Here is a 55,811-nt window from a genome sequence, read left to right on the forward strand (position 1 = left end):
CGCGACGCCGGCGTCGCGCCTCCGGCCCGATCCAGGCCGGCTCAGGCGGCCCGGACGTTGCCGAGGAAGTGCGCGATCTCGCTCTGCAGGGTGCGCGACTGGCCCGCCAGGGCACCGGCCGCGGTGGTGACCGCCTGGGCGATCTGCCCCGCGGCATCGGCCGAACGGGCGACCTCCGAGATGTCCGTGGTGACCCTGTCGGTTCCGGCCGAGGCCTCCACCATGCTCCGCACGATCTCCTGCGTGGTGGCCCCCTGCTCCTCCACGGCACCGGCAATGCTCGTCGTCACGCCGCTCATCGCGTTGATCTGTTCGGTGATGCCCTCGATCGCCAGCGCGGCGCCGCCGGTGGCCGCCTGGATCGCGGCGATCTGCTGGCGGATCTCCTCCGTCGCCCGCGCGGTCTGGGAGGCGAGTTCCTTGACCTCGGTGGCCACCACGGCGAAGCCCCGGCCCGCCTCGCCCGCCCGCGCCGCCTCGATGGTCGCGTTGAGCGCCAGCAGGTTGGTCTGCCCCGCGATGGTCGAGACGAGCCCGACCACGTCGCCAACCCGGGACGCGGCGGCGGACAGGGCCGCCATGGTCTCGCCGGTGCGCGCGGCGGCCTCCACCGCCGCCGCGGAGAGGCCGGTGGCCTGGACGACCTGACGGCCGATCTCGCCCACCGTCGAGCCGAGTTGCTCGGCCGCGGCGGCCACCGCGGTGACGTTGCCGGAGGTCTGCCGCGCCGCCTGGGCCGCGCTGGTGGAGCGGGTCGCAGTCCCGGAGACGGCGTCCCGCATGGTGTCCGACGAGGCTTGCAGCCCGTTCACCGCTTCGGCCACGTGGGCGACGATGCCGCCCACCGACTGCTCGAACCGGTCGGCCAGGTCGCGCAGCATGGTGCGGCGCGCCTGCTCCTCGCGCAGGCGTCCGGCCTCCGTGGTGCGGAGCTGCTCGGCGGCCTCCTCCAGAGACATGTCGCGGATGGTCATCACCGCGCGGGCGATGTCGCCGATCTCGTCGCGGCGGCGCGTCGCAGCCAGGGCGACGGTGGTGTCGCCGTTGGCGAGGCGGGTGGTCTCGGCGGTCAGGCGCACCAGCGGCCGGGCCAGGGTGCCGGCCAGCCACCAGGCGATGCCGGACCCGACGAGCACGACGCCGACCACGAGGCCGAGCACCGCCTGGATCTGCCAGACCGTGGCGGCACGGGTCTTCTCGAGCTGGATGCGGGCATCCTGGGCCGCCAGGGTCACGGCCTCGTCGAAACGCTGGCTGAGGCGGCGGCTCTGCCGGGTCATCCGCTCCAGGGTCGGAACCTCGCGCGCCGGTCGGATGCCGAGGAGCACTTCGGCGTCGGCGCGCCATTGCCGGGCCTCGCCCTGGGCGGCGCGGGTCAGGGCGGTCATGCCCTCCGACTGGGCCAGGGCCTCCAGCCGTCCGAGCAGGGCCATCAGCTCATCGCTCGCCGCCGTGAATTCCCGGGTGACCGGGGCCATGTCGATCAGGTCGGTCATGGCGCTCACCCGGGCGATGAGGTCCTCGGCCCGCTTGAAGCGGTCGCGGGCGACGCGGCTCGCCGCGTTCGCCTCCGAGGTGCGCTCGACGAGCCCGGACAGGTCGCCGACCGCCCCGAGGCCGACCCAGCCGGTCACGCCGGACAGGAGGCCCGCCAGGAGCATGAGCCCGAGGAGCGGAAGCAGGATCGTGTAGCGGATCGACATCGCGAAGGCTCTCGTCGTCGGGTTCGTATCGGTACGGTCGGCGCGGTGAAACCAGGCCGGCCGGTCAGTTCGGCAGGTTGGGCAGGGCGGTGCGGGACTGCTCGGCGGTGAGCGCGTGCAGGAAGGCGATGAGGTCCGCGCGCTCCTCCGCTGCCAGCCGGACGGGGACCATCAGGGGCGACTTCGACGGGCGATCGATCCCGCCGGATTCGTAGAAGTCGAGGACAGATTCGAGCCTGGCGAACTGGCCATAATGGCCGAAGGGCGCGCGGTAGGTCAGGTTGCGCAGGCCCGGCGTCTTGAAGGCGTGGCGGGCCAGCGGGTTCTGCGGTTCGACGACGGCGCGGCCGATGTCCCGGGTCTCGGTGCCGAGATCGTGGAACTGGTTGTCGGTGAAGTTCCATCCGGTGTGGCAGCGCGCGCAGCCGGCCCCTCCGTTGAACAGCGCGAAGCCCCGCTGCGCCGCGGGCGAGATCGCGTTGGCGTCGCCCTCGATCCAGCGGTCGAACGGCGCCCAGTCCGACACCACCGTCCGCTCGTAGGTTGCGATGGCGGTGAGGATCGTGTCCTGCGTCACCCCCTGCCCCGGGAACAGCCGGGCGAACCAGGCCTGGTATTCCGGGGTGCGCTTCAGGCGGGCGACGATCTCCGGGAACTTGCCGTCCATCACCGCCTCGGCGGTGATCGGCACGATCGCCTGGGTCTCGAGGTCCGGCGTGCGGCCATCCCAGGACAGAGTGGGGATCCAGGCGGCGTTGAGCACGGTCGGAGCGTGGCGCCCGAGCGGCTTGTTGGTGGCGCCGATGGCACCGGCCACGGGGACCTCGAAGCCGAAGGAGGGATTGTGGCAGCTCGCGCAGCTGAGGTGCTGCTTGCCGCTCAGGCGCGGATCGAAGAACAGCATCTTGCCGAGCGTCGCCATCTGCGGCGAATAGGGCGCCGTCTCCGGGAACGGGATCGCGGTCGGTCGCCTGTAGAGGGTCTTGAGGTCGTCGAGTTCACCCGATATCGCGGCGCCACCGGCGAGAAACACTGCCCCGACGGCCCAAGCAACGACCTTGCGAAGGATCGACATCAACCAACCCCGACTAGACCCGAAAGAACCGTCCAGGAAATACGACGGCCTTGAACGAAGACTGGATACCGGACCTGGCTTAAATATTCGTTCGCCAAACTGGTTTTACAGATCGGAATGCACTCATAGCATCAGATCAGCAAGTCTAAGTGATTCCATCTCCTCGAACGCTTCGCTGAGATGGACTTCGCATCTCATTCACTCGCGCGCAAGTTGTCGACGCGGCGGGCGCAGGTATTCGCAACCATCCGGAAGTTGCAATCCCGGGCCGGGGCGCCCCGGGGTCTTCACCGGCGGCCCGGATACGCGGCGCCGGACCCGGATCGCGGGGCGGGAAAGCGGGGGATCAGCCGGCCTGTAAGCCGGGTTCTGTAGGGCCCGGGAGCCTCGCGGCCCCCTGACGTGGCGGCCATTCCTCTGGGACGATCGTTGCCGACCGCCTCGAGCAACCAACCCGGGCGACGGGCCTGGAGAGAGGGCCTGGCGGACCGCGAGGCCTGCCGTGTCGCCCCTATTCGGTTTTGCTCCCGGTGGGGTTTGCCGTGCCGTCCGCGTTGCCGCGTCCGCGGTGCGCTCTTACCGCACCCTTTCACCCTTACCGCGGATCGGCCGAGGCCGGTCCGTGGCGGTCTGCTCTCTGTGGCACTGTCCCTGGGGTCGCCCCCGCCGGACGTTATCCGGCACCGTCTCTCCATGGAGCCCGGACTTTCCTCCCCGGGCGTGACGCCCGGAGCGGCCGCCCGGCCGACTGATCCGGCGCGGATGTGCGCCGGGCCCGGGCCGGGGGTCAAGGGCCCTTGCGGCCGGCGGGCTGCCCGCCCGGGCGGCATGCCGGGATTTTGCCGAGATTTTGCCGAGATTTTGGCCTCCCGGCTTGCGGCGGTCGCGGCCTGCTCCAGGTCCTCCAGGGCCGTCCCGGAGATGGCGCGACGGCGACCGCCGGCCGACGGCATCCGGATCAGGAGGACGCGATGGCGACGAACGACACGGCCTGGACGCTCGAATCCGTCCAGCACCTCACCGAGATGGCCCGCGAGGGCATTCCGGTCTCGGTCATGAGCCTCAAGCTGCGCCGGCCGATCGAGGTCGTGGCGGCCAAGCTGAGCCAGCTCGGGATCACCCCGGCGCCCGAGACCGGCGGCTGAGGCCGGCGCGGGAGATCGACACCGGAGGTCGCGGCGAGCCGCCCGGCGTGGGGCGGCTCGCCGGGGACGGCCTACCAGCTCCCGGTGTTCTCCATGGTGGACCAGGGCTCCTGCGGGGGCTTGGCCGGGCCCTTCTGCAGCAGTTCGATCGAGATGCCGTCGGGGGACTTCACGAAGGCCATGTTGCCGTCGCGCGGCGGGCGGTTGATCGTGATGCCGGCCGCCTGGAGCTTCGCGCAGAACGCGTAGATGTCGTCGACCTCGTAGGCGAGGTGGCCGAAGTTGCGACCGCCCGAATAGGTCTCCGGGTCCCAGTTGTGGGTCAGCTCGATCACCGGGGCCTGGGTCTCGCGGGCGGTGCCGGCATCGTCGGGCGCGGCCAGGAACACGAGGGTGAAGCGACCCTTCTCGTTGTCGACGCGGCGCACCTCCTGCAGCCCGAAGGTGTTGACGTAGAAGTCGAGGGCGCGGTCGAGGTCCGCGACGCGGACCATGGTGTGCAGGAATCGCATGGGTGGGCTCTCCGAAGGGGCGGCGCCGCGGGACCGGCGCCGAAGGACCTGCGCCTATCTGGTCCGGCGCATGCACGCGTCAACGAGCCGGGGGCCGCCCGCGTTGCGCCGCCGCCGCACACCCCGCACAGTGGCGTTCTGACCGCGAGGAGCCCGCATGCGCACCGAAACCCCGATCACGATCCGCCTGGAGGATTACCGCCCCAGCGACTACCGGATCGGCACGGTGGATCTCGACGTCGCGCTCCATCCCACCGCGACCCGGGTCCGGGCGCGGCTGACCCTGTCGCCCGATCCGGCCGGGCGCCCGGGCGCGCCGCTGGTCCTCGACGGCGAGGACCTGGTGCTGGAGCGCCTGAGCCTCGACGGCATCGACCTCGCGCCCGAGGCCTACGCCCTGTCCCCGTCCGGCCTGACCCTGCACCGGCCGCCGGCGGGCCCCTTCACCCTGGAGATCGAGACCCGGATCGACCCGAGCGCCAACACCAAGCTGATGGGGCTGTACCGCTCCAACGGGGTCTACTGCACCCAGTGCGAGGCCGACGGCTTCCGGCGGATCACCTACTTCCTCGACCGGCCCGACGTCATGGCGGTCTACACCACGCGGATCGAGGCCGACCGGGCCGAGGCGCCGGTGCTGCTCGGCAACGGCAATCCCGTCGAATCCGGCGAGGCCGGCCCCGGGCGCCACTATGCGGTCTGGCACGATCCCCATCCGAAGCCGGCCTACCTCTTCGCCCTGGTGGGTGGGCGCCTCGACTCCGTCCGGCGCCCCTTCACCACCAGCGAGGGCCGCACGGTCGAGCTCGCCGTCTATGTCGAGCCCGGCAAGGCCGCGCGGGCGGACTACGCCCTCGACGCGGTGGCCCGCGCGATGGCCTGGGACGAGACCGCCTTCGGCCGCGCCTACGACCTCGAGGTCTTCAACGTCGTCGCGGTCTCGGACTTCAACATGGGCGCGATGGAGAACAAGGGCCTCAACATCTTCAACGACCGCTACGTGCTGGCCTCGCCCGAGACCGCCACCGACGCGGACTACGCCGCCATCGAGGCGATCATCGCGCACGAGTACTTCCACAACTGGACCGGCAACCGCATCACCTGCCGGGATTGGTTCCAGCTCTGCCTCAAGGAAGGCCTCACGGTCTTCCGCGACCAGGAATTCTCCTCCGACATGCGCTCGCGCGCGGTGCACCGCATCGGCGAGGTCCGCACCCTGCGGGCGCGGCAGTTCCCCGAGGATGCCGGGCCGCTCGCCCACCCGGTGCGGCCGCGGCACTACACCGAGATCAACAACTTCTACACGGCCACCGTCTACGAGAAGGGCGCCGAGATCGTGCGGATGCTGCGCACCCTCCTGGGCGCCGAAGCCTTCCGGGCCGGGATGGACCGCTACTTCGCCGACAACGACGGCAGGGCCGCCACGGTGGAGGACTTCCTGACCGCCTTCGCCGCCAGTTCGGGCCGCGACCTCGACACCTTCGCCCGCTGGTACGAGCGCCCCGGCACGCCCCGGGTGGCGGTGCAGGGCCGCTACGATCCGGAGGCACGGACCTACCGCCTCGCCTTCCGCCAGAGCCTGCCCGGCGCGCCCGACGCCCCGCCCCTGGTGATCCCCGTCCGCCTCGGCCTGATCGGTCCGGATGGCCCCCTCGATGCGGCGAGCGACCGGATTGCGGACGGCGTCTTCGTGCTCGACCAGGCCAGCGACAGCCTCACGGTCACCGATGTGCCCGTGCGACCGGTGCCCTCGCTGTTCCGCGGCTTCTCCGCCCCCGTCCGGGTCGAGATCGAGATGACCGATGCCGACGCGCTGACGCTGCTGCGCCACGACACCGACCCGTTCAACCGCTGGCAGGCCGCCCAGAGCGTCGCCATGCGCCTGCTGATCCAGGGCACCCGCTCCGGTGCCCTGGCGGAGACCGGGGCCGCGGGCTTCGGCGCGGCGCTCGCCGGCTTCCTGGAGGCCGAGGCCCTGGCCGACCCCGCCTTCGCCGCCCTGGTCCTCGCCCTGCCGAGCGAGGCCGACGTCGCCAACGAGATCGCCACGGAGATCGACCCGGATGCGATCCACCGGGCCCGCCACGCCCTGCGCCGGCAGCTCGGCACGCAGCTGAAGCCGCAGCTCCTCGGCCTGCGCGACGCGCTGGCGGACGCGGACGGCACGCCGTTCAGCCCCGATGCCGCGGCCGCCCGCCCGCGCGCCTTCCGCAACGCGGCCCTCGACCTCGTGGCGGCGGCCGATCCGGCGGCCGCGACCCTGCTCGCCGCGCACCAGATGGAGACGGCGACGACCATGACCGACCGGCTCGCCGCCCTCTCGGTCCTGGCCCAGAATCCCGGCCCGGAGCGCGAATCGGCGCTCGCGCGATTCGCCGAGGCCTACCGGGCCGAGCCGCTCGTCCTCGACAAGTGGCTGGCGATCCAGGCCGCGGTTCCGGAGGCCGGGACGGCGGAGCGCATCCGCGGGCTGCAGGATCACCCGGCCTTCTCGATGACCAATCCGAACCGGGTGCGGGCCCTGATCGGCAGCTTCAGCATGGGCAATCCGACCCAGTTCAACCGCCCGGACGGAACCGGCTATGCCCTTGTGGCGGACGCGGTTCTGGCCCTCGACAGGACCAACCCCCAGGTGGCCGCGCGCCTACTGACGGCCTTCGGATCGTGGCGGATTATGGAGCCGGAGCGGCGCGCGCAGGCCCGATCGGCATTGCTGAAAATTCGCGCTGTTGCCGGTCTGTCACGGGACGTCGGGGACATCCTCGACCGGACCCTCGCCGGCTAGCAAGTGCCTGAAGGGAATCGGGTTTTGCCCGGCCGGCACGCCCGATTCGGCACCTTGGATTCGCGTTCGGAGTCAAGCGTGGCCGGAAAAAACGCGTGGACAAGACCCCACCGGAGATGTTGAATCGTATACGATTCGAAAGGCGGAGCGGCCCGCCCTTCCGGTGCACAAATCCCAACGGCGGAGTTAGGCCATGCTGGAGGCGGATTCCGCTTCCCTCTCCGCGCGTGCGGATACGATTCTGGGCATCCACCGGCCTCAGCACGCCGCGCATGTCCGCTTCGTGCGCGCCGAGACCTGGCTGCGCTTCGCTCTGCCGGCACTCTTCGCCACGTTCCTGATCTGCCTCGGGGCGGTGGCGGCCATGCTGCTGCAGGCCCAGCGCGAGGAGGTGATCCGCGCGGCCACCACCGACGTGGAGGCCGTGACCCGCCTGGCCGCGGCCGCCTTCGCCGGGGTCGACATCGACGGCGAGGCCAAGGGCGAGGCCGCCCACCGCAACCTCGGCTCGCTGCTGCCGCCGGGCCTGCTCCATGCCGGGCGCCGGATCCTGCTGATCTCGCCCAACGACGTCATCGTGGCGGCCAACCCGCCCCTGCCCGGCCCGCCCCGCACCCTGACCCAGCATCTCGGGGAGATGCAGGCGCTCTCCACCCTCGGCGAGAGCGCGGGCGTGATGACCGTGACCCTGGCGGACGGCTCGGTGGTGATCGCGGCCCTGCGCAACCTGCCCGGCGGGCGCGGCCAGGTGGCGGTGCTCCAGCCGCTCGCCGACATCACCGCCGCCTGGACCACGCGGATGCGCAACCAGGCCATCCTCCTCGGCGCCGCCGCCCTGGTCATCATCGGCACCGGCATCGCCTACGCCCTGCAGACCCGCCGGGCCTACGCCGTCGACCGGGTCTGCGAGGAGATCAAGCAGCGCCTCGACACCGCCCTCGGGCGCGGCCGCTGCGGCCTCTGGGACTGGGACATCCCGCGCGGGCGGATCTACTGGTCCGATTCCATGTACGCGCTGCTCGGCTACCACCGAGAGCGCGAGTTCCTGTCCTTCGGCGACGTCAACGCCCTGGTGCATCCCGACGACGGCGACCTCTACAGCCTCGCCCGGCACCTCGCGGCCAGCCAGTCCACCGTCGACCACGAGTTCCGGGTGCGCGGCGCCACCGGCAACTGGGTCTGGATGCGGATGCGGGCCGAGATCGTGCCCGACACCATCGACGGCGGGCGCCACCTCGTCGGCATCGCCCTCGACGTCACCGAGCAGCGCACCCTCGCCGAACTCAACGCCACCGCCGACATGCGCCTGCGCGACGCGGTCGAGGCCATCTCCGAGGCCTTCGTCCTCTGGGACACCGGCAACCGCCTCGTGCTGTGCAACTCGAAGTTCCGCCACCTGCACGCGCTGAGCCCCGAGGACGCGATCCCGGGCCGGCGCTATGCCGAGATCATGGGCCGGGGCGTGCTGCCGCCGGTCCGGCGCGAGCTGCGCGACCTGGAGCCGAGCGGTGCCACCGCCCGGACCTTCGAGGCCGAGCTCACCGACGGCCGCTGGCTCCAGATCAGCGAACGCCGCACCAAGGACGGCGGCTACGTCTCGGTGGGCACGGACATCACCAACCTGAAGCGGCACCAGGAGCAGCTCGTCCAGTCCGAGCGCGAGCTGATCGAGACCGTGCGCGACCTCAAGCGCTCCCGCCGGACCCTGGAGCTCCAGACCCAGCAGCTCGCCGACCTCGCCGAGCGCTACCTCGACCAGAAGGCGCAGGCCGAGGGCGCCAACCAGGCCAAGTCCGAGTTCCTCGCCAACATGAGCCACGAGCTGCGCACGCCGCTCAACGCGATCATGGGCTTCGCGGAACTGATGGAGAGCGAGGTCTACGGCACCCTCGGCTCGCCCCGCTACACCGACTATTGCCGCGACATTCGCTCTAGCGGCGACTACCTGCTCTCGGTCATCGACGACATCCTCAACATGTCGCGCATCGAGGCGCAGACGGTGAAGCTCGCCCCGCGCGAGATCGCTGTGGCCGGGGCGATCGAGGGCACCCTGAAGCTCGTGGGCGAGGCGGCCCGGGCCAAATCCCTGACGATCAGCGTGGACGTGGTCGAGGCCCTGACGGTGCTGGCCGACGAGCGCGCCCTGCACCAGATCCTCACCAACCTCGTCCAGAACGCGGTGAAGTTCACCCCCGCCGGCGACGGCCGCATCATCATCAAGGCGCGCCCGGCCGGGGCCAACGTCCACATCTACGTCGAGGACACCGGCATCGGCATCCCGAAATCGGCCCTGCGCCGCCTCGGCGCCCCGTTCCAGCAGGTCGAGACCAACCTCACCCGCAGCCACAAGGGCTCCGGCCTCGGCCTCGCCATCGCCCGCTCCATGGCCGAACTCCACGGCGGCGCCCTGCGCATCCGCTCCCAGGAGGGCCTCGGCACCATCGTGATGGTGCGCCTGCCGGTTCCCACCCCGGAGAACCGCCGCAACCTCGTCCCCGACGCCGCCCAGGAAACCGTCGCCTCCCTCCGCGACGCCGCCGGCGCCACCCCGCGCACGCCCGAGGCGACGGCGGAGACGGTCTGAGGTTTTCGGGGCGAACGTCCCACACCCAGCACCCCGTCATTCCGGGGCCGCGCAGCGGAGCCCGGAATCCAGAGCCGCCGCCGGCGTCGAATCGGCACCACCTGCGCGTCTGGATTCCGGGCTCGCCTGCGGCGCCCCGGAATGACGGTGCGCTGCCGTCGGTGATCGCCCTGCCGGGACGAAGGGCATCGGCCCGCCCCCGCGTCCTCACCCCGCCATCAGGCGCTCGAACAGTGCGCGGATCTCCGTGCGTGCTTCGTCGAGCCCGGCGACCAGCCGGTTCGAATCCGGTGAACCCATGGCCACCGCGAGGCGGGAGAGCGCGACGGGCGAGGCCTCGGCCGGGTCGCCCTCCACCATCAGGCGCTGCCAGTGCAGCACGTCGTCGAACTGGCGATAGGCCTCGATCAGGCGCTCCGCCGCGGGCCGGGCGAGGTCGCCGTCGGCGGCGGCCTTCGCGAAGACCGCGCAGGCGCCGAGCCCGACCCTTTCGGGCCGGCGATGGGCCTCGCCGAGCACCAGTGCCTGGGCCAGGAAGTCGAGGTCGAGGAGGCCGCCGGGGGCGAGCTTGAGGTCGAGGGGGCCGCGATGGCCCTTCTCCCGCTCCACGAGGTGGCGCATCTCCCGCACCGCGCGCCGGACCTCGGCCGGGTCCCGGGGGCGGGCGACGATGGCGCGAATCTCGGCGTCGAGTTCGGCCCCGAGGCCGGCATCGCCGGCGATCACCCGGGCGCGGGTCAGGGCCATGTGCTCCCAGAGCTCCGCGTCGTCCGCGTGGTAGCTGCGGAAGCTGCGCCACTGCACCGCCACCGGGCCCTGGCCGCCGCCGGGGCGCAGGCGCAGGTCGACCTCGTAGAGGTGGCCGCGCCGGGTCGGCACCGTGAGGGCGGCGACGATGCGCTGGGCGAGGCGGTTGTAGGCCACCGCCGCGTCGAGGGGTTTCGGGCCGGCGCTGGTGCGGTCCTCCGGGTCGAAGTCGTAGACCAGCACGAGGTCGAGGTCGGAATCCGCCGTGAGCTGGCGCGCGCCGAGGCGGCCGAGGCCGAGCACCGCGAGGCGCCCCCTCGGGACCGCCCCGTGCTCGGAGAAGAAGCTCGCCGAGACCCGCTCCACGGTGACGGCGATCACCGCGTCGGCGATGCCCGCGAAGGCGCGGCCAGCCTCCTCGGGCGAGAGGATGCCGGAGAGGAGCCGGGCCCCCGTCAGGAAGCGCAGCTGGCGGGCGGCGTCGCGCATCCGGTCGAGGAAGTCCTCGTGGTCGCTCGCCTGTCCGAGCCGGGCCCGGACCTGCTGCGCCAGGGCCTCGGCGTCGGTGGAGGCGTCGGCGAAGTCCCGGTCGATCACCGCGTCGAGGACGTGCGGGCTGAAGGCGACGGTCTCGGCGAGGCGGGGCGCCGTGCCCAGGAGATCGGCGAAGAGCAGCCTCAGGCGCTCGTTCGAGCGCAGGATGGTCAGGAGTTCGAGGGCCGCCGGCATCCGGGCGAAGGCCCGGTCCAGGGTGTCGAGGGCGGCGTCCGGATGGGCGGTGCCGCCGAGCGCCTGCATCAGCACCGGCACCAGCTCGGTCAGCACCTCGCGGGCGCGCGGCGTGCGCACCGCCGGCCGGCGGCCGAAATGCCAGCCGCGCACGGTCTCCACCGCGCGCTCGGGCTCGCGGAAGCCGAGCGTCTCCAGGGTCGCCAGCGTCGCGGGGTCGTCGCCGGTGCCGCTGAACACGAGGTCGCCGACCTCCGAGGAGAGGTCGGGCTCGGCCTCGAACAGTAGGGCGTAATGGCCCTGTACCCGTCGGGCATGGTGGAACAGGGCCGCCTCGAAGGCGTCGCGGGTGGCGAAGCCGGAAAAGCGCGCGAAGCGTTCGAGCTCGTCGGCCTCGCCCGGCAGGCGCTGGGTCTGCTCGTCGCGCAGCATCTGCAGGCGGTGCTCGATCGTGCGCAGGAAACCATAGGCCGCCGTGAGGTCGTCGCGGGCGGCGGCGTCGATCCAGCCGTCACGGGTCAGGCCGTCGAGCATCGCCACGGTGCCGCGCCCGCGCAGCTCCGGCCGGCGCCCGCCGAAGACGAGCTGCTGGGTCTGGACGAAGAACTCGATCTCGCGGATGCCGCCGCGCCCCAGCTTGATGTCGTGGCCCGCCACCGCGATCGTGTCGTGGCCGCGCACCGCGTGGATCTGGCGCTTCATGGCGTGCACGTCGGCGATGGAGGCGAAGTCGAAATACTTGCGCCAGACGAAGGGGCGCAGGTTCGCCAGGAACGCGTCCCCGGCCGGGAGGTCGCCCGCGATCGCCCGCGCCTTGATGTAGGCTGCCCGCTCCCAGTTCTGGCCGAGGTTCTCGTAATAGACGTAGGCGGCGTTGAGCGAGAGCGCCGCCGGGGTCGAGCCCGGGTCCGGGCGCAGGCGGTAATCGACCCGGTGGACGTAGCCGTCGGCGGTGCGCTCCTGCAGCAGCTTCGCCATGCCCTGCGCGAGCTTGGTGAAGAACGGCGTCGCCGGCAGGTCCGACTTCAGCGGCGCGGTCTCGGGGTCGAAGAAGACCACGAGGTCGATGTCGCTCGAATAGTTCAGCTCGCCCGCCCCGTGCTTGCCGAGCGCCAGCACGATCAGCCCGGAGCCGGCCTGCGGCTCGGCCGGATCGCGGGGCAGGAAGCGCCCGGCGGCGGCCGCCTGGAGCAGCATGGCGTCGGCCGCCGCCCGCACCGAGGCGTCGGCGAAGTCGGACAGCGCCTCGGTCACGGTGGCGAGGGGCCAGAGCCCGCCGAGATCGGCCAGGGCCACCAGGAGCGCGTGCTCGGCCCGGTTCTGCCGGAGCAGTTTCGCGACGGCCTCGAGGTCCGGCCCGCGCCCCGCCGCGCGCTGCCGGGCGATCAGGGCCGCCAGGGCCGCCTCCGGCTCGGCCTCGGCGAGTTCGACGAGGCGCGCGGGCGCGCGGGCGACCAGCTGCCACAGGAAGGGGGAATGGTCGGCGAGGCCGAGGAGCAGCGCCCGCAGGGGCGCGTCGAGGAAGCCCGGCGGCAGCGCGGGCTCGATCTCGGCGAGGCGCGACGCGGCGGCATCGGGGTCGGACAGGACGGGGGCGGCGGACAGGCGCGCGCGCAGGCTGCGGCTCGGCGCGTCGGCGGCCTGGTTCATGCCCTACCCTCCCGTCGGATCTCCCGCCGGCAGGGTTATCACGACGGAGAGCCCGGGGGCATGGTCTTCCAGCGCCAGGGTGCCCTGGTGCAGGCGCACCACCGCGTTGACGAGGCTGAGGCCGAGCCCGAAGCCCGGGCGCGAGCGCGCCTCCTCCAGCCGGACGAAGCGGTCGAGCACCCGGCCGCGGGCCTCGCTGGGGATGCCGGGCCCGGAATCGGCGACGCCGAGGCGCAGGGTGTCGCCCACCCGCGCGGCGCTGAGGCGGATCTCGCCGCTGGGGCCGCCGTACTTCACCGCGTTGTCGACGAGGTTCGCCAGGGCCTGCCCGATGAGCTCGCGGCTGCCGCGCAGGGTCAGGGGCGCGCCCGAGGTCTCGACCCGGAGGCCGAGGCCCTGCTCGGAGGCCAGGGGCTCGTAGAGCTCAGCCACCGCCTCCACCACCCCGGCGACGTCGAAGGGCTGGAACTCCGCGCGGGCATTGGCGCCCTCCAGCCGGGCGATCATCAGGAGCGCGTTGAAGATCCGGATCAGGCCGTCGCTCTCCTCGATCACCCCCTCCATCGCGGCCCGCAGGGCGTCGGGCGTCTCGGCGGTGCGCAGGGCCTCCTCGGCGCGGTTGCGCAGGCGCGTCAGCGGCGTCTTGAGGTCGTGGGCGATGTTGTCGGAGACGTCGCGCAGGCCGCGCATCAATTCCCCGATCCGCTCCAGCATGGCGTTGAGGTTGCGCGCCAGCCGGTCGAGCTCGTCCCCGGTGCCCGCCACGGCGAGGCGCCCGTCGAGGTCGCCCGCCATGATCCGCCGGGTGGTCTCGGTCATGGCGTCGACGCGCTTCAGGACCCGGCTGGCGATGAACCAGGCGCCGACGACGCCGAGGAGCACCACCAGCCCCACCGACGAACCGAAGGTCCGGCCGATCACCGCGCGTAGGCGGTCGCGCTCGGCCACGTCGCGGCCGACGAGGAGCCGGAAGCCCCCGGGCAGCACGAAGATCTGCATGATCGCCCGGTGCTCGACGTTCGGGGTTCCGCCGATGCGGGCGTAGTTGGCCTCGGTCTGGCCGGGATCGACGATGAGCCCGGTGGGCAGGGCGTCGATGTTGCCGACGATGCGCTCGCCCGCCGGGTTGGTGACGAGGTAGAGCGAGGCCCCCGGCTCGCCGGCGCGCCGCTCCACCACCGAGATCAGCCGGCGCAGGCCGCCGGCCTTGTACTGCTCGGACAGGCCGTTGATCTCGGCCTCGATGGTGGAGACCATCTGGTCGTCCAGCGCCCGGCTGGCGTTCCAGGCGACGTAGCCGAGTCCCAGCAGCGCGAAGGTCGCGAACACCACCAGGTAGGCGAAGGACAGCTTGAAGGCCGTGGTGCGGAACAGGTTGCCGAGGCGTCCGGCCGGGGCGTCGTCGGAAGCCGTCACGGGGCCGTGCCGGGGCCGCGCGCCTCGTCGACCCGCAGCACGTAGCCGGTGCCGCGCACGGTGTGGATGATCGGCTGCTCGAAATCCTTGTCCACCTTGGCGCGCAGGCGCGAGACATGGACGTCGATGACGTTGGTCTGCGGGTCGAAATGATAGTCCCAGACATGCTCCAGCAGCATCGTCCGGGTCACCACCTGGCCGGCATGGCGCATCAGGTATTCGAGCAGGCGGAATTCCCGGGGCTGCAGCGCGATCTCGTGGCCGGCCCGGGTGACGCGGTGGGACAGGCGGTCGAGTTCGAGGTCGCCGACCCGGTAGGCCGTGGCCTCGGCCGCCGCCCCCGGCCCGGCCCGGCGGCGGGCCAGCACCTCGGCCCGGGCGAGCAGCTCGGAGAAGGCGTAGGGCTTGGGCAGGTAGTCGTCGCCGCCCGCCCGCAGGCCCTTCACCCGGTCGTCCACCTGGCCCAGCGCCGAGAGGATCAGCACCGGCGTTGTCACGCCCTGCTCGCGCAGGGAGCGGATCAGCGACAGCCCGTCGAGCTTCGGCAGCATGCGGTCGACGATGAGCACGTCGTAATCGCCCTCCTGCGCCAGGGCGTAGCCGTCGAGGCCGTCGGTGGCCTGGTCCGGGACGTGACCGGCCTCGCGAAAGGCCTTGACCAGATAGGCGACCGCCTCGCGGTCGTCCTCGATGATGAGCAGACGCATGGGACGGAGTGATAGGGTCTCGCCCGCCCGCGGGAAACCGCCTTGTCCGGCCACATTCATGCCGCGTCCCCCTCCGCGCTGGATCGATGCCCGGAAGCGTGGAGCGCCGCGCCTTGCACGAGGCTGGCGGAAACATGACGCTTTGGTCATGTGCCGGTCGAGCCGGCCGTAACGGCCCCGGGCCCCTAGTCCGGCCGCGCCGCGCCGGCGGAGAGCCGCCGGCGAGCCCAGTCGCGCAGCAGGGCCTCCTCGTAGCCGAAGCTCCCGCTGGCGGCGGCGGCGCGGGCGCCGAACAGGAAGTTGATGTCGGTCAGGCGCTCCTCGCCCGCGGCGAGGCGGCGGCCCCCTCGCCGCAGCTCGTAGCGCAGGCGGATCGCCGGCGGGGTGGCGTCGCTGACGATCCGCAGGCCCGAGGGGATGTTCAGGTCCGGGCGCACGAAGCCGGCCCGGTCGATGTCGAGGACGTCCACGGACAGGGTCTCGTCCGGACCCATCACGCGCCGGGCGGAGGCCTCGATGATCCGCCGGATCTCGGCCAGCGTGCCGCGCAGGCCGGGGCCCGCGCCGAAGCGGTCGTCGGCATCGGTGTAGCGCTCGGGCGCGACGAAGCGGACCCTCACGCGCGTGTCCGCCGGTGCCGCCGCGGCGGGTGCGGTTGAGGCCAGGGCAGCGAGGATCGCGCAGGCAACCGAGACGTGACGCGTCTTTCTGCGGACCTTGCTCGGGATCTTGCTCGGGATCTCGTTCTCACGCATTTCGGCTCGACGCGGCTCTCCTCCCCCTTGCGGGGAACGCGCGTGAAGCACCCCGTCATCCCGGGTCCGCGCAGGGGAGCCCGGAACCCAGACACGCGGGTGGCCCGGGACATTCCATCGTCGGCGGCTCTGGATTCCGGGCTCGCCTGCGGCGCCCCGGACTGACGGGGTGGTGCCATCTGCGATCGCTCGGCCCGAAACGCTGTCGGACCCGCGCTGGCCACCGCGGCGTGTCGTGACTCCCGCGCCCCCGAGCCCGAAACGCCCAGGCATCTCAATAGCCCTTCTTCACCTGCGCCAGGGCGCGGGTCAGTCCGTCGGCGATCGCCTCGCGCTCGGGGGGCGAGGCGTCGCGGGCCACCACCACGAATTCCCGGCGGGATTCGAGGGTCAGGGTCTGCATGCCGTACTCGTCGTCCTCGACCCGGGTGAGCTTGGTCCAGAGGGGGTTGAAGCGCCATTCCCGGCGCTCGCCGCGATGGGTGACCCGGGCGAGCATCACCTCGATCGGGGTGATCACCACCTCCTCGAAGGAGCGTCCGCGCCGGAAGCTCGCCTTCAGCGCCACGTAGAGGGCGATCATGTCGAGGCCGAAGAAGCCCGCCACCGGCCAGAACCCGGCCCGGACGCAGGCGACCGAGGTGACGAGGGAGACGACGCAGCACCCGATCATCACGTTGCGGAAGCCGTCGGGGCTCAGGGATTGGTGCGGCCGGATGGTGGCCTGGAAGACAGGCCGGTCCATGCTGTCGGGATCGAGGCCGTCCGGGTGCCGGCCGATCGGAGGGACGTGGTCATTGCCGCTCGCCATGCGGGGAATATAACGCAGGGATGCCCAGCCGACAGCCGACCCGACCCCGGAAATCGCCGATCTCCGCGCGCCTCGCCGCGCCGATCGTCGCAGACGCGCTCACGACGCCCGAACCCGTGGGCCCGGAGGTGGTGGCGGAGATCTTCGCCCGCCTCAGCGCCGCCAACCCGGAGCCCCGCGCCGAGCTCGAATTCCAGAACCCGTTCACGCTCCTGGTGGCCGTGGTGCTCTCGGCCCAGGCCACCGACCGCAGCGTCAACCTAGCCACGGCCCCGCTCTTCGCCGTCGCGGACACGCCGGCGGCGATGCTAGCCCTCGGCGAGGCGCGGGTGCGCGAGTTCATCCGCACCATCGGGCTGTTCAACACCAAGGCGAAGAACGTGATCGCCCTCTCGCGCATCCTGGTGGAGGAGCATGGCGGCGAGGTGCCCCGCGCCCGCGAGGCCCTGGAGGTGCTGCCCGGGGTCGGCACCAAGACCGCGAGCGTGGTCCGCAACGTCGCCTTCGGCGAGGAGACCATCGCGGTCGACACCCACATCTTCCGGGTCTCCAACCGGATTCCCCTCGTGGTCGCCCCCACCACCGACAAGGTCCAGGCCGGTCTGGAGGCGATCGTGCCGGCGCCCTACCGGCTCAACGCCCATCACTGGCTGATCCTGTTCGGCCGCTACATCTGCAAGGCGCGCAAGCCCGAATGCCACCGCTGCCCGATCGCGGACCTGTGCCGTTTTCCGGCCAAGACCCCGGCGCCCTGACGCGACCCCGGCCGCCGCGCCCTTGCGTCCCGGGCCGGCTCCCCGTTATCACCCGGGCTCTCCCACGGTCGGTCTGGCTCCCATCCGGCCGGCGCGTTGTGCTGCCAGCCGCCTTCGGGTAGTTTGCGCCACGGTCGCGGAGGCTTTCGACGTACGACGTGTCTCTCGGCCCGGCCCCACCCACAGGCCGCCACGCCGCGGATTCCGCATCGTTCGCTCGCAAGGAGTCACGGCCCATGGACTTCCTCAAACCACGGTACACGCCTATGAACCGCCGCCGTCGCATCTACGAGGGCAAGGCGAAGGTCCTCTACGAGGGTCCGGAGCCGGGAACGCTCATCCAGCACTTCAAGGATGATGCCACCGCCTTCAACGCGCAGAAGCATGATGTCATCGACGGCAAGGGCGTGCTGAACAACCGGATCTCCGAGTTCGTCTTCCAGCACCTCAACGACATCGGCGTGCCCACGCACTTCATCCGCCGCCTCAACATGCGCGAGCAGCTGATCCGCGAAGTCGAGATCATCCCCCTCGAAGTGGTGGTGCGCAACGTCGCAGCCGGCTCGCTCGCCACCCGCCTCGGCCTCGAGGAAGGCACGCAGCTGCCGCGCTCGATCATCGAGTTCTACTACAAGAACGACGCGCTCAACGACCCGATGGTGTCGGAAGAGCACATCACGGCCTTCGGCTGGGCGACCCCCCAGGAGATCGACGACATCATGGCGCTGGCCATCCGGGTCAACGACTTCCTGTCCGGGCTCTTCCTCGGCGTCGGCATCCGCCTCGTCGACTTCAAGATCGAGACCGGCCGCCTCTGGGAAGGCGACATGATGCGCATCGTCGTCGCCGACGAGATCTCCCCGGATTCCTGCCGCCTCTGGGACATCAAGTCGTCGGACAAGCTCGACAAGGACCGCTTCCGCAAGGATCTCGGCGGCCTGATCGAGGCCTATACCGAGGTCGCCAAGCGCCTCGGCATCATGTCCGAGAACGAGAAGGTCCAGACGGGCGGCCCGCGCCTCGTCCAGTAAGGGGCCGTCCGGGTCCGCGGGCCTCTCCGGCCCGCGCCGGCTGATTTTAACTACAGCGGCTCCCGAATGCGGGGCGTTCGTATTTTGTAACGCGCCGTCATTCCGGGGCGCCGTAGGCGAGCCCGGAATCCAGAGCCGCTGACGGCGTCATGTCTGGCACCCCTTGCGTGTCTGGATCCTGGGCTCCGATGCGCGGCCCCAGGATGACGCGGTGCTGCGCGCGATACGCTCTCGATTCGTCAGCGAAAACAACGACTCCTTAACGCGAGGCCGTGGGCTCCCGGCACCACTCCGTCATTCCGGGGCGCCGCAGGCGAGCCCGAAATCCAGAACCGCTGACGGCGTCAGATCCGGCACCCCTTGCGTGTCTGGATCCTGGGCTCCGCTGCGCGGCCCCAGGATGACGGGGTGCTGCGCGTAGGTCCCCGAATCCGGCAGCCCACACGCTTCACCGCAGATCCACCGCGCCCGCCTCCGGCCAGTCCGGGCGCAGCCGCGCATAGGTGCCGAGATCGGGGTCGAACCCCGGGTGGTAATGGGGGTCCTGCGCCAGCAGCGGCCCCCATCGCTCTTGGAAGGCCGCGACCTCGCGCCCGTGGCGCGCCCGCGCGGCGGGGGTCCAGCGCCGGCTCGCGGCCTCGTCGTGGCGCAGCACCGCGCCCGGGACGAACAGGGTGCGGTAGCCGGCCGCGTTCAGGCGCAGGCACAGGTCGACGTCGTTGAAGTCGACCGCGAAGACCGCCGCATCGAAGCCCCCGACTTGCCCGAACTTGCGGGCCTCCACCACGAGGCAGGCGGCCGTGACCGCCGCGACTTCGCGAGTCGCCCGCAGGCCGGCGAGGTAGCCCGGCGCGTCCCCGGGGAAGAACCGGTGGGCGTGGGTGACGAGCCCGCCCGGCCCGAGCAGCACGCCGCCATGCTGGATGCGGCCGCGCCCGTCGAGGAGCTTGGCACCCACCGCGCCCACATCCGGCCGCAGGGCCTCGCGCACCAGCCGCTCGAGCCAGTCCGGATGCAGGGCCGCGACGTCGTTGTTGACGAAGGCCAGCACCTCCCCCCGCGCCTGCGCGGCGGCCCGGTTGTTCATGCCGGCGAAGTCGAAGGGGCCGGGACAGGGCACGATCCGGGCGAGGCCGGCGCCCTCCAGCGCCCGGAAATACGCCAGGGTCTCGGGCGCGCGACTGTCGTTGTCGCAGATCAGGATCTCGCGCTCCGGCCAATCCGTGCGGTCGACGAGGCTGGTGATGCAGGTCCGCAGGAGATCGACCCGGTCCCGCGTCGGCACGATCAGGCTGACGCGCGGGCGCCGCTCGGGCAGCGGGTGAGCCAGGGTCAGCACGCCGTCCGGCTCGATCCGGATCGCGACGGCGTCCGCGCCGCTGCGGTCGAGGGCGCGGCGCAGGGTGGCGGCCCGGGCCGCCGGGTCCGGTGCCGCGCCGGATGCCCCATCGCTGCGCGAGAGCAGGCGCGGCAGGTGCCCGATCGCCGCGCGCCCGAAATGCTCCGCGCTCCGCAGGGTGAGATCGAAGGCATCGGTGACCGGGCCGCCGGCCTGCCGCAGGGCAGAGAGCGCCGAGGCCCGGACCGCCAGCACCGGGCCGAGATAATCGACCGCCCGGGCGTAGTCCGGGTCGAAGGCCGGGCGCAGCAGCGGCCTCGCCGTCCCGGTCTCGGGTCCCAGCAGCGCATCGCCGTAGACGAGCCGGTGCTGCGGGTGCCGGGCGAAAGCCTCGGCCAGAAGACCGGCGGCGCCCGGCACGAGGGCATGACCCGGCGCCGTGAGCACCAGGATCTCGGCGCCCTCCGGTTGGTTCGCCGCCAGATCCGCGACGGACAGGATCGCGACGCTCTCGCCCGGGCCCGCGAACCCGGCCGCGTTCGCCCGCAGGAGCCGGGCTTGCGCCGCCGGGCGGCAGCGCAGACCCGCATGATCGAGGCCGAACAGGGCGGCGCCGGCCTGCGCGGCGCGGACGCGCTTGCCCGCCAGCCGCGCCCGCAGGATCGCGAACCCCTCCCGCGGAGACCGGGCGAGCCGGGCGGCGGCCTGCCCCCAGCGCAGCCAGGCCGGGCTCCGATCCACGCCCGCGAAGGCGAGGGCCGGGTCGTCCGGCCTATTCAAGGTCTTCCCCGAAGGTCGTCAGCGACAGGTCCGGATGGTAGTAGGGATCGTGCCGGATGATGTCGCGCCAGCGCTCCACGAAGCGGTCGGCCTCCTGTTCGAAGCGCTGCCGCGCCGCGCCGATTGCCGGGCCCCGGCTGGTCGATTCGAGGTGGGCCATCACGGCGCGCGGCGTCCAGATCGTGCGGTAGCCGGCCCTGGCGAGGCGCAGGCAGAAATCGACGTCGTTGAAATCGACGGCGAAACGGTCCGCATCGAGCCCCCCGACCGCGTCGAACTTGGCGCGCTCGACGGCGAGGCAGGCGGCGGTCACGGCCGAGACCTCGTGGGCCACCCGCATCCGCCCGAGCATCCCCGGCGTGTCGGCCGGGCGGCGGCGCAGGATGTGCCCCGCCCGGCCGCCGAGCCCCACCACCACGCCGGCATGCTGCAGGGTCCCGTCGGCGTAGAGGAGCTTGGCCCCGACCGCCCCGATCGTCGGCCGGCAGGCCTGGCGCACCAGGGCGGTGAGCCAGTCCTCGCGCAGCACCGCGATGTCGTTGTTCAGGAGGACCACGACGCCGCCCCGGGACGCGGCCACGCCGGCATTGACCAGCGCCGAAAAATTGAACGGCCCCGGAGCGGACAGGATGCGGACCCGCGGGTCGCGCCGCAGGACCTCGTAATGGGCGAGCACCGCCGGGTCGGTCGAGCCGTTGTCGACGATGACGAGCTCGATCGCAGGGTAGTCCGTTCCGTTCAGGATGCCGTCGGCCGCAACCCGGATGAGTTCCAGGCGATCCCGGGACGGGATGATCACGCTGGCGAGCGGCGGCGGCTCGGGCAGCGCCCAGAGCAGGTCGAATCCGGTCGGGTTGACCTCGACCCGCGCGGGAATGCGATTCGCGACGAGGTGCGTCCGCAGGCTCGCCGCGTGGCGCTCGTTCGCATCCGGCGGCGGAGGCGCGGTCCTCGCCAGCACGCGCGGCACATGCGCGACCTCGTCGCGACCCACTTGGTATACCGCCTCGAGCGCGAGACGGGTCGCGACGTCGTCCGGCGCCCCGAGGGGCAGGGTTCGCAGGCGCTCCAGCAGGCCGCCGGCATAGAGGGTCGGGGTGCCGGGATAGGCCGTCGTCAGCGCCAGATCGGGGCTCCAGTCCGGCTTCAGGGCGGGCGTCGCCTCGGCACCCTCGCCCTGGGAATCGGCGTAGACCATCCCCGGCCGGGCCGGCTCCGCCAGGGTCCGGACCAAGATCGCCAAGGCGTCGGGATCGAGGCCGTCGCCGGGCGCGATCAGCCCCAAGGCCTTGTCCTCGCTCAGGAAATCACCAAGGCGGCCGGAGGCCGGCCAGAGGACCTGCCGGATGCGCGCATCTTCCGTGGTCGCCGCGCAGCCCGCCTCGGACCAGCCGATGACGAGGTTCCAGGCCCCGAAGCGCTGCGCCTCCAGGCTGCGGATCGTCGCGGCGACCCGCTCGCGATCGTCCGGCCGCGCCGGCATCACCAGTCGTACCGTCGGCCCCGCCGGGACCGGTCCGTCATCGGGCCGGGCCCGCGCACATCGCCAGTCCTCGAATTCCGCGACCGGCGTCACCCCGCAGCTGCCCCGCAGGATGTCGCGGGTGCGCCGTTCGTTCCGCCTAAGCCATTGATATCCCGCCGAAATCGCCCGGATCGGACGCTTGCGCAGACACGCGGCGAACACGCTGGCCTGCGACCGCAGGCCGACCCGCTCCAGCACGAATCCGCCGCACCCGTCGACGGCCAGGTCGATCGCGGCCCCATCCGGCGGCAGGTATCCGAACCAGACGGCCGACCCCTGCCCCGCCCCCGGCAGGACGAAGACCTCGCGCCGACCATCGTCGCGGGTCACGCGCAGCAGCGGCCGCAGCGCCGAATGTCCCCGATAGATCAGGACGATCCAGCGACCCCGCGCGGTCTCGGCCAGCCGCAGCCGCCGGTCGAACACGGGATCGTCGGTGGCGTCGAGGGTGAAGGCGACAGGGCGTCCGGATGCGGTCAGGACGTCACCCGCGCAGGCTCGGCGCTCACTCGGCTGCGTCCGTCGCCGGCACCGTGGCGGGGTCCTCCGACGTGGCCGCCACCGCGGGCTTCCGCTTCCGCGGTGCCGTCTTCTGCGGCGCCGCCCCGAGGCGGACCTCGATGTCGTAGTTGCCGGCCTGCGCCGCCGGGACGACGAAATTGTCCTCCACGAAGGAGAACAGACCCTGTGCCGAGCCCGGCGCCACGGTGACCGCCACCCGGTGGATGCGGCTGGCGAGCACCTTGTCGCCCGCCTTGATGACGATCGAGACCGGTGCATCGAAGCGGCCGGGCTTGCCGACGGGTCCGAGCAGGACCTGCCCCTCGACGCCGACCTTCACCGACACCGAGCCGTCCTGGAGCTTGGCGCATTCCCGGGCCAGACGGCCGATCGTGACCTGGTGGCGCAGGCTGCTGCCGTCGCCGGCCCGCCCGCCGTAGGATTGCAGCGCCGCCCCGCCCTCGGGCACCGCGACCGTCGGACAATAGGGGGGATCGGTGTCGGCCGGCTGCGACGGCGGGACGGTCGTGCCGCCGTATTTCAGCATGTTCGTGAAGAAGTTGCCTTCCTCGGCGGCGGCGGCGCCGATCCCGAGGCCGCTCGCCGCGAGGGTCGCCGACAGGAGGAGACCGAACCGTTTGCGACCCTTCACGGTGCCCAGAGTCATGATGTCCGGATTCGAGCCGTTCAGATTCATGCCGAGATCCTGCTCTCCTCGCATCATCCGTCCCATCCGCATTCCGCGGCGCGCCTCACTTCAGGCTGTCGAATCCCTGCCCGAATCCCTTCATCGACAGGGGAATGCCGACGCCCTCCTCGGGTGTCTGGAAGACGATGAAGGTCGCCTGCGCTCCGCCGCTGAACTGCTTGATCAATCCGTCATCCATCACGACCTCGGCGACGCAGCCCGTGGTGAGACACCGGACGAACCCGGCCCGGCCGACATCGGTCTTGTCGATCTTCAAGCCGAGCCCCGAAGGCAGCAGGACGCCGAGCGGCGCGACCACCCGGAGGAGGTAACCGCGATTGTCGGCCGTCTTCAGGACGATCACCACCAGCGTGAGGTTCGGCCGATCCTCGGCGGCGAGGTACTGCACCAGGGCGCATTGCTCGGCCTTGGCGCCGGCCGGCGTCTCGCACCGCAACTGCCAGTCGCCGAACGTGTTGCGCACCATGCCCTGCGCCGACGCGCCCTGGGGCCCGAAGCCGACGAGCAGCATCGCTGCACCGAGCAGGGCCGCCGCGACACCCCGGGCGACCAGGCCGCGTGCACGCTGCACCATTCCTCGAAACCCCACGCGTCGACCCTTTCGCCTGGCCCGCCGCCCCGCGAACCGTTAACGGAAAACACGGGTGTTCCGACCATGCTGGGCCATCGAATGTCAAGCGAAGGCCGGCCTTCGGGAACCGACTATCGCGCCGCGCGTACAGCCTCTAGTGCTGACCGCCACGCTTGCCCGCCAACGGACCGATTCATGCGACTGCGCGCCCCACTCCTCCTCGCCGCCCTCCTCATCGCCGGGCCGGCCGTCGCCGAGCCGCTGCCGGTGGGCGAGACGACCTATATCGAGCGCTCCCTCAACCGAGACGGCCCCCTGGTGATCGAACACCGGCCGGTGGCGCGCACCCCCGGCGGCCGCCGCGGCGGCAGCTCTGCCGAGATCGCCGGCTTCTGCCGTGACGGCGGCATCATCCGCCGCCGCGACGAGTTCGGCCAGCCGGTCATCCTGCGCCAGCGCGAAGTCTGCGACAGCGTCGCGCCCCGCACCCTGAACCCGGGCGACGTCGATCCCCGTCCGACCTGGCCGGCGGAGCGGGTGGAACGCATCCGGGCCCTGCGCGTCCGCGGCTGAGGCGGTCTCAGCCGTAGCGGTGGAGGGTAGCGCCGTTGCGCTTGAGCCAGCGCTCGGCCTCGTCGACGTGCGGGCAGAGCGAACCCACCAGGGTCCAGAACCGCGACGAGTGGTTCATCTCGCGCAGGTGGCCCATCTCGTGCGCGACGAGATAGTCGAGCACCAGGGGCGGGGCGAGGATCAGCCGCCACGAGAAGTTCAGTTCGCCCCGCACCGTGCAGGAGCCCCAGCGGCTCCGGGTGTCGCGCAGGGTGATGCGGGACGGCCCCTGACCCAGCTTCTCGGCGTAGCGGGCCACCGCCTCCGTGAGATCGCGCCGGGCCTCGCGCTGCAGGAAATCCGTGACGCGGCGGGCAATGTGCGGCGCCTCGCAGGCAACCGACAGCACCGGCTCGTCCGGCGCCGCTTCGAGCCGGGTGATCCCGCTCCTGGAACCGCGCTGGACGACCCGGTGGGGTACGCCCCGGATCGGCAGGACGGCGTCGGGCACGAACAGCACCCGTTCGGGCATTCGAGCGAGACGCGCCGCGATCCATCCGCCGTGGCTGATCGCGAAGGTGCGCGCGACGCCGATCGAGGTCCGCGTCGGGAGGGTCATCACGACCTCACCGGTGGCGCTGGAGACGCGCAGCGTGAGCCGGCGCGCGGTCGGCCGCCGGCGCAGCAGGATGCGCAGGGTCTCGCCCTCGTGCACGATGTCGAGGTGATCCGGGTCCGCCCCACGCAGCAACGCCAATCGCATGGCGCCAGCTTAACCGCTGTCGTCCGGCTCCGCCATCGATCTGCGCGCCACCATCCTCACTCCGAGGACGCGGACGGCTCGAAATTCGGCCGTTGGGCGATCGCTTCACCGCCGCGACCCGGGCCCTCCATATCGCGGATAAACGCGGCGATCCGGGGCGCGATGACGGTGCGGTAGCGGGACCCGTTGAAGACGCCGTAATGGCCCACGCCCTTCTGCAGGTGGTAGGCCTTCCGTTCCGACGGCAGGTTCGGCGTGAGGTCCAGGGCCGCCTGGGTCTGACCGACGCCGGAGATGTCGTCGTTCTCGCCCTCGATGGCGAGGATGGCGCAGGAGCGGATCGCGCCGAGATCGACGCGTGCGCCGCGATGGATCATCGTCCCCTTCGGCAGGGCGTGATCCACGAAGACCGTCTTGACCGTCTGCAGATAGAACTCGGCCGTGAGGTCCATCACGGCCAGATACTCGTCGTAGAACTCGCGGTGCTTCTCCGCCGAGTCGCCGTCGCCCTTCACGAGGTGATCGAACATCTCCGCATGGGCATTGACGTGTCGGTCGAGGTTCATGGCCATGAACCCGGAGAGCTGGAAGAAGCCGGGATAGACGCTGCGCCAGATCCCCGGATAGCCGGCGGGCACCGTTGTGATGCAGTTGCGCTCGAACCAAGCGGTGCCGCGCTCCTGCGCGAGGCAATTGACGGCGGTGGGCGAGCGCCGGGTATCGATGGGGCCGCCCATGAGGGTCATCGAGCGCGGCACCGGCGCGTAGCCCTGGGCCTCCATCACGGCGATGGCGGCCAGGACCGGCACGGCCGGCTGACACACCGCCATGACGTGCAGATCCGGACCGAGGTGGCGGAAGAGATCGACGAGATAGTCGATGTAGGTGTCGAGGTCGAAGCGTCCGGCGCCGATCGGCACCAGGCGGGCATCGGCCCAATCGGTGATGAAGACCTGATGGTCGGGCAGCATGGCCTCGACGGTGCCGCGCAGGAGCGTCGCGTAGTGGCCGGACATCGGCGCGACGATGAGCAGCTTCGGTTGCGGCTCGGCGAGCCCGCGCACGAAGCCCCGGTCGAAGGTGACGACCCGGCAGAAGGGACGCTCCCAGACGACCCGCTCGGCGATCGGCACGCTCTCTCCGTCGACCGTGATGCTGGTGAAGCCGAAGCTCGGCTTGCCGTAGCGCCGGGTCACCCGCTCGAACATCTCGCAGGCCGCGGCCATGGAGCGGGCATAGGGCGAGTAGGCCAGCGGATTGGCCGGGTTCTGGAGGCTGTGCTTGGCGACGTCCGCGACGAGTCGCGCGGGCGTCGTCATCATGCGGGCGGCTTCGTACCAGAGATAGGACAAGTTCACGGGCCGTTCCCCCCTCGCGCCGACATCGCTTCTCCCCGAGACATCTGCCCAACGCGTCGTGCCGGACGAAGCGTCGCCCCGATCGCAGCGGACCCGGTGCGCTCGATTTAGCGCACTCGCGCGGCGGACAAGAGCGGATGGCAGGTCGGGGAGGGATAGACGCGAGACAACCGGGCCCTATCGTTCCCCTGACATGATCGACATGAGCACCAACGGCTTCGTCCGCGACGCACGGCACCTGCGTCTCGACACCTTCGTGCGGCTGCGATGGCTCGCGATCACCGGACAGAGTGCGGCCGTCGTGGGGGCGCAGTTCGGGCTGGGCCTGCCGCTCCCCTTCGGCTGGTGCTTCCTCGTCATCGCCACATCGTCCTGGCTGAACCTCGCCCTGCGCATCCGCTTCCCGGCGAGCTATCGCCTGAGCGACGATTCGGCAGCGCTGCTGCTGGCCTTCGACATCATCCAGCTCGCCGCCCTGCTGTTTCTCACGGGGGGGCTGCAGAACCCGTTCTCCCTCCTGTTCCTCGCGCCGGTGCTGATCTCGGCGACCGCCCTGCCGCCGGAGCGGACCCTCGCGCTCGGCCTGCTCGCGATCGGCCTCGCGACCCTTCTCGCCCTGGTGCACCGCCCGCTGCCCTGGTTCGCCGACGGGCGGCTCGAACTGCCCTTCCTGTACATCTCGGGGATCTGGACGGCGATCCTGCTCGGCACCGCCTTCACGGGCGTCTATGCCTGGAAGGTGGCCGAGGAGACGCGCCAGCTCGCGCAGGCCCTGGCCGCCACCGAACTGGTGCTGGCGCGCGAGCAGCACCTGTCGCAGCTCGACGGTCTCGCGGCGGCGGCGGCCCACGAACTCGGCACGCCCCTCGGCACCATCATGGTGGTGACGAAGGAATTGACGCGCCAGCTCGCGACCACCGCCAGCCCGTCGGTGCGGGAGGATCTGGCTCTGCTGCGCGATCAGGTCGACCGCTGCCGCGGCATCCTCTCGAAACTGACCTCGCTCGACAGCGACGAGGCCGGGTTCCTGCAGACGGTCAGCCTCAGCCACCTCGTGGAGGAACTGGTCGAGCCGCAAAGGGCCATGGGCATCATCCTCGAGGTCTCGAACCGGGGCGAGGGTCCCGAGCCGGCCTGTCGGCGCAACCCGGGCGTAATGTTCGGCCTCGCCAACATCGTCGACAATGCCGTCGACTTCGCCGACGCGCGGGTGATCATCGAGGCGCGCTGGACCCTGGAGCGGGTCTGGCTGGAAATCCGGGACGATGGCCCCGGCTTCTCCAGCGAGGTTCTGCTGCGTGCGGGCGAGCCCTACGTCACGACGCGCAGCCCGGATCGCTCGCGCAACCCTGACAGCACCGGCGCGGGCCTCGGACTCGGACTTTTCATCGCCAAGACGCTGATCGAACGTTCCGGAGCGCAGTTGACGCTGTCGAACGTCTCGCAACACGAGACCACCGGCGCAGTCGTGCGCATCAGTTGGGCCCGCCACATTTTCGAGCGGGGCGCATTGACGGTCGGTCATGCGCAATTGAGTGGTGGACAACCCCTGACGGAAGCAGGTGCGACACCTATATAGGAATCACAGCAGAACCCTATCGAAGATCGTTCGAGAACTACGGAGGAGCGTCGGATGCTGACGCAGACTGGAACAACGGCGCCGGGTGCCGATATCGCTCAGCTCGCCGACAACGATCCCCTCGCCGCCTTCAGCGATCGCTCGCTGCTGATCGTGGACGATGACAAGCCGTTCTCGACCCGCCTGGCCCGGGCCATGGAGATGCGCGGCTACGAGGTGCAGGTCGCCGAGAGCGTCGCGGAAGGCGTCTCGATGGTCGACGTCCGGCCGCCCGCCTTCGCGGTCATCGACATGCGCCTCGGCGACGGCAACGGCCTCGACGTGATCGCGCGCCTGAAGGAGCGCCGGCCCGAGGCGCGCGGCGTGATCCTGACGGGTTACGGCAACATCGCCACGGCGGTGACGGCGGTGAAGCTCGGCGCGTTCGATTACCTTGCTAAGCCGGCGGATGCCGACGAGATCCACGGCACCCTCATGGCCCAGCCGGGCGAGCGGGCAGATCCGCCGGAGAACCCGATGTCGGCGGACCGCGTGCGCTGGGAGCACATTCAGCGGGTCTATGAACTGTGCGGACGCAATGTCTCCGAGACGGCGCGGCGCCTGAACATGCACCGCCGGACCCTCCAGCGCATCCTGGCCAAGCGCGCGCCGCGCTGAGCCGGAAGGCCGTTCCGAGTGGGGTCCTCATGAGGGCGACGTTGCGCGACCGGTCCGGTTCGCGCTACGTCGCCCTCAATCCTATCCGCGCCGGGACTCCGTCCCGCGCCGGAAGCCGTCAACGGGGCGATGCTGCAGTGAACACGCGCAATCTCATCACCATCCTGAGCATGATGGTGCTCGTCGGCACGGAAGTCTTCGCGGTCGCGATCGCCGCCGGCTGGGCCCTGGCGGGCCTGTTCGACCTCGGCGACACCGTGGGCCACGTGCTGATGGTGGTGTTCAGCCTGTTCGCGGCCTGGGTGATGCTGCAGCTCTGGCGGCGCGCCACCAGCATCGAGCCGCTCAGGGGGCCGGACCCCACCGCCCGCTGACGGCAAACCACAGCTTCGAGCACGACGCACGGCCCCTCCGGGGCCGTTTCGCGTTGCCTGACCGGCATTTCCCGATTATCGGCAGGGTGCCCCGACACCAGACGAGTCCGAACCCATGAAAGCACGCATCATCGTCACCCTGAAGACCGGCGTGCTGGACCCGCAGGGCAAGGCGATCGAGGCTGCCCTGACGTCGTTCGGCCTCGCGGGCATCGACAGCGTCCGCCAGGGCAAGGTCTTCGATGTGGAGATCGCGGGCGAGGACCGGGCCGCCGCCGAAGCGACGCTGAAGAGCGCCTGCGAGAAGCTGCTCGCCAACACCGTCGTCGAGAACTACGCCATCGAGATCGCCTGATGCGTGCCGCCATCATCGTCTTTCCGGGCTCCAACCGCGACGGTGACGTCGCCCGGGCCCTGACCCAATCCGGGGCCGAGGTCGTGAAGGTCTGGCACGCCGATACCGCGCTGCCGGCCGGCACCGACCTCGCCGTCCTGCCAGGCGGGTTCTCGTACGGCGACTATCTCCGCTGCGGCGCCATCGCCGGGCGTGCCGCCGCGATGGATGCGGTCCGGGCCCACGCGGCACGGGGCGGCCTCGTCCTCGGCATCTGCAACGGATTCCAGATCCTGTGCGAATCCGGTCTGCTGCCCGGCGTGCTGATGCGGAACGTCGATCGACGCTTCATCTGCCACCGGCAGCTGCTCCGCGTGGAGCGCGCGGATACGCGATTCACCTCTGCCTACGCCCGGAACCAAGTCATCGACGTCTGCGTGGCCCATGGCGAGGGCAACTACTTCGCCGATCCCGACACCATCGCGCGCCTGGAGGGGGATGGCCGGGTCGCGTTCCGCTACTCGGACGCGGCCGGCAACCTGACGGTGGATGCCAACCGCAACGGCTCGCTGAACTCCATCGCGGGCATCTATTCCGAGACGCTCAACGTGCTCGGCCTGATGCCCCACCCGGAGAACTTCGTCGAGGATCTCGTCGGCGGAACCGACGGCCGCGGGCTGTTCGCGAGCCTCGCCGCCTGAACCGCGACCGCGTCGTTCCTGCATCGCGGAACCACGCGTCCGGGCTCAGTGCCCGTCGAACTCCATCAGGGTCCGGACCGGCACGTCGAGGTCGCGCAGCCTCTGCGCGCCGCCGATCTCCGGCAGGTCGATGACGAAGCAGGCGGCCACCACCTCGGCGCCGATCCGGCGCAGCAGGTTCACCGCCGCACAGGCCGTGCCGCCGGTGGCGATCAGGTCGTCCACGAGCAGGACCCGGTCGCCCGGCTTGATCGCGTCGACGTGGATTTCCATCTCGTCGGTGCCGTATTCGAGCGCGTAGGCGATCGAGACGGTCGTGTGCGGGAGCTTGCCCTTCTTGCGGATCGGCACGAAGCCGGATGAGAGCTGGTGTGCGACCGCGCCTCCGAGGATGAAGCCCCGCGCCTCGATGCCCGCCACCTGATCGATCCGCCCCCCGGCATAGGGATGCACCAGCGCGTCGACCGCCCGGCGGAACGCCCGCGGGTCGCTCAACAGCGTGGTGATATCGCGAAACACGATGCCGGGCTTCGGATAGTCCGGGATGGACCGGATCGAGTCCTTCAACGCGATGTGGCGGCGGGTTTCCATGCGGGCGGCCCTTGTCGAGAAGTGGGAGGCTGAAATGCGCGCGGCGCCCCTCAGGCGTTGGCGCGGCGCAGGAGCTTCACGAGTTCACCGTGCAGGATCTCGTTGCCGCAGGCGACCGAACGGGCGGCCAGGGGTTCGGGCCCGCCATCGGCGCTGGTGACGAAGCCGCCGGCCTCGCGCACCAGGATGATCCCGGCGGCGATGTCCCAGGTCTGCAGGTCGCGCTCCCAGTAGAGGTCCGAGCGGCCGCAGGCCACGTAGGCGAGGTCGAGGGCGGCGGAGCCGAAGCGGCGCGCACCGCCGGTCACCGCCATCACGGCGGCGACTTCGCGCAGGAGCTTCGGGTGGTCGCCGCGGCCGAGATAGGGCGAGCCGTAGGCCACGAGGGCGTCGGCCATGTCGGTGCGCCCGGAGATACGTAGGCGGCGGTTGTTGAGATAGGCGCCCTTGCCGCGCTCGGCGACGAAGAGCTCGTCCTTGGCCGGATCGTAGATCACGCCGGCGACGATCTGCCCCTCGCGCTCCAGGCCGACCGAGATGGCGAAATGCGGGATGCCGTGGAGGAAGTTGGTGGTGCCGTCGAGGGGATCGACGTGCCAGGTGTGGCTCTTGTCCGCACCCTCGACGTTGCCGGATTCCTCGAGGATGAGCCCGTAGCCCGGACGCGCCTTCATCAGGGCATCCTTCAGGACTTCCTCGGCCTTGCGATCGGCCGCCGAGACGAAGTTTCCGGGGCCCTTCCGGGAGACCTGAAGGTTCTCGATCTCGCCGTAGTCGCGCTTGAGTCCACGGGCCGCCTTGCGCACGGCGTCGACCATGACGGTCATGAGGGGTGAGCTGATCATCGATCTTCAGGTCCAGGCCGATTCAAAGAACGTCGGTTCGCGTAACATTCGGCGCGGCCATAGCACGTTTGCGCGCCGGCTCACCCCTGTCGAATGCGGGTCTGCCCCCCGGACCGCTAATTGACCTTGGCGCGATCGGCCGCGAGCGTCTCGGCCCGTTGGCGCTCGGCCGGTTCCAGCCCCTTGAGGTTCTCGTCGAGCCAAGGGTCCGACAGACCCTGGGCGGAGGCCGCGAGATTCCAGGCCGCCGCCTCGACGAGGTTCTTCTGAACGCCGCGACCGACCACGAACAGGCGGGCGATGCGGTTCTGCGCGATGGCGTTGCCGCGGGCCGCCGCGTGCTGGAAGTAGCGCGCGGCGCGGGTCTCGTCCTTGGGCAGGCCGGTGCCGTTGAACAGGAGGATCGCGAACTCGACCTCGCCGGCCAGGTCGCCGTTATCCGCCGAGCGCCGGAACCATTCGGCGGCCTGGGTCGGATCCTTGGCGACGCCCCGGCCCTGGAGATAGAGGACGCCGAGATCGTGCTGGGCCGCCCCGATTTCGCCGTCCGCGGCCTTGCGGAACAGGGTGGCGGCCCGGGCCTGGTCCGGCTCGGTGCCGGTGCCGAGGAGGATCAGGGCGAGGTTGTAGGCCGCCGTGGTGTCACCCTTGTCGGCGGCCTTCTCCAGCCATTGCCGTCCGGCCTTCATGTCCTTGGCGCCGCCGCGCCCGTCGATGGACATCAGCCCGAGGGACGCCATCGCGTGCACGTCGCCCTGGGCCGCGGCAAGCCGGTACCATTCCGCGGCCTTCACCGGGTCCTGCTTGATGCCGAGACCCTGGTTGTAGAGTTCGCCCAGGAGCGTCATCGCCGCCGCATCCTTCGAATCGGCGGCGATCCGCTTCGTCGCTTCCCGGAAGGCGGTGGTGTACTGGCCGCGCTGATAGGCGCCGAAGGCCGTGTCCGCGGGCTTGTCGCTGGGCTTGGCCGTGAAGGGAACCGCGCGCATCGCGTTGGGCGAATAGGGTGTCGGCAACTCCTTCAGCGGCGCCGAGAACACCTCGCGGGTCGCCGGCTTGGCGGCTTCCGGTGAGAGGGACGAGGCGGCCTGCGCCTGACCGAGGCCGAGCGACAGGACGAGGAGGCTGAGCGCCCCCCTCACGCCGCCGGCTCCCCGGCGGCGGCGACCTGAGCCTGGATGCCGGCGACGTCGGCGGTCTCGCCGATCCAGAGGGCGCTCTCCAGCCCGAGGAACTCGGCGCCGGTGGCCAGGAGCGGGCCGACCTGATCCACCGCATGCGCGACGGCGATGCAGGGCGTCTCGAAGATCTCGGTCCACCAGCCGGCCCGGTCCAGCACCGTTTCGGCATCGGGGGCCATTCCGTCGGGGTAGAGACCACCGAACATGACGTAATCCACCCCGGCCTCGCCGGCTTCCATGGCGGCGTGCTTCTGCTCGTGGCCACCGGCACCGAGGATGCGTCCGTCGGCGAGGCGCTCGCGCAGGTCACGCAGGTCGCCGTCCCTGGCTTTGTCGAGATGAATTCCGTCGGCGCCGCCGCGGGCCGAGACGCTGACGAGGTCACCCGGGAACCCCGCACAGGCCACGACCATCGCGGCACCGGCCTCCTGGGCGGCCGGTGCCAGTCGCTTGACCAGGTTGACGAGGCTGCGCTCGTCGGCCGGGGCCAGCCGCAGGATCACCGCGGCGACGTCGCCGGCCGCACAGGCGGCCGTGATCGCGGCGCCGAGGGCATCGGCGTCACCGGCCTCGACCCGGTGGGGGCTGAGCAGGGCGAGGCGGGTGCGGGGTTCCGACATGCAGAGTCCTTCTGACGCCTCAGCCCGCCGCGCCGATCTTCGGGTCGAGGGAGCCGTTGGCGTAGCGCTTGGCCATGGTGGCCACGGAAACCGGGCGGATCTTGGAACCCTGGCCGGCGGTGCCGAACTCCTCGAAGCGCTGCTTGCAGAGCTTGGTCATCGCCTCCATGGCGGGCTTCAGATACTTGCGCGGGTCGAACTCGGCCTTGTTCTCGGCGAGGATCTTCCGGATCTGGCCCGTCATCGCCATCCGGTTGTCGGTGTCGATGTTGATCTTGCGCACGCCGTGCTTGATGCCGCGCTGGATCTCCTCGACCGGCACGCCCCAGGTCGGTTTCATCTCACCGCCATACTGGTTGATGATGTCCTGCAGGTCCTGCGGCACCGAGGAGGAGCCGTGCATCACGAGGTGGGTCGTGGGCAGGCGGCGGTGGATCTCCTCGATCACGTTCATCGCCAGAACGTCGCCGTCCGGCTTGCGCGTGAACTTGTAGGCGCCGTGCGAGGTGCCCATGGCGACCGCGAGGGCGTCGACCTTGGTGGCCTCGACGAACTTTACGGCCTCGTCGGGATCGGTGAGGAGCTGGTCGTGGCTGAGGACGCCCTCGGCGCCGTGGCCGTCCTCGGCCTCGCCCTGGCCGCTCTCCAGGGAGCCGAGCACGCCGAGCTCTCCCTCGACCGAGACGCCGGCCCAGTGGGCCATCTTGGTGACGTTGCGGGTGATCTCGACGTTGTAGGCGTAGTCCGCCGGGGTCTTGCCGTCGGCCTTCAGCGAGCCGTCCATCATCACCGAGGTGAAGCCGTACTGGATCGCGGTGGCGCAGGTGGCCTCGTCGCTGCCGTGGTCGAGGTGCATGCAGACGGGGATGTGGGGGTAGATCTCGACCAGGCCGTCGATGAGCTTGGCCAGCACGATGTCGTTGGCGTAGGCGCGCGCGCCCTTGCTCGCCTGCAGGATCACCGGGGAATCGGTCGCGTCCGCCGCCGCCATGATGGCGAGGCCCTGCTCCATGTTGTTCAGGTTGAACGCGGGCACGCCGTATTCATGCTCGGCGGCATGGTCCAGGAGCTGCCTCAGGGTGATGCGGGCCATGGGTTTCTCCTCAGATGCGACCGCCCCCGAGGCGATCCGCCAATCGACGCGCCGGCGGGCGCGATCCGTCCAAATTCCTGCGCCTTTTCGGACCTTTGCCGATCCGTTGCAACTCTCGCGGGACAGCAATCCGGGGACGCGGCGCGGCGTCGGACACCGTAGGCCCCAGTCCGGGAATGCAGCGTGCCCGGACCGCAGCCGGTCCCGGACGCGGTCAGCCCTTGGCGCGCAGGGCCTCGACGCCGGGCAGTTCCTTGCCCTCGAGCCATTCGAGGAAGGCGCCGCCGGCGGTGGAGACGTAGGAGAAGGTCTCGCCCACGCCCGCATGGTTCAGGGCCGCGACCGTGTCGCCGCCGCCCGCCACCGAGACCAGCTTGCCGGCCTTGGTCCGCTCGGCCGCATGCCGGGCGGCCGCCACGGTGGCGGCATCGAAGGGCATCAGCTCGAAGGCGCCGAGCGGGCCGTTCCAGACCAGGGTGGCGGCCTCGTCGATGGCCGCGTTGATCTCAGCCACCGAGGCGGGGCCGGCATCGAGGATCATGCCGCTCTCCGGCACGGCGTCCACCGGCACCGTCTCGTGGGGGGCGTTCGCCTTGAATTCCGAGGCCGAGACCGCGTCGACCGGCAGGATGATCCGGCACTTGGCGGCCTTGGCCGCCTCGACGATGCGCAGGGCGGTGTCGGCGAGGTCCTTCTCGCAGAGCGACTTGCCGACCGCCTTGCCCTGGGCATGCAGGAAGGTGTTGGCCATGCCGCCGCCGATGACGAGCATGTCGACCTTCGCCACGAGGTTCTGCAGGAGGTCGATCTTGGACGAGACCTTGGCCCCGCCGACCAGGGCGATGACCGGCCGGGTCGGCGCTTCGAGGCCCTTGGTCAGGGCGTCGAGCTCCGCCTGCATCAGGCGGCCCGCATAGGCCGGCAGCAGGTGGGCGAGGCCCTCCGTCGAGGCGTGCGCCCGGTGGGCGGCCGAGAAGGCTTCGTTGACGTAGAGGTCGCCGTTGGCGGCAAGCTGCTCGCTGAAGGCCCGGTCGTTCTTCTCCTCGCCGGCATGGAAGCGGGTGTTCTCGAGGAGCACAACGTCGCCGTCACCCAGGCGCGCCACGGCCTCGGCCGCGGCCAGGCCGACGCAATCCTCGGCGAAGGCGACCGGGCGGCCGAGCGCCCGGCTCAGGGTCTCGACCACGGGCTTCAGGGATTCGGAGGCCACGGGCTTGCCCTTCGGGCGGCCGAAATGCGCCAGCAGCACGACCCGGCCGCCCGCGTCGGCGATCTCATTGATCGTCGGCACGATCCGCTCGATGCGGGTCGCGTCGGTGACGCGTCCACCCTCCATCGGCACGTTCAGGTCCACGCGCAGGAGCACGCGCTTGCCCTGGAGCGGGCCGGCATCGTCGAGGGTGCGGAAAGCGGTCATCGGGGCCTTGGCTCTGGTCGGTCGGAACGGGGCGGGATCAGCGCGGCGGCAGCATCGCGTCCAGGTGGAAGCGCTGGGCGGCGATGGTCAGCGCGACCGTGAGGACGGCGGTGATGATGGCGGTGAGCACGAGCGCGCCGGAGCCGGGCAGGCCGCGGGTGCGGTCGGCGATGGCGCGGACCTCGCTGCGCAGGGCGGAGAGATCGCTCTGGCGGGCCGCCTCGTTCATCCGGGCGGCGGCGCCCTCGACCTTCTCCTCGACGCGCGACAGCAGCGCCTCGGAGCGGGCGTACTTGTCCTCGATGCGCGAGCACTTGTCCTCGATCCGGGCGAGCTGGTCGCTGCCGGAGACCGCGCCCTGCGCCGGCAGGGGCTCGGCCTTGCCGACCACGACCGGTGCGGGAGGGGAAGGCGGGGCGGCCGTCGCCGGCGCGGACGCCGGCGACGGAGTTGCGGAGGGGCCCTGGATGAAGTCGCGTCCGGTCGGGGAGGTCTCTGTCATGTCAGGCACCATGCTGGTCTTCGCGTGGTCTTCGGGAACGTTCGATCCGTCAGAAGGCGGCGACGGGGCTCAGAGCAGCTTGCCCATGGCCACGGCCGTGTCGGCCATGCGGTTCGAGAAGCCCCACTCGTTGTCGTACCAGGACAGGATGCGCACGAAGGTGCCGTCCATGACCTTGGTCTGGTCGAGGTGGAAGGTCGACGAATGGGGATCGTGGTTGAAGTCGATCGAGACGTTGGGCTGGTCGGTATAGGCCAGCACGCCCTTGAGCGGACCGTCGGCGGCGGCGCGGATCGCGGTGTTGATCTCCTCGACCGTGGTCTGGCGCTTGGCCGTGAACACGAGGTCGACGGCGGAGACGTTCGGGGTCGGCACGCGGATGGAGGTTCCGTCGAGCTTGCCCTTCAGCTCCGGCAGCACGAGGCCGACAGCCTTGGCCGCGCCGGTGGAGGTCGGGATCATGGAGAGCGCGGCGGCGCGGGCCCGGTAGAGGTCCTTGTGCATCTGGTCCAGCGAGGGCTGGTCGTTGGTGTAGGAGTGGATCGTCGTCATGAATCCGCGCTCGATCCCGACGAGATCGTTCAGCACCTTGGCCACCGGCACGAGGCAGTTGGTGGTGCAGGAGGCGTTCGAGATGACGAGGTGGTCGGCGGTCAGCTTGTCGTGGTTGACGCCGTAGACCACGGTCAGGTCCGCGCCGTCGGCGGGCGCCGAGACGATGACGCGCTTGGCGCCGGCGTCGAGATGCGCCTTTGCCTTGTCCTTCGAGGTGAAGATGCCGGTGCACTCGAGGGCGATGTCGACGCCGAGCTCGCGGTGCGGCAGCTCGGCCGGGTTGCGCACGGCCGTGACCTTGATGCGCTGGCCGTCGACCACGATGAACTCGCCGTCGACCTCGACCTTGGCGTTGAAGCGGCCGTGGATCGAATCGAAGCGCAGGAGGTGGGCGTTGGTCTCGACCGGGCCGAGATCGTTGATGGCCACCACCTCGATGTCCTTGCGGCCGGCCTCGTGAATGGCGCGCAGGACGTTGCGGCCGATGCGTCCGAACCCGTTGATGGCAACCTTCACCGACACAGCGTGAGTCCTTCCCATAATCGGGCGCCGGCCACGCAGCACCCTCCAGCATGTTGATCGTCGCGGCGTGCCCGACGGGCAGGCCTCGATCCGTCGCCCGCTCTGTGCGAGTCCCGATTGAACGGCAGATGAACTGCCGTCCAGGCTCGGGCACCCGATCGCGGCCGAAGACCGGAGGAAGCGCGCGGCAGGACGGAACCCGGCTTGGAGGACAGGGGCCTGTCCTCTCGCCTGAACCCGTCACGGTCTGCCCTATAGCCGGTCTGCGGACGGCCGGTCTCTAACATGGTGACAAATTCGGGCAAAGGTTACATGCCGGTGCGCGCGGGGTGGATAACCCTTTCCCAGTGGATAGGCTGAGCCCGTTCCGCCCTGGTGCGCTCCGCCGCGCCGGGGGACGATGGGCGCAAGACGCGATGTTCGAGAAGCGATGTTGAAGAGGAAGGGCATCCATCCGTGAGCCAGACCATCGATCTGGCGCTGCAGCGCCTCGACGCCGTGCTCACCCGCCTCGAGGGCGCGGTGACCCAGCGCTTCGAGGCCGAGCGTGATCCGAGCGACCTCGAGACCGAGCTGGCGATCATGGGCGAGGACCGCGCCCGGCTCGCCGCCGAGCTGGATGCCGCGAGCGCCCGCCTCGCCGAGGTCGAGGCGACCTCGGCCGACGTCGATCACCGCCTCGGGCAGGCGATCGACGCCGTGGAGGGCGTGCTGGCCCCGGCCCGCGGCAGCCGCTAACCCACCCAGCGTAACGCTCCAGCGATCCGAAGCCGATGCCCCAGATCAACGTCACCATCGACGGCAAGAACTACCGGATGGCCTGCGCCGACGGCGAGGAGGCGCATCTCACCGCCCTCGCGCAGGGACTCGACGGCCGCATCACCGAGATGCGCCAGGCCTTCGGCGAGATCGGCGACATGCGCCTGCACGTGATGGCGGCGCTGATGCAGGCGGACGAGCTCCAGGAGGCGACGGCGCGCCTGGCCGCCCTGGAACAGGAGGCGGCCGCGCTCCGGGAGACGGTGGACTCGGCCGCGTCGGTGCGCGCGGCCGAGGAGGAGCGGCTCGCCGAGGGCCTCGTGCGCTGCGCCGAGCGGATCGAGCGCCTGGCGCACGTGATCTCGGCGGGCTGATCCCGACATCCGATGAATCGGTCGGGCGGACCCGGCAGCCCCCTGGCGCTCGCCGCGTGCCGACGCTACATATCGAGGGCGGGGCTGCCGGGTCCGTCAGGAGAACTTTTCCCCGGGGCCTTATCGACTCCCCAGGGAGCTGTCCCTGGCCTTGTCCCTGGACTTGGCCAACACGGCGCCCACCTACATTGTAGGTTTCCCGGGATCGACACTCCAACGGCTCACGTGGCTCCGCACTCAGATCTTTCTCGTTCCGAGACGTCCATCTCCGCCCGCAAGGCGACCCTGCGAACCGAGGCCCTGGCCCGCCGCGACGCCCTCCCCGAGGCGGAGCGTCTCACCGGATCTGTGCGGATCGCCGCGACGGTAATGGCGATCGGTGCCCTCGCCGAGGCCGAGATCGTCGGGGCCTTCTGGCCGATCCGCAGCGAAGTCGATCCGCGCCCCCTCGCCCGCCTGCTGTTCGCGCGCGGCCAGCGCATCGCCCTGCCGAAGGTCACGCCCCAGGGGCTGGTGTTCCGCGAATGGCGCGAGGGCGAGGCCCTGGTCGCCGGCCGCTTCGGCCTCAGCGAGCCGAGCGACGCCCTGCCCCCCATCGATCCGACCGCGCTGATCGTTCCCCTGGCCGCCTACGACAGGCGCGGGCACCGGATTGGCTACGGGCGCGGCTATTACGACCAGGCCATCGAGCGCCTGTCGCGCAACGGCCCGGTCCTGACCATCGGGGTGGCCTTCTCGGTCCAGGCGGTGGAGGCGGTTCCTTCCGAACCCCACGACCAGCCCCTCGATCATCTCGTCACCGAAGCGGGACCGGTCCCGCTGATACGGACCTGACTTCCGGCGATGCGCATTCTCTTCCTCGGCGACGTGGTGGGCCGCCCCGGCCGAACCGTCATCGCGAACCGTCTTCCCGCGCTGCGCGAGCGCTGGCGCCTCGAGTGCGTGGTGATCAACGGCGAGAACGCCGCCGGCGGCTTCGGCCTGACGGAAGCGATCTGCGACGAGCTCCTGCAGGCCGGGGCCGATGCGGTGACCCTCGGCAACCATTCCTTCGACCAGCGCGAGGCGCTCGTCTTCATCCAGCGCCAGACGCGCCTGGTCCGGCCGGCGAATTATCCGCCGGGCACGCCGGGCCGCGGCGCCACCGTGATCGAGACCCAGAAGGGCGCCCGCGTCCTCGTCCTCAACGTGATGGGTCGCCTCTACATGGATGCCCTGGACGATCCCTTCGCCTCGGCGGAGCGCGAGCTGTCCGCCTGCCCCCTCGGCGCCGTGGCGGATGCGGTCATCGTCGACGTGCATGCCGAGGCCACCAGCGAGAAGCAGGCCTTCGGGCATTTCCTCGACGGCCGGGCCAGCCTCGTGGTCGGCACCCACACCCACACACCGACCTCGGATCACCGAATCCTGCCCGGCGGCACTGCCTATCTCTCGGATGCCGGCATGTGCGGCGACTACGATTCGATCCTGGGCATGCAGAAGGACGAGCCCCTGCGCCGCTTCCTGCAGAAGACGCCCGGCGCCCGGCTGGAAGCGGCCCAGGGCGAAGGCACCCTCTGTGGCATCGCGGTGGAGACCGACGACGCGACGGGCCTCGCACGGAGGGTCGCCGCGGTTCGCCTTGGACCGCACCTGGAGGAAACCTGGCCCCAAGCCTGGGATTAGCCGACGCAGGGATACGCACATCCACGGTAGGACGGCAGACGCGACTTGATCGACGCCGACCCACCCTGCAATGTGCCGGCGCGTTCGCCCCGCTCGCCGCGCGCGGGCTGCCAGTTCCGCGTTAAGAGTGTGCCAGAGCCGATGGCGACCCCACCCGCACCCGCGACGATCGCCAAGCCGGGCATCTACCTCGTCCGGATGCTGGTCTTCCTGATCCTCGTCGGCTTTCTCGCCTTCGTGCTGTTCCGGCAGATCACGCCGGCCTTTCTCGCCAATCCGGGCCTCAACGGGCTCATTCTCGGCGTCCTGCTCATCGCGGTGCTGCTGGCCTTCGGGCAGGTGGTCCGGCTCTACCGGGAGGCGGCCTACGTCAACGCCGTCGCGGCCGGGGAGAACCCGAGCCGGCCGCCGCCCCTGATGGCACCCCTGGCCCCCGCCATCGCAGCCCGGGCCGAGGGAGTCACGCTGCCCACGAGCCGCGCCTTCCTCGACACGGCCGCCGCGCGCCTCGACGAGGGCCGGGAGATCCTGCGCTACGTCTCGGGCCTGCTCATCCTGCTCGGCCTCCTCGGCACGTTCTGGGGCCTGATCGACACGTTGAGCGCGGTCGGCTCGGTCATCAGGACCATGCGGGGCGGCGGCGAGGCGGCGGCGATGTTCGACGAGCTGAAGAACGGCCTCGCGGTCCCGCTCTCGGGCATCGGCCTCGCCTTCTCGGCCTCGCTGTTCGGCCTCGCGAGCTCGCTCATCATCGGCTTCCTCGATCTCCAGGCCGGGCAGGCCCATGCCCGCTTCCACAACGAGCTGGAGGACTGGCTCCTCTCCGGCGAGAGTGCGGCCGTGGGAAGCGCGGTCGTGGCGGCCGCCAAGCCGCAGCCCGCCGCGGCGCCGGTGCAGGACCCGGCCAGCGCCCGCGAGCTGAAGGAGGCGGTGGACCGCCTGACGGCCGTGGTGGCGGAGGGCGCCAACGGGCGCGTCGCCACCCAGGCGATGACGAACCTCGCCGAGGGCATCCAGGGCCTCGTCCAGCACATGCGCGCCGAGCAGCAGATGATCCGCGACTGGGTCGAGGCCCAGGCGACCCGCGAGCGCGAGCTGAAGCAGGTGCTCGAGCGCCTCGGCCGCGAGCGGAGCTGAGATGGCCTCCGCCCGCGGTCGCCGCGACCGGAGCCTGAACGTCTGGCCCGGCTACGTCGACGCCCTGGCGACGCTGCTGCTCGCCGTCGTCTTCCTACTCACCATCTTCGTGGTCGGCCAGTTCTTCCTGTCCCAGGAGATCAGCGGCCGCGACTCGGTGCTGACCCGGCTCAACCGCCAGATCGCCGACCTCACGGACCTGCTGGCCCTGGAGCGCTCGACCCGCAAGACCCAGGAGGAACAGGCCTCCTCCCTGCGCAGCACCCTGCTCGGGACGCAGGCCGAGCGCGACCGCCTGAAGTCGCAGGCGGAGGCCGCACAGGGCGCGGCCGGGCGCCAGGGCGAGGTCGACCGGCAACTGGCGGCCGAGCGCGCCAACACCGCCCGCGCCGTCTCGCAGATCGACCTCCTCAACGAGCAGATCGCGGCGATGCGGCGGCAGCTCGCCGCCCTGGAGGATGCGCTGGCGGCCTCCGAGAACCGCGACCGCGAGAGCCAGGCCCGCATCGCCGATCTCGGCAGCCGCCTCAACGTGGCGCTCGCCCAGAAAGTCCAGGAACTGGCGCGCTACCGCTCGGACTTCTTCGGGCGCCTGCGCCAGATCCTCGGCAACCGCCCCGACATCCGCATCGTCGGCGACCGCTTCGTGCTGCAATCCGAGGTGCTGTTTCCGGCGGGTTCCGCCAGTCTGAAGCCGGAGGCCGGCCCCGAACTCGACCGCATCGCCGGCGCGGTCCTCGACCTCGCCCGCCAGATCCCGGCCGACATTCCCTGGGTGCTGCGGATCGACGGCCATACCGATGCGCGGCCGATCGCCAGCGCGCAGTTCCCCTCGAACTGGGCCCTCTCGGCGGCCCGCGCCATCGCGGTGGTGCAGGCCATGGTGGCCAAGGGCATCCCGCCCCAGCACCTCCTGGCGGCCGCCTTCGGCGAGTTCCAGCCGATCGAGGTCGGCACGACCGAGGAAGCCTATGCCCGCAACCGCCGCATCGAGATGAAGCTCACCGAGCGCTGAGCCGGCCGCTCACTTCACGATGCGATCGAGGCGGTTGTTGACGAAGAAGTACAGCTCCTTCGCACCGGGCTCGTTGTAGAGCACCTGGACCTCGCGGCCCGCGCGCCCCTCGCCCACCAGCACGTCCGTGGGCGGCTTGCCCTTCAGCCGGACGAGGTCGCATTCGCCGATGCCGATCTCGATTTCGGACGCGCCGGCCGGCGCCGGGGCGGTGCAGGTCCCCTCCCCGGTCAGGACCGGCCCCTGGAAGGTCGGTGCCGGCGCCGGCCTGGGCAGGGCCACCGGTACCGGAGCCGGCGCCCGGGTCTCGGTGCTGGAGCAGGCGGACAGGCCGCCGGCCGCCAAGGCGGCCAGGATGAACAGGCTTGGGCGGACGGTGGCGGGCACGAGTTGGTCCTCAGCGCTGCGCGGAATTCCGCGCTTTCAGCGCGGCCGCGTAGAGGGCCGCCGCATCCCGGTGGAACGCGGCGCGCGAATCCGGTCGGGAATAGAACATGTGACCGCCGGGGTACACTGCGAGATCGAGGCGTCCGCCGCCATAGGCTGGCATTTGGTCGATCAAGAGCTTCGACGTGAAATACGGCGTGACGAGGTCGGTATACCCGTGGGCGACCAGCACCCTCAGGTTGCCGTCGAGGGCCAGAACGCCGCGCAAGGCGCCGAGGGCCTCGGGCGCCGAACGGCCCCCGCCCCAGGACCAGCCCCGATTCACCGCGCTGTTGAGCAGTTCGTAGCGCAGGTCCGACACCCGGTAGTTCAGGGTGTCATTGTAGAGCGCGATCATCGCACTGGTCAGCGGCGCCTGCAGAGCCGTGAGCAGCGGATCCTCGAAGCCGGACTGCGCGGCGGCGGGGTCCGGGTCCCACCCGGTCACGCCGGTGTCATAGGCACTGGCGACCCGCCCGGTGTCGCGCCCGATCTCGCGCTGGACGCTCTGACCGGACAATCGCCCGGCCTGACGCCGGACGAAGCTTGGGTCGAGCCCGGTCATGGCGCCCACACGCTCCCCCAGGCGCGCGATCGCGGCAGTGTCGGAGGGCCCCTTCAGGAGATCGGCGAGGTAGGGTCCGGTGGCGTAGGCTTCGGCATCCGCCATGGTCTCCCGCGTCGGCGTCCCACCTGCCCGCTCGATGGCGGCGGCGGCGAAGGACGGCAGCTTGGTCACATGCCCCCAGGGCGTGGTGCGGGGCGCCTGCAGCCAGGCGAAGTCGAGAACCGGCGAGAGCAGCACCATGCCGGACAGGCCGATGCCGATCTCCTCCTGGAGCTTCGCGGCGATCAGCGGTCCCCGAAAGCCGCCATAGCTCTCGCCGACATAGAATTTCGGAGCCGCCATGCGGTCGTTGGTGCGCAGCCAGCGGGCGATCGCGGACGCCAGGACGGACGCATCGGCGTCGATGCTCCAGTAGCGCTTGGCATCGCCGTCGGCCGCGCGGCTGTAGCCGGTCCCGACGGGGTCGATGAACACGAGGTCCGTGAAGTCGAGCCAGGTCCCATCATTCGGCACCAGGCCGATCGGTGCCGACGGGCTGATGCTGGCGCCCTCCACCGGCAGGCGCCACGGCCCGATCGCGCCGATGTTCAGATAGGCCGAGGCAGCCCCGGGTCCGCCGTTCACCGCGAAGGTGACGGGGCGCGCCGGATCGCTCGTCTTGCCGCCGCCCCGGCTGGCCTGGGTGTAGGCGATGAAGGCGATCTCCGCCTGGAGCTTACCGGATTCATCGACCAGCGGCAGGCTTCCGGCGCGGGCGGTGAAGGCGAGGGTGCGGCCGTCCGGCAGGACGACGCTGTGCTCGGTCACCGCATCCGCCGGGAGCTTACCGCCCTGTGTAGGGCGCGGCTCCGAAGGCTTTCGCGCTTCGGCCGGACGGTCGCCCTGCGGCGCCGGCTGCGCCTGGAGCGGCGGTACCGCGACCAGCAGGGCCGCAAGGCCGATGGCGAAACGTCTCATGGCGTATCCTCTCGGCGATGATGCGAATGCGGCAGGGATGTCAGGCCTTCTTCTGCCAGCGACCCTCGTCGTCCTGCTGCCAGTAGGCGATCGTGTGTCCGGCGGCCTTCGCCGCCTTCCACTGCTCGCGGGCGCGCAGGAGGGAATCCTGGTCGGTGCCGTCGAACAGCACGCAGATACGGGCATAGTCGGCAGCATCGGGCGGCAGGTCGGCGCCGTCCACCAGGAAACGGATCGAGGCGGCGTTCGGGTTGGAGTCCTTCAAGGTTAGTACGACCGGCTGGCTGGCCGCATCCGTGTCGCGATCGGTCCCGTGCGGCAGGAAGCTGTCGTCACTGTAGGTCCAGAGCTGGTCGTCGAGGGCCTGCAGGCGCTCCTCGCTGGCAGCCTGAATCGCGGCACGCCATTGACGCTCCAGCGAACGCTCGAGCAGGTTCGGCAGCACCCTCTCGAGAGGCTGGTTCTGGAGGTGGTAGAACAGGATCTCGGTCACAGCCTGCAAGGTAGTCATACCGCTTGCCATTGCCAGCGGCACGACGGTGCCCCTCGGCCATTCCATCGGGGAAACGCGCGCGTGAAAACCGCGCAGCCCTTCGGCCGAACCGAACCGGCGGCACGCCCGTGAGTAGGCGTTCGAGGCAGCGGATGACGATCCGTGCGAGCGAAGGGGAGGAACGGGCGCCATGCGACACCGAAAAAGGCTGCGCGATCAGGTCATGGTGATCACGGGGGCGTCGAGCGGGATCGGTCTCGCCCCCGCCCATATGGCTGCCAAGGCCGGAGCCCAAGTCGTGCTCGCGGCACGCAGCGGGGACACCCTCACGCGCATCGCGCGGGAGATCGAGGCCGAGGGCGAACACGCGGTGGCGGTGACGGCCGATACCGGCAAGCGCGCGGACGTCCAGACGATCGCAGGGCGCGCCATTTCAGCCTTCGGGGGCTTCGATACCTGGGTCAACGTCCCCGGCCTGCCCCTCTATAGGCCGCTGAGCAAGGTCGGCGATGCCGACCACGAACGCCTTCTGCAGACCAATCTCCGGGGCACCGGCTATGGCTCACTGCTCGCCGCCGACCATTTGCGCGAACGGGGCGGCAGCAGCATCAAGATCGGCAGCGTCTTCAGCGACCTCGCCCTCCCGTTCCAGGGCATGTCCTGCGCCAGCAAGCAGGCGTTCAAGGGATTCACGGACGCCTTTCGCGGGGAACGGGTCCACGAGGGCGCACCGATCTCGGTGACGCTGATCAAGCCGAGCTCCATCGACACGCCGCTGCCGCATCGGGCGCGCAACAACAAGGACCACGTACCGATGCTGCCCGCCGCCGGTCTATCGGCCGGAAGACGTCGCCAACGCCATCCTGCCTGCCGCCGTCCACCCGAGCGTGACATCGTCGTCGGCGGCAGCGGCAACGCCCTGACTCGTCTCAGAGGGTTCTCGCCGAGCGCCTACGATCTTCTGGCACCGGCGATCCTCGCCTTCCAGAAGCGCCGCGAGCTACCGCGCCATCCATCCGGCGCGCTGCATGAACCGAGGCAGGACGGGGAGACGCACGGCGATCAGCGCGGCTACGTCCGTCGGACCAGTCCCTACACGCGGGTGTCCCTCCATCCGGCCTCGACAGCCATGCGGCTCGGTCTCGGCCTCGCCGCCACCACCTTCGTCGCCCGGCAGAGCCGCCGTGGGCGTTTGCTCTGATGGAGACCGGACCCGTTGCCAGCCCCCTCGGGCGCCTCTCGCCGTCCGTCGCATCGCGCCTCGTTCCGCGATCCAGCATCGACCTGGATGACGGCCGGACGCTGGCCTACGCCGAAGCCGGGCAGGGACCGCCCCTCGTGATCATCCACGGAACGCTGATGTCCCTGGAGGATATGTGGCTCGGGCCGGTGCCCTATCTCGCCGAGCACTTCCGGGTCATCACCGTCGACCGCCCAGGACATGGGTTCAGCCGCCGCCAGGGTTCCGCCGACGCCCATTCCTGGCGGCAGGCCGCCCTGATCCGCGCCGGTGTGCAGGCATTGGGCCTGAAGCGGCCGGTCATCGTCGGGCATTCGTTCGGGGGCGCGGTGGGTCTCGCCTACGGCCTTCAATTTCCCGATGAGATCGCGGGCGTCGTCGCATTGGCGCCGATCTGCTTTCCCGAGCCGCGGCTGGAACACCTTCTGTTCGGCCCTCGGGCGGTCCCCGGGGGCAGCATCGTCTCGGGCCTCCTCGGACGTTCCGTCGACCCCGCGTTGCTGCCGCTGGTGTGGAACATGATGTTCTTACCCGGTGCGATGCCGGCCAGCTATGCGCACGCCTATCCGTTCGGACTGGCGGGGAACGCGGAACAACTGGTGGCCGAGGGCGAGGATGCCGCGGGGCTGATGGCCGGCCTGACCCGAAGCGCCCTCGCCTACCACACCTGCGAGGTTCCGGTTCGAATCCTCGGTGGCGATGCCGATATCGTCGTCAGCACACCGCTCCACGGATACCGGGCCTCCCGGTGCATCCCAGGAGCCGTCTTCGAAGCGCTCCCGAGCACCGGCCACATGCTGCATCACCAGCATCCCGAGGCTGTCCTGCGGGCGGCTCGTGCGATAGCCCGAGAGGTCGGCAAAAAATACTGAACGAATTTCCCCCGTACGCGAACTTGCTCAAACTTCGTCAACCCTAAGCCATTATCGCATCGCAGCAAGGCTCCGACGGCGCTGCAAAACCGCAGCCCGTACGAACGACCCTCTCAGCAATCCGCCGACGGCTCCGAGAAGGGCCTTGGGCGATCAGGCAAGGAACTCATCCCGTGAGCTTCACCGTCAGCGCGCGTGTCTCCGACCGTCGCTTGAGCTTTCACCACAGCTCGATCCTGAGCGCGGTGGATCAAAGCTGGTCGTTGATGGTGGCGGGAATGACGGAGGTGCTGATCACGGACGCCTCCGGACGGGCCCATTGCCCGCACAGCCTGCATCGACATCTCTTCGGCGGGCATGGACCGGCGGCGGACCCGGCCGTGACGAAGCTCGCGGCCTGAGCCGTCGGCATCCGCGTATCGGCCGCCGTCTCTAGATCAGATCGCGTCAGCGCTCGACGGTCTTGCCGCCGAAGGTCGAGAACGATTCGTCGATGACGTCACGCCGATTGGAATCGGCTTCGACCCGAACCTGGATCGCCCCGGTCAGCGCCGGCTCGCCTTCGGTGTCGGCCTTGTTGCGGCCGTCCTCAAGATCGGCGCCGGCCTGCTCCGTACCGGCGCTGTTGTGATCGCCCGCCGAGACCACCGTGATCACTTTCCGATCGATGCCGTGCTCTTGGACGAGGTGCTCCACGCTCATCTCGGCATCGCGGCGCGTTTCAAAGTCGGCGCTGAAGATCGGCGGCATTTGGAGGCTCCGTGCGGGAAGGACGATGGCTTGTCCCTGTCAATCGAGCAGCGGTGGCGACGTTCCGCTCACGGCTCATGCCGGCTCGATGTAGTGCGGGACGAACAGGGCGGTATTCGTCGTCACCGGACCCGTGCCGTCCCGGACGCACAGCCCGGCGGGCTCGTCACCGATGATCCAGGATCCGATGAGCGGCCGCCTTCCATCGAAGCTCGGAAGCGGTGCCAAGGCCTGGAGGATGTGGCCCTCCGCCCCGTAGGGACCTTCGGACTGCGCAATCGGCGCCCCGTTCTCGATCATCAGGATGTTGGCGCCTTCCCGCGATAGGAGCGGCTTGCGGACGAAGCTGTCGCCCAGACGGGCTCGGGCAGGATCGGACTCGAAATAGGCCGGCAACAGGTTCGGGTGCTTCGGTTCGCGGGCGTAGAGGTGTGGGAGCAGACCCTTGTTCGACAGCACCGCTTTCCACGGGGGCTCCAGAAAGCGTGTCTCGGTCCGGCCCAATGCCGCCGCGAAGGTGTCTTGGAAGACCCATTCCCACGGATAGAGCTTGAACAACCGGCTGATGGGGAGACAGCGCCAATCAACGAAGCGGCAGCGCTCGTCGAGTCCGATATCGGCAAGGTCGAGAAATCCGCATGCCAAGCCTGCCTGCCGGGCGCAATCCTCCAGATAGGCCACGGTCCCGCGGTCCTCGGCGGCATCCGCGAACGCGGCGAAGGCCAGGGTTCCGTCCCCGGGAAGATCGCGAAAACGCGCGATCAGCCGCTCGTGCACCGAGTTGAACTGATCAGTGCCGGTCGGAAGACGACCGCGGGCGAGGAGGTCTTCGAACCACAGCCACTGAAAGGCACCGGTCTCATAGAGGGCCGTGGGCGTGTCGGCGTTGTATTCGAGGAGCTTGGCCGGTCCGGTACCACCATAGGACAGATCCAGCCGCCCATAGAGGGATGGATCTCCCCGGCGCCAGCTGGCGCGCACCACGTCCCAGGCGTGCTCCGGAATCTGGAGTGACGCGAGGATGCGCGCGTCCTCGACCGCCGCATCGACGAAGTCCAGGCTCAGGGCGTGCAGGTCCGCGCTCGCCGCCTCGATGTCCTGTTCGATCTCCGCGAGGGAGAAGGCATAGGCGTGGCTCTCATCCCAGTAGGGCGAATCGTTCAGGGTGTGGAAGTGAAAGCCGTTCCGCGCCGCGACGTCCCGCCAGTCCGGACGCTCGCCGGTGTAGACACGGCGCATCAGCCGCCCCCGTGTAGCGCGGCTTCGGACTCGCCGCAGACCTCCCTGCCCGTGCCGCCGAAGCCTCCGAAGACGGCGCGCCGGACGGACGCAGCGGGCACCCGAGCAGCGCTGCTCGCCCCATCGGCAGCCGGATAGATCGGACATCCCCAACTCGTCCGGTAGCTCGACGCGGGTCCCAGCCCGAGGCTTCGCTGCGGATCGGCGTTCCGGAAGAGCGGCTGGGGTTCGAGATTCTGTGCCGCCGTCAGACCGACCGCGTAGGCCGCCATCTGGGGGACGAACATGTCGCCGAGCGGTTGTGTCGCCGCATCCTGCCGCCGGCATTGTCCGACGCCGTGCTGCGCTTCGCACAGGTCCGAGGTGGGATACGTCGGTGCCGCCGTTGCGTAGGTCTCGAGGGCTTTCGCGTAATCCGTTCGGCACTCCCCCGCTGTCCGGACCCGGCCCGCGCTGCAGGCCTCGGCATTCGGATAGATCCGGATGTCCTCCATCCGCTGCGTCGGATCGACCCTCGCCAGGGCCACCGCTGCCGCGCCCGCACCCGCCAGGAGGATCAGCGTCACGGTCTCAGAGCGCTTGAGGCCCCGGCTCTCTCCGGTCCCGTCCGTTTCGTCCTTCGAAGACATTCCCGTTCAGACCGCGTCTCGCGGCCAGCTCCTTGCCGCTGCGTTCGGGCGGCTGAATGAGGATGTGGTGATGAGCTTGACCGCCGGGAAGGCGTTGCGGGAGGCGATGCCCGAAATCGGCTCAGTAGGTCATCGCCGCGGCGTCGACGATGCCGCCTGCCAGGGAGGTTGCCGCGAGCAGCATGGCGCTCGCTGTCTCCCCGGCCTCGATGCGGCGGGACACATCGGGGAGGAGCAGTCGTGTGGCGAGATAGACCGCCACCTGTACGATGAGCGCCACCAGCCCCCAGACGATGCAGTCGAGGATCGACTGGGCATTGTGGATCGAGACGGCGAGCGGCAGCGTGTAGCCGACCAGACTGCCGCCGAGGGCGATCGCCGCTGCGAGATTGTTCTGACGGATCAGCGCCAGTTCGCGATGTCCCGTCGCTTGAAGATAGACGGCGAGATAGACGGTGATCAGCCCGAGAGAGACAGTCAGATAGGCCAGGAACGGACCGAGCCCCGCGATCGACGTCATGCGGCGCCCCCTCGGCGATCAGACCAGCCGGCTCTGGACCATCGCGGCGCCGATGAAGCTCTCGAACAGCGGGTGCGGCTCGAAGGGCCGGGATTTCAGTTCCGGATGGAACTGCACGCCAATGAACCACGGATGCCCGACATGCTCGACGGTCTCAGGCAGGAGCCCGTCCGGCGAGAGGCCCGAGAAGCGCAACCCCTTGGCCTCCAGGCACTCGCGATAGGCCATGTTGACCTCGTAGCGGTGGCGATGGCGCTCGGAGATGTCGGTTCTGCCGTAGATCTCGGCGATCTTCGAATCCGGGCGCAGGCTCGCCTGATAGGCCCCGAGGCGCATCGTTCCACCGAGATCGCCGGCCGCGGCGCGACGCTCCAGCTCGTTGCCCTTCAGCCATTCGGTCAGGAGGCCGACCACCGGCTCGGTGGTCTCGCCGAACTCCGTCGAGTTGGCATCCACGACGCCGGCGAGCGAACGGGCGGCCTCGATCACCGCCATCTGCATGCCGAAGCAGATGCCGAAATACGGGATCTTGCGCTCGCGGGCGTAGCGAGCCGCGCGGATCTTGCCCTCGGCACCGCGCTGACCGAAGCCGCCCGGCACCAGGATCCCGTGGATGCCTTCGAGGAACGGCGCGGGGTCTTCGCGTTCGAACACCTCGGCCTCGATCCATTCGAGGTTGACCTTGACCCGGTGGGCGATGCCGCCGTGGGTCAACGCCTCGGTGAGCGACTTGTAGGCGTCCTTGAGGCCCGTGTACTTGCCCACGATCGCGATGGAGACTTCCCCCTCGGGGTTCCGCACCCGCTCCGAAATCGTCCGCCAGCGCGACAGATCGGGCTCGTCCTGCGACGGCAGGCCGAAATGCGCCAGCACCTCCCGGTCCAGCCCGGCCTCGCGATAGGAGAGCGGCACGTCGTAGATCGAGGCGACGTCGCGCGCCTCGATCACGGCGGTCTCGCGCACATTGCAGAATAGGCCGAGCTTGCGCCGCTCATCGGCGGGGATCGGACGATCGCAGCGGCAGAGCAGCATGTCGGGCTGGATGCCGATGGAGCGCAGCTCCTTGACCGAGTGCTGCGTCGGCTTGGTCTTCAGCTCGCCGGCGGAGGGAATGTAGGGCAGCAGGGTCAGGTGCACGAAGGCCGTGGCCCCACGCGGCAATTCCTGCCCGAGCTGTCGGATCGCCTCGAAGAAGGGAAGGCCCTCGATGTCGCCGACGGTGCCGCCGATCTCTACCAGCACGAAGTCGAAAGCCTCGTTGCCTTCGAGGACGAAGGTCTTGATCGCGTTGGTGACGTGCGGGATCACCTGGATCGTCGCGCCGAGATAGTCTCCGCGCCGCTCCTTGGTGATGATGTCGAGGTAGATCCGCCCGGTGGTGATGTTATCGGCCCGCGTCGCCGGCAATCCGGTGAAGCGCTCGTAATGCCCGAGGTCGAGGTCCGTCTCGGCACCGTCGTCCGTGACGAAGACCTCGCCGTGCTGCGTCGGGCTCATCGTGCCCGGATCGACGTTCAGGTAGGGATCGAGCTTGCGTAGGCGGACCTTGTAGCCTCGCGCCTGCAGCAGAGCAGCGAGCGCTGCCGATGCGAGACCCTTACCGAGCGAGGAGACCACGCCGCCGGTGATGAATACGTACCGCGTCATGGGCCTCGGTCCATAAACAAGGGAGAACGATTCGCCAAACAACAAAAACGCCTATCCCCCGCGATGCGAGCGCATGCGCGTCGAGGACGTCGTCCGATCGGCATTCCAACGATGATCGGCGTCCAATCACTTGGACGCCGCATCTCTCAACGAACTGTGTTCTCGGCTGAATCAAAGAAGCTCAGCGAGCCCATCGCGTTTCCGTTACGACCCAGCGACGGATCGAGGCGCCCCCGACGCTCGATCAGCGGGACTGCGGCGCCTGCGGCACGGCCGGTTGAGCCGGGGCCGTCTCGGGAACCTGGGCAGGGGTGCCGGGCTGAACCGGAGCCGTGGGCTGGGCACCGCCCTGGCCCCGCAGGGTATCGAGCAGGTTGCCGGCGTTGGGCTGCGTCACAGGCTGGCTCGTTCCGGTTCCTTCCAGGATCGACCGCGGCGCAGCACTCCGGTGAGACAGGATCGCCAGCGCCATGCTGGTGGTGAAGAACAGCGCCGCGAGAATTGCCGTCGCGCGCGTCAAGGCGTTGGCCTGACCGCGACCGGTCATGAACCCCGCAACGCCGCCGCTGCCGCCGCCGCCGAGTCCGAGACCGCCCTCGGAGCGCTGGAGCAGGACCACGGCGATCAGGCCGAGGACGACGATGAGATGGATCGAGATCAGAACGGTCTGCATCGGGTTTCCGGAAGCTTCATCTCCCGCACGCCGATCGCCGGGGAAGCGGATCGAGCACGGGTGCACCACGGGCCGGAGAGTCCTGGCGCCGCCGACATATCCGCGGGGCCATACACCAGATGGCCCCGCGCGCCAACCGGACCCGTGTGCCGACGCGATCCCTGAAGGCCCTCAGGCCGGAGCCGAGCGCTTTCCCGACCGAGCCGAGCCGGGCTTACACTGTTTCCCGATCGGAGTAGGGTCCGCCTTGCTCGAAGATGACGGGGCTTCGAAGCCCGACCATGGAGGATGAACGCGTTGGCCAAGTCTCGTTCGTACTTTCGGGGATTCCTGCTGAGCGTCGTCGTCTCCGCGGCATGTCTGGCCGCCCTTCCGATCCGAGCCGCCGACGCCGAAAGAGAGGTCGAAGCTGCGGTGGATGCCCTGACGCAGGCCATGCTCGCCGCCGATGGGACTGCGCTGAATGCGCTCGTTCTCGACGGACTGAGCTACGGCCACTCGAGCGGCACCGTGCAGGACAAGGCCACCTTCGTCGAGGCCCTCACCAGCCGGCGCTCCAGCTTTCCCAGCATCACGCTGGCGAATCGCACCGCCTCCGTCGTCGGGGAGACCGCAGTGGTCCGGCACGTCTTTGACGGCGAAACGATCGCGAACGGCAAGACCGTGCCCGTGCATATCGGGGTGCTTCAGGTCTGGCATCGGGACGGTGGACACTGGCGTCTGTTGGCACGGCAGGCGTTCAAGCTGTGAGGCACACCGGGCATCGCAGAAGTCAGCCCCGGCGGCGGTAGCGATATCCGTAGAGGCTCCGGGTGAACCCCAAACCCGCATAGAGGGTGCGGGCCGGCAGATTCTCGGCGACCACCTGAAGGCATGCACTGGTCGCGCCTTCACGGCGCGCCCACGCCATCAGGGCCAGGATCAGGCTGCGCGCATGTCCCGCACGACGGTGAGCCGGATGGGTCGCCACGGACTCGAAGACGAGGATGCCCCGGTGCACGGCCCCATAGGCGACGGCGACCGTCCGGGCCCCTTCGACGCGCCGAGCGAACATTCTCGGCAGGATCAGGCACTCGACCGAGGCACGGTAGCACTTCCGGGCCACCTCCGACCCCACGCCCTCGCAATCGCCGTGGGCCGCCAACCACGTCGCATCCGGTGTCTCGGTGAGGCAGACATCGCCGATATCGCGCTCAGTGCCCGGCGAAAGCTCCGCAACGAGCGTGCAGGTCTCGCCCTCGCGCCGGAATCCGAGCCCGTCGAGGACGAGATCCATCTCAGGGACGAGGTCGGGCACGCGGACGATCAGGGGCTGGCCGAGGCTTCGATAGACGGCTTCGGCCTCAGCGACGACGGCAGCAGGGTCGTCGCGCCAGCCGCGCAGGGGATTGAGCGAATTCGTCCGCCGCGTCGGGCCGCCCGACGCGCGCAGGACCCAGCCCCCGAGAACGATCTCCCGCGGCGAGGGACGTGCGTTGCGGCAAGCCTCCTCGACGGCCCAGGCGCGATCCTCGTCCGACCGCCAGATCATCTCACCTGTCGCGTCATCGACATGAAGCTCCAACGGCGAATCGTCGAAGCGGCGGGCGGCGGGTTTACCAGCCGCTGATCAGCGCAGGTAGGCTCGGGCGATTCCGAGGAAGTCGTCGGCGACGAGGCTGGCGCCGCCCACGAGCGCGCCGTCGACGTTCTCCACCGCCATCAGTTCGCGCGCGTTGCTGGGCTTCACCGAGCCGCCGTAGAGGATGCGCACCGCCTGGGCCTCGGCACCGATGAGCTGCCCCAGCATTTCACGCAGCGAGGCGTGAACCTCGGCGATGTCGGCCGGAGTCGGTGTGAGGCCGGTACCGATCGCCCAGACCGGCTCGTAAGCGATCACGGTGTCCTTGGCGGTGGCCCCCTTGGGCACGCCGATCGCGAGTTGCGCGCGCACGATGTCGAGGGTCCGTCCCTCCTCGCGCTCCTCCTTCGTCTCGCCGACGCAGATGATGCCGCAGAGACCGGCGCGCCGGGCAGCGAGCGCCTTGGCATGGACGCCGTCATCGGTCTCGTGATGATAGGCGCGGCGCTCGGAATGGCCGACGATAACGTAGGAAGCGCCGAGATCCGCTAGCATTTCCGCCGAGATGCTACCGGTGAAGGCGCCGTTCGGCTTGGCGTGCAGATTCTGGCCACCGATGGCGATGGGCGAGCCGTAGGCCGCAGCGACGCACGAGGCGATCAGGGTCGAGGGTGGGCAGATCAGGACGTCGACCGTCTCGAGCAGGTCGGCGGTCAGGCCATTGCGGACGGCCTCAACCACGGAGACCGAGCTGCGCAGCCCGTTCATCTTCCAGTTGCCCGCCACCAGCGGCCGTCGCCCCGACTTCGTCATCCCGTTCCTCGCTGATGTGGCTTCTATGGCTTCGCTTCGCGGTTGAGCCGGCCCTAACAGAGCCTCGGAGGCCGCGCAAACCACGAACGCCCTTTGCGGTGACAGCCTGGATGGTCTATCGCGGGCGACTTTCCCAGGAATGACAGGCGCCCTCGGGCGCCTACGCGACGGGTACCCGGACGTTCGATGCTGCAGAACATGCGCAAGGCCAGCCAGCACTGGCTCGGCAAGATCATCCTCACGGTGGTCTTCACCTTCCTGATCGCCGGCGTGGCGATCTTCGGCGTCGAGGAATTCTTCCGCGCGGGCTCGTCCACCAGCGTGGCCACCGTCGGCCGGGCGCAGATCTCGGCCGAGACCGTGCGCAGCGCCTATCAGAACCAGCTTCAGCGCTATCAGAGCCAGACCCGCCGCACGCTGACCCCAGATCAGGCCCGGGCCCTCGGCATCGACCGGCAGGTGCTGGCGCAGCTCGTCAGCGAAGCTTCCCTCGACCAGCAGACCGTCGCCCTCGGACTGAGCATCCCCGACGCGGCCGTGTTGCGCGCGATCCAGGAGGAAAAGAGCTTCCAGGGCGCCGACGGCAAGTTCGATCCCGCGCTTTTCTACCAGACGCTCCAGCGCGCCGGCATCAACGAGGCGACCTTCGTGCGCGAGCAGCGCGCCGTCGCCGCCCGTCTGCAACTCGCCGAGGCGGTCGCGGCCGATCTGCACGTCCCCGAGGCGCTGCGCGAGGCGGTGCACCGCTACACCACGGAGCGCCGTTCGGTGGCCCTGTTGATGCTGCCGCCATCCGTGGCCGGCGACATCCCGGCGCCGTCGGAAGAGGCGGTGAAGGCGTATTACGAAGAGAATAAGTCGGCCTTCCGTGCTCCGGAAGCGCGCGCCGTCACCCTTCTGGTCCTCGATCCACAGGCGATGGCCAAGCCGGAGAGCGTGACCGCCGAGGACATCGCCAAACGCTACGACGCCGAGAAGAGCCGGTACGGGACGCCGGAA

The 55,811-nt window shown here is 70.3% G+C and carries 54 protein-coding genes, 2 other RNA genes and 1 pseudogene (1 of these 57 running past the window's edge); 23 read left to right on the top strand and 34 right to left on the bottom strand.

Annotation, left to right across the window (positions count from 1 at the left end):
- Window positions 1-41: 41 nt before the first annotated feature.
- From AC3WLN_RS07445 to rnpB, 3 genes are all read right to left on the bottom strand, one after another.
- A complete protein-coding gene (locus AC3WLN_RS07445) occupies window positions 42-1,703 on the bottom strand; it encodes a methyl-accepting chemotaxis protein (RefSeq protein ID WP_492480404.1) in 1,662 nt (553 codons plus the stop codon).
- A 64-nt stretch (window positions 1,704-1,767) separates the two neighbouring features.
- On the bottom strand, window positions 1,768-2,778 hold the full coding sequence (locus tag AC3WLN_RS07450) for a cytochrome-c peroxidase (RefSeq protein ID WP_492480405.1): 1,011 nt from the start codon (window positions 2,776-2,778) through the stop codon (window positions 1,768-1,770).
- 342 nt (window positions 2,779-3,120) lie between these two features.
- Window positions 3,121-3,530, bottom strand: an RNA gene (rnpB, locus tag AC3WLN_RS07455) — RNase P RNA component class A.
- A gap of 219 nt (window positions 3,531-3,749) precedes the next feature.
- On the opposite strand from rnpB, the gene AC3WLN_RS07460 reads away from it, so the two are divergent.
- A complete protein-coding gene (locus AC3WLN_RS07460) occupies window positions 3,750-3,923 on the top strand; it encodes a hypothetical protein (protein ID WP_492480406.1) in 174 nt (57 codons plus the stop codon).
- A gap of 71 nt (window positions 3,924-3,994) precedes the next feature.
- On the opposite strand, the gene gloA is transcribed toward AC3WLN_RS07460, so the two are convergent.
- Entirely contained in the window at window positions 3,995-4,435 is a 441-nt protein-coding gene (gloA, locus tag AC3WLN_RS07465; RefSeq protein ID WP_492480407.1) for a lactoylglutathione lyase, read from the bottom strand.
- 157 nt (window positions 4,436-4,592) lie between these two features.
- Between gloA and pepN the strand changes: the two genes are divergently transcribed.
- Window positions 4,593-7,220 (top strand): aminopeptidase N, encoded by a 2,628-nt coding sequence (gene pepN / locus AC3WLN_RS07470; RefSeq protein ID WP_492480408.1) that lies wholly within the window; start codon window positions 4,593-4,595, stop codon window positions 7,218-7,220.
- Between the two features lie 193 nt (window positions 7,221-7,413).
- A complete protein-coding gene (locus tag AC3WLN_RS07475; RefSeq protein ID WP_492480409.1) occupies window positions 7,414-9,804 on the top strand; it encodes a PAS domain-containing sensor histidine kinase in 2,391 nt (796 codons plus the stop codon).
- 207 nt (window positions 9,805-10,011) lie between these two features.
- On the opposite strand, the gene AC3WLN_RS07480 is transcribed toward AC3WLN_RS07475, so the two are convergent.
- From AC3WLN_RS07480 to AC3WLN_RS07500, 5 genes are all read right to left on the bottom strand, one after another.
- Window positions 10,012-12,930, bottom strand: a complete 2,919-nt coding sequence (locus tag AC3WLN_RS07480; RefSeq protein WP_492480410.1) for a bifunctional [glutamine synthetase] adenylyltransferase/[glutamine synthetase]-adenylyl-L-tyrosine phosphorylase — start codon at window positions 12,928-12,930, stop codon at window positions 10,012-10,014.
- A gap of 3 nt (window positions 12,931-12,933) precedes the next feature.
- Window positions 12,934-14,346, bottom strand: a complete 1,413-nt coding sequence (locus AC3WLN_RS07485) for a sensor histidine kinase (protein ID WP_492480411.1) — start codon at window positions 14,344-14,346, stop codon at window positions 12,934-12,936.
- Window positions 14,343-15,053: a winged helix-turn-helix domain-containing protein gene (locus AC3WLN_RS07490; protein WP_492480412.1), complete on the bottom strand. Its 711-nt coding sequence runs from the start codon at window positions 15,051-15,053 to the stop codon at window positions 14,343-14,345. The genes AC3WLN_RS07485 and AC3WLN_RS07490 overlap by 4 nt, the downstream gene beginning before the upstream one ends.
- Window positions 15,054-15,238: 185 nt before the next feature.
- Window positions 15,239-15,673, bottom strand: a complete 435-nt coding sequence (locus tag AC3WLN_RS07495) for a DUF3016 domain-containing protein (RefSeq protein WP_492480413.1) — start codon at window positions 15,671-15,673, stop codon at window positions 15,239-15,241.
- Window positions 15,674-16,082: 409 nt separating this feature from the next.
- Window positions 16,083-16,619, bottom strand: coding sequence for a DUF2244 domain-containing protein (locus tag AC3WLN_RS07500; RefSeq protein WP_492480414.1), 537 nt, complete (start codon window positions 16,617-16,619; stop codon window positions 16,083-16,085).
- Between the two features lie 20 nt (window positions 16,620-16,639).
- On the opposite strand from AC3WLN_RS07500, the gene nth reads away from it, so the two are divergent.
- Together nth and purC are read left to right on the top strand one after the other, a co-directional pair.
- Window positions 16,640-17,374, top strand: coding sequence for an endonuclease III (nth, locus tag AC3WLN_RS07505; RefSeq protein WP_492480415.1), 735 nt, complete (start codon window positions 16,640-16,642; stop codon window positions 17,372-17,374).
- 236 nt (window positions 17,375-17,610) lie between these two features.
- Window positions 17,611-18,405: a phosphoribosylaminoimidazolesuccinocarboxamide synthase gene (gene purC, locus AC3WLN_RS07510; RefSeq protein ID WP_055955211.1), complete on the top strand. Its 795-nt coding sequence runs from the start codon at window positions 17,611-17,613 to the stop codon at window positions 18,403-18,405.
- A 448-nt stretch (window positions 18,406-18,853) separates the two neighbouring features.
- On the opposite strand, the gene AC3WLN_RS07515 is transcribed toward purC, so the two are convergent.
- From AC3WLN_RS07515 to AC3WLN_RS07530, 4 genes are all read right to left on the bottom strand, one after another.
- Entirely contained in the window at window positions 18,854-20,524 is a 1,671-nt protein-coding gene (locus AC3WLN_RS07515) for a glycosyltransferase (RefSeq protein ID WP_492480416.1), read from the bottom strand.
- The gene (locus AC3WLN_RS07520) at window positions 20,517-22,475 is read right to left on the bottom strand and encodes a glycosyltransferase family 2 protein (protein WP_492480417.1); all 1,959 of its coding nucleotides are present in this window, start codon (window positions 22,473-22,475) and stop codon (window positions 20,517-20,519) included. The genes AC3WLN_RS07515 and AC3WLN_RS07520 overlap by 8 nt, the downstream gene beginning before the upstream one ends.
- Before the next feature lie 79 nt (window positions 22,476-22,554).
- Window positions 22,555-23,247 (bottom strand): hypothetical protein, encoded by a 693-nt coding sequence (locus AC3WLN_RS07525; protein ID WP_492480418.1) that lies wholly within the window; start codon window positions 23,245-23,247, stop codon window positions 22,555-22,557.
- Between the two features lie 55 nt (window positions 23,248-23,302).
- Window positions 23,303-23,833 carry an invasion associated locus B family protein gene (locus tag AC3WLN_RS07530; protein ID WP_492480419.1) on the bottom strand — a complete coding sequence of 177 codons (531 nt, stop codon included), beginning with the start codon at window positions 23,831-23,833 and terminating at the stop codon, window positions 23,303-23,305.
- A 192-nt stretch (window positions 23,834-24,025) separates the two neighbouring features.
- On the opposite strand from AC3WLN_RS07530, the gene AC3WLN_RS07535 reads away from it, so the two are divergent.
- The gene (locus AC3WLN_RS07535) at window positions 24,026-24,403 is read left to right on the top strand and encodes a hypothetical protein (RefSeq protein ID WP_492480420.1); all 378 of its coding nucleotides are present in this window, start codon (window positions 24,026-24,028) and stop codon (window positions 24,401-24,403) included.
- A 7-nt stretch (window positions 24,404-24,410) separates the two neighbouring features.
- Here AC3WLN_RS07535 and AC3WLN_RS07540 read toward each other — a convergent pair whose 3' ends face one another.
- Together AC3WLN_RS07540 and AC3WLN_RS07545 are read right to left on the bottom strand one after the other, a co-directional pair.
- Window positions 24,411-25,145 (bottom strand): M48 family metallopeptidase, encoded by a 735-nt coding sequence (locus AC3WLN_RS07540; RefSeq protein ID WP_492480421.1) that lies wholly within the window; start codon window positions 25,143-25,145, stop codon window positions 24,411-24,413.
- Between the two features lie 56 nt (window positions 25,146-25,201).
- Entirely contained in the window at window positions 25,202-26,503 is a 1,302-nt protein-coding gene (locus AC3WLN_RS07545) for a polyhydroxyalkanoate depolymerase (RefSeq protein ID WP_492480422.1), read from the bottom strand.
- A 193-nt stretch (window positions 26,504-26,696) separates the two neighbouring features.
- Between AC3WLN_RS07545 and AC3WLN_RS07550 the strand changes: the two genes are divergently transcribed.
- The 5 genes from AC3WLN_RS07550 (at window position 26,697) to purQ (ending at window position 30,148) form a co-directional block, all read left to right on the top strand.
- Complete coding sequence (locus AC3WLN_RS07550; protein WP_463774811.1) at window positions 26,697-28,082, top strand: ActS/PrrB/RegB family redox-sensitive histidine kinase; 1,386 nt, start codon at window positions 26,697-26,699, stop codon at window positions 28,080-28,082.
- 54 nt (window positions 28,083-28,136) lie between these two features.
- The gene (locus AC3WLN_RS07555; RefSeq protein WP_463774809.1) at window positions 28,137-28,739 is read left to right on the top strand and encodes an ActR/PrrA/RegA family redox response regulator transcription factor; all 603 of its coding nucleotides are present in this window, start codon (window positions 28,137-28,139) and stop codon (window positions 28,737-28,739) included.
- Window positions 28,740-28,876: 137 nt separating this feature from the next.
- A complete protein-coding gene (locus AC3WLN_RS07560; RefSeq protein ID WP_492480423.1) occupies window positions 28,877-29,113 on the top strand; it encodes a hypothetical protein in 237 nt (78 codons plus the stop codon).
- 115 nt (window positions 29,114-29,228) lie between these two features.
- The gene (purS, locus tag AC3WLN_RS07565) at window positions 29,229-29,468 is read left to right on the top strand and encodes a phosphoribosylformylglycinamidine synthase subunit PurS (protein ID WP_463774802.1); all 240 of its coding nucleotides are present in this window, start codon (window positions 29,229-29,231) and stop codon (window positions 29,466-29,468) included.
- Window positions 29,468-30,148, top strand: a complete 681-nt coding sequence (gene purQ / locus AC3WLN_RS07570; RefSeq protein WP_492480424.1) for a phosphoribosylformylglycinamidine synthase subunit PurQ — start codon at window positions 29,468-29,470, stop codon at window positions 30,146-30,148. The genes purS and purQ overlap by 1 nt, the downstream gene beginning before the upstream one ends.
- Before the next feature lie 45 nt (window positions 30,149-30,193).
- On the opposite strand, the gene AC3WLN_RS07575 is transcribed toward purQ, so the two are convergent.
- From AC3WLN_RS07575 to gap, 8 genes are all read right to left on the bottom strand, one after another.
- Complete coding sequence (locus tag AC3WLN_RS07575) at window positions 30,194-30,739, bottom strand: adenine phosphoribosyltransferase (RefSeq protein ID WP_463774796.1); 546 nt, start codon at window positions 30,737-30,739, stop codon at window positions 30,194-30,196.
- A 50-nt stretch (window positions 30,740-30,789) separates the two neighbouring features.
- Window positions 30,790-31,584, bottom strand: a complete 795-nt coding sequence (locus AC3WLN_RS07580) for an inositol monophosphatase family protein (protein WP_492480425.1) — start codon at window positions 31,582-31,584, stop codon at window positions 30,790-30,792.
- A 116-nt stretch (window positions 31,585-31,700) separates the two neighbouring features.
- Window positions 31,701-32,726: a tetratricopeptide repeat protein gene (locus AC3WLN_RS07585; protein WP_492480426.1), complete on the bottom strand. Its 1,026-nt coding sequence runs from the start codon at window positions 32,724-32,726 to the stop codon at window positions 31,701-31,703.
- A complete protein-coding gene (locus AC3WLN_RS07590) occupies window positions 32,723-33,385 on the bottom strand; it encodes a thiamine phosphate synthase (RefSeq protein WP_492480427.1) in 663 nt (220 codons plus the stop codon). Before AC3WLN_RS07590 ends, AC3WLN_RS07585 begins: the two co-directional genes overlap by 4 nt.
- Window positions 33,386-33,404: 19 nt before the next feature.
- Window positions 33,405-34,478: a class II fructose-bisphosphate aldolase gene (gene fba / locus AC3WLN_RS07595; protein ID WP_492480428.1), complete on the bottom strand. Its 1,074-nt coding sequence runs from the start codon at window positions 34,476-34,478 to the stop codon at window positions 33,405-33,407.
- Window positions 34,479-34,692: 214 nt separating this feature from the next.
- The gene (locus AC3WLN_RS07600) at window positions 34,693-35,895 is read right to left on the bottom strand and encodes a phosphoglycerate kinase (protein WP_492480429.1); all 1,203 of its coding nucleotides are present in this window, start codon (window positions 35,893-35,895) and stop codon (window positions 34,693-34,695) included.
- 37 nt (window positions 35,896-35,932) lie between these two features.
- A complete protein-coding gene (locus tag AC3WLN_RS07605; RefSeq protein WP_492480430.1) occupies window positions 35,933-36,397 on the bottom strand; it encodes a hypothetical protein in 465 nt (154 codons plus the stop codon).
- A 69-nt stretch (window positions 36,398-36,466) separates the two neighbouring features.
- Window positions 36,467-37,474, bottom strand: a complete 1,008-nt coding sequence (gap, locus tag AC3WLN_RS07610) for a type I glyceraldehyde-3-phosphate dehydrogenase (protein ID WP_492480431.1) — start codon at window positions 37,472-37,474, stop codon at window positions 36,467-36,469.
- Between the two features lie 456 nt (window positions 37,475-37,930).
- Between gap and AC3WLN_RS07615 the strand changes: the two genes are divergently transcribed.
- The 7 genes from AC3WLN_RS07615 to AC3WLN_RS07645 all read left to right on the top strand — a co-directional run bounded on the left by AC3WLN_RS07615 (window position 37,931) and on the right by AC3WLN_RS07645 (window position 42,424).
- Window positions 37,931-38,212, top strand: coding sequence for a DUF4164 domain-containing protein (locus AC3WLN_RS07615; RefSeq protein WP_492480432.1), 282 nt, complete (start codon window positions 37,931-37,933; stop codon window positions 38,210-38,212).
- 35 nt (window positions 38,213-38,247) lie between these two features.
- Window positions 38,248-38,607: a cell division protein ZapA gene (locus tag AC3WLN_RS07620; RefSeq protein ID WP_492480433.1), complete on the top strand. Its 360-nt coding sequence runs from the start codon at window positions 38,248-38,250 to the stop codon at window positions 38,605-38,607.
- Between the two features lie 78 nt (window positions 38,608-38,685).
- A non-coding RNA gene (ssrS, locus tag AC3WLN_RS07625) (6S RNA) lies at window positions 38,686-38,843 on the top strand.
- Entirely contained in the window at window positions 38,833-39,441 is a 609-nt protein-coding gene (locus tag AC3WLN_RS07630) for a 5-formyltetrahydrofolate cyclo-ligase (protein WP_492480434.1), read from the top strand. Before ssrS ends, AC3WLN_RS07630 begins: the two co-directional genes overlap by 11 nt.
- 9 nt (window positions 39,442-39,450) lie before the next feature.
- Window positions 39,451-40,272 (top strand): TIGR00282 family metallophosphoesterase, encoded by an 822-nt coding sequence (locus AC3WLN_RS07635; RefSeq protein WP_492480435.1) that lies wholly within the window; start codon window positions 39,451-39,453, stop codon window positions 40,270-40,272.
- A gap of 141 nt (window positions 40,273-40,413) precedes the next feature.
- Window positions 40,414-41,409 carry a flagellar motor protein MotA gene (locus tag AC3WLN_RS07640; RefSeq protein ID WP_492480436.1) on the top strand — a complete coding sequence of 332 codons (996 nt, stop codon included), beginning with the start codon at window positions 40,414-40,416 and terminating at the stop codon, window positions 41,407-41,409.
- Window position 41,410: 1 nt separating this feature from the next.
- Window positions 41,411-42,424, top strand: coding sequence for a peptidoglycan -binding protein (locus AC3WLN_RS07645; RefSeq protein WP_492480437.1), 1,014 nt, complete (start codon window positions 41,411-41,413; stop codon window positions 42,422-42,424).
- Window positions 42,425-42,433: 9 nt separating this feature from the next.
- Here the strand turns inward: AC3WLN_RS07645 and AC3WLN_RS07650 are convergent, their stop codons facing one another.
- Genes AC3WLN_RS07650 through AC3WLN_RS07660 form a run of 3 tightly spaced genes read right to left on the bottom strand, consistent with a single transcriptional unit; the run spans window position 42,434 to window position 44,868 of the window.
- Window positions 42,434-42,811 carry a hypothetical protein gene (locus AC3WLN_RS07650; RefSeq protein WP_492480438.1) on the bottom strand — a complete coding sequence of 126 codons (378 nt, stop codon included), beginning with the start codon at window positions 42,809-42,811 and terminating at the stop codon, window positions 42,434-42,436.
- Window positions 42,812-42,821: 10 nt separating this feature from the next.
- The gene (locus tag AC3WLN_RS07655; protein WP_492480439.1) at window positions 42,822-44,375 is read right to left on the bottom strand and encodes a S10 family peptidase; all 1,554 of its coding nucleotides are present in this window, start codon (window positions 44,373-44,375) and stop codon (window positions 42,822-42,824) included.
- A gap of 40 nt (window positions 44,376-44,415) precedes the next feature.
- Entirely contained in the window at window positions 44,416-44,868 is a 453-nt protein-coding gene (locus AC3WLN_RS07660) for a DNA polymerase III subunit chi (RefSeq protein ID WP_492480463.1), read from the bottom strand.
- A gap of 190 nt (window positions 44,869-45,058) precedes the next feature.
- On the opposite strand from AC3WLN_RS07660, the pseudogene AC3WLN_RS07665 reads away from it, so the two are divergent.
- The 3 genes and pseudogenes from AC3WLN_RS07665 (at window position 45,059) to AC3WLN_RS07675 (ending at window position 47,381) form a co-directional block, all read left to right on the top strand.
- Window positions 45,059-46,069, top strand: a pseudogene (locus AC3WLN_RS07665) (SDR family oxidoreductase).
- A gap of 137 nt (window positions 46,070-46,206) precedes the next feature.
- On the top strand, window positions 46,207-46,980 hold the full coding sequence (locus AC3WLN_RS07670; protein WP_492480440.1) for an alpha/beta fold hydrolase: 774 nt from the start codon (window positions 46,207-46,209) through the stop codon (window positions 46,978-46,980).
- A 173-nt stretch (window positions 46,981-47,153) separates the two neighbouring features.
- On the top strand, window positions 47,154-47,381 hold the full coding sequence (locus AC3WLN_RS07675; protein WP_492480441.1) for a hypothetical protein: 228 nt from the start codon (window positions 47,154-47,156) through the stop codon (window positions 47,379-47,381).
- A gap of 46 nt (window positions 47,382-47,427) precedes the next feature.
- Here AC3WLN_RS07675 and AC3WLN_RS07680 read toward each other — a convergent pair whose 3' ends face one another.
- The 6 genes from AC3WLN_RS07680 to secG all read right to left on the bottom strand — a co-directional run bounded on the left by AC3WLN_RS07680 (window position 47,428) and on the right by secG (window position 52,438).
- On the bottom strand, window positions 47,428-47,730 hold the full coding sequence (locus AC3WLN_RS07680; RefSeq protein ID WP_492480442.1) for a hypothetical protein: 303 nt from the start codon (window positions 47,728-47,730) through the stop codon (window positions 47,428-47,430).
- Between the two features lie 75 nt (window positions 47,731-47,805).
- Window positions 47,806-48,969, bottom strand: coding sequence for a glutathionylspermidine synthase family protein (locus AC3WLN_RS07685; protein WP_492480464.1), 1,164 nt, complete (start codon window positions 48,967-48,969; stop codon window positions 47,806-47,808).
- Complete coding sequence (locus AC3WLN_RS07690; protein ID WP_492480443.1) at window positions 48,969-49,535, bottom strand: DUF1190 domain-containing protein; 567 nt, start codon at window positions 49,533-49,535, stop codon at window positions 48,969-48,971. Before AC3WLN_RS07690 ends, AC3WLN_RS07685 begins: the two co-directional genes overlap by 1 nt.
- A 184-nt stretch (window positions 49,536-49,719) precedes the next feature.
- The gene (locus AC3WLN_RS07695; protein WP_492480444.1) at window positions 49,720-50,118 is read right to left on the bottom strand and encodes a DUF350 domain-containing protein; all 399 of its coding nucleotides are present in this window, start codon (window positions 50,116-50,118) and stop codon (window positions 49,720-49,722) included.
- Between the two features lie 18 nt (window positions 50,119-50,136).
- On the bottom strand, window positions 50,137-51,765 hold the full coding sequence (gene pyrG, locus AC3WLN_RS07700; RefSeq protein WP_492480445.1) for a CTP synthase: 1,629 nt from the start codon (window positions 51,763-51,765) through the stop codon (window positions 50,137-50,139).
- Window positions 51,766-52,009: 244 nt separating this feature from the next.
- Window positions 52,010-52,438 (bottom strand): preprotein translocase subunit SecG, encoded by a 429-nt coding sequence (gene secG / locus AC3WLN_RS07705; protein ID WP_492480446.1) that lies wholly within the window; start codon window positions 52,436-52,438, stop codon window positions 52,010-52,012.
- 297 nt (window positions 52,439-52,735) lie between these two features.
- Between secG and AC3WLN_RS07710 the strand changes: the two genes are divergently transcribed.
- Window positions 52,736-53,188 (top strand): nuclear transport factor 2 family protein, encoded by a 453-nt coding sequence (locus AC3WLN_RS07710; protein WP_492480447.1) that lies wholly within the window; start codon window positions 52,736-52,738, stop codon window positions 53,186-53,188.
- Window positions 53,189-53,210: 22 nt separating this feature from the next.
- On the opposite strand, the gene AC3WLN_RS07715 is transcribed toward AC3WLN_RS07710, so the two are convergent.
- Both AC3WLN_RS07715 and tpiA read right to left on the bottom strand, forming a co-directional pair.
- On the bottom strand, window positions 53,211-53,969 hold the full coding sequence (locus AC3WLN_RS07715; protein WP_492480448.1) for a GNAT family N-acetyltransferase: 759 nt from the start codon (window positions 53,967-53,969) through the stop codon (window positions 53,211-53,213).
- 78 nt (window positions 53,970-54,047) lie between these two features.
- Window positions 54,048-54,812: a triose-phosphate isomerase gene (gene tpiA / locus AC3WLN_RS07720; protein ID WP_463774715.1), complete on the bottom strand. Its 765-nt coding sequence runs from the start codon at window positions 54,810-54,812 to the stop codon at window positions 54,048-54,050.
- Window positions 54,813-54,998: 186 nt separating this feature from the next.
- On the opposite strand from tpiA, the gene AC3WLN_RS07725 reads away from it, so the two are divergent.
- Window positions 54,999-55,811, top strand: the beginning of a protein-coding gene (locus AC3WLN_RS07725) for a peptidylprolyl isomerase (RefSeq protein ID WP_492480449.1). Its footprint extends 1,092 nt past the window's final position; only the first 813 of its 1,905 coding nucleotides appear in the window; the start codon lies at window positions 54,999-55,001; its stop codon lies off the right edge, out of view.

Source organism: Methylobacterium sp. FW306-05-D (assembly GCF_058782155.1).

Coding starts and splice junctions, on each gene's coding strand:
- AC3WLN_RS07445 (WP_492480404.1), bottom strand. CDS start 1,703: ATGTCGATCCGCTACACGATCCTGCTTCCGCTCCTCGGGCTCATGCTC.
- AC3WLN_RS07450 (WP_492480405.1), bottom strand. CDS start 2,778: ATGTCGATCCTTCGCAAGGTCGTTGCTTGGGCCGTCGGGGCAGTGTTT.
- AC3WLN_RS07460 (WP_492480406.1), top strand. CDS start 3,750: ATGGCGACGAACGACACGGCCTGGACGCTCGAATCCGTCCAGCACCTC.
- gloA (WP_492480407.1), bottom strand. CDS start 4,435: ATGCGATTCCTGCACACCATGGTCCGCGTCGCGGACCTCGACCGCGCC.
- pepN (WP_492480408.1), top strand. CDS start 4,593: ATGCGCACCGAAACCCCGATCACGATCCGCCTGGAGGATTACCGCCCC.
- AC3WLN_RS07475 (WP_492480409.1), top strand. CDS start 7,414: ATGCTGGAGGCGGATTCCGCTTCCCTCTCCGCGCGTGCGGATACGATT.
- AC3WLN_RS07480 (WP_492480410.1), bottom strand. CDS start 12,930: ATGAACCAGGCCGCCGACGCGCCGAGCCGCAGCCTGCGCGCGCGCCTG.
- AC3WLN_RS07490 (WP_492480412.1), bottom strand. CDS start 15,053: ATGCGTCTGCTCATCATCGAGGACGACCGCGAGGCGGTCGCCTATCTG.
- AC3WLN_RS07500 (WP_492480414.1), bottom strand. CDS start 16,619: ATGGCGAGCGGCAATGACCACGTCCCTCCGATCGGCCGGCACCCGGAC.
- nth (WP_492480415.1), top strand. CDS start 16,640: ATGCCCAGCCGACAGCCGACCCGACCCCGGAAATCGCCGATCTCCGCG.
- purC (WP_055955211.1), top strand. CDS start 17,611: ATGGACTTCCTCAAACCACGGTACACGCCTATGAACCGCCGCCGTCGC.
- AC3WLN_RS07525 (WP_492480418.1), bottom strand. CDS start 23,247: ATGAATCTGAACGGCTCGAATCCGGACATCATGACTCTGGGCACCGTG.
- AC3WLN_RS07530 (WP_492480419.1), bottom strand. CDS start 23,833: ATGGTGCAGCGTGCACGCGGCCTGGTCGCCCGGGGTGTCGCGGCGGCC.
- AC3WLN_RS07535 (WP_492480420.1), top strand. CDS start 24,026: ATGCGACTGCGCGCCCCACTCCTCCTCGCCGCCCTCCTCATCGCCGGG.
- AC3WLN_RS07540 (WP_492480421.1), bottom strand. CDS start 25,145: ATGCGATTGGCGTTGCTGCGTGGGGCGGACCCGGATCACCTCGACATC.
- AC3WLN_RS07550 (WP_463774811.1), top strand. CDS start 26,697: ATGATCGACATGAGCACCAACGGCTTCGTCCGCGACGCACGGCACCTG.
- AC3WLN_RS07555 (WP_463774809.1), top strand. CDS start 28,137: ATGCTGACGCAGACTGGAACAACGGCGCCGGGTGCCGATATCGCTCAG.
- purS (WP_463774802.1), top strand. CDS start 29,229: ATGAAAGCACGCATCATCGTCACCCTGAAGACCGGCGTGCTGGACCCG.
- purQ (WP_492480424.1), top strand. CDS start 29,468: ATGCGTGCCGCCATCATCGTCTTTCCGGGCTCCAACCGCGACGGTGAC.
- AC3WLN_RS07575 (WP_463774796.1), bottom strand. CDS start 30,739: ATGGAAACCCGCCGCCACATCGCGTTGAAGGACTCGATCCGGTCCATC.
- AC3WLN_RS07580 (WP_492480425.1), bottom strand. CDS start 31,584: ATGATCAGCTCACCCCTCATGACCGTCATGGTCGACGCCGTGCGCAAG.
- AC3WLN_RS07590 (WP_492480427.1), bottom strand. CDS start 33,385: ATGTCGGAACCCCGCACCCGCCTCGCCCTGCTCAGCCCCCACCGGGTC.
- fba (WP_492480428.1), bottom strand. CDS start 34,478: ATGGCCCGCATCACCCTGAGGCAGCTCCTGGACCATGCCGCCGAGCAT.
- AC3WLN_RS07600 (WP_492480429.1), bottom strand. CDS start 35,895: ATGACCGCTTTCCGCACCCTCGACGATGCCGGCCCGCTCCAGGGCAAG.
- AC3WLN_RS07605 (WP_492480430.1), bottom strand. CDS start 36,397: ATGACAGAGACCTCCCCGACCGGACGCGACTTCATCCAGGGCCCCTCC.
- AC3WLN_RS07620 (WP_492480433.1), top strand. CDS start 38,248: ATGCCCCAGATCAACGTCACCATCGACGGCAAGAACTACCGGATGGCC.
- AC3WLN_RS07635 (WP_492480435.1), top strand. CDS start 39,451: ATGCGCATTCTCTTCCTCGGCGACGTGGTGGGCCGCCCCGGCCGAACC.
- AC3WLN_RS07640 (WP_492480436.1), top strand. CDS start 40,414: ATGGCGACCCCACCCGCACCCGCGACGATCGCCAAGCCGGGCATCTAC.
- AC3WLN_RS07645 (WP_492480437.1), top strand. CDS start 41,411: ATGGCCTCCGCCCGCGGTCGCCGCGACCGGAGCCTGAACGTCTGGCCC.
- AC3WLN_RS07655 (WP_492480439.1), bottom strand. CDS start 44,375: ATGAGACGTTTCGCCATCGGCCTTGCGGCCCTGCTGGTCGCGGTACCG.
- AC3WLN_RS07680 (WP_492480442.1), bottom strand. CDS start 47,730: ATGCCGCCGATCTTCAGCGCCGACTTTGAAACGCGCCGCGATGCCGAG.
- AC3WLN_RS07685 (WP_492480464.1), bottom strand. CDS start 48,969: ATGCGCCGTGTCTACACCGGCGAGCGTCCGGACTGGCGGGACGTCGCG.
- AC3WLN_RS07695 (WP_492480444.1), bottom strand. CDS start 50,118: ATGACGTCGATCGCGGGGCTCGGTCCGTTCCTGGCCTATCTGACTGTC.
- pyrG (WP_492480445.1), bottom strand. CDS start 51,765: ATGACGCGGTACGTATTCATCACCGGCGGCGTGGTCTCCTCGCTCGGT.
- secG (WP_492480446.1), bottom strand. CDS start 52,438: ATGCAGACCGTTCTGATCTCGATCCATCTCATCGTCGTCCTCGGCCTG.
- AC3WLN_RS07715 (WP_492480448.1), bottom strand. CDS start 53,969: ATGATCTGGCGGTCGGACGAGGATCGCGCCTGGGCCGTCGAGGAGGCT.
- tpiA (WP_463774715.1), bottom strand. CDS start 54,812: ATGACGAAGTCGGGGCGACGGCCGCTGGTGGCGGGCAACTGGAAGATG.